The sequence below is a fragment of the Pseudonocardia aurantiaca genome (assembly GCF_039526725.1).
Taxonomy (GTDB): Bacteria; Actinomycetota; Actinomycetes; order Mycobacteriales; family Pseudonocardiaceae; genus Pseudonocardia; species Pseudonocardia aurantiaca.
Genome location: NZ_BAAAJG010000010.1, coordinates 173,191 through 229,714 on the forward strand (window position 1 = coordinate 173,191; position 56,524 = coordinate 229,714).

The following is a 56,524-nucleotide window of genomic DNA, read 5'->3' on the forward strand; positions in this document are numbered from 1 at the left end:
GAGTCCGTCGCCGCCCTCGTGGTGCGGGAAACCGGCAGCACGGTGCAGGCCGACGAGCTGCGGGACTGGGTCCGGTCCCGGCTGCGGTCCTCACGCGTGCCTCAGCTCGTCGAGTTCCGGGCGGACCTGCCGTACACGGAGACGGGCAAGCTGCTGCGCAGGGCCCTTCGCCGCGATGTCACTCCGGACCCCCCGGCCACGGGAACCCAGGATCGGCGGCCGCTATGAGACGCGGCCCGGCCTCGACACGAGCCGCGGGACCGGGCTCGGTGGGTCGGCCGGGGCGGTGCCGTCGGCGAACCGCTGCTCGAGGATGCCGAACGCGAGCCGCACCAGAATCCGCCGGTGCTCGTCGCGGGACAACGCCCCGACGGTCTTCTGTTCGCTCGCGCGTCCCACCAGCCCGCGCTGGATGATCGTCATCGCCGAGCTGACGCGTACGAGCTCCTCGGGATCCGGGACGGAGCCGGTCAGAAGGTCCATGAGTCTGCGCACGTGGTTCTCGATCCGCGGTGCGATCGCCGGGTGCGAGCTCACGTTCAGGTCGCGGCCAAGTATCGCCGCCGCCCGGCGGTCCTGGGCGAGGATGTCGGCGTACCGCTCGAGGAGCAGGCGCTTGTCGTGCTCACCGTTCGGCCGCTTCTCCATATCCTCCAACAGCTGGTCCACCCGGTCGAGCAGCGGCGAGACAAGCGCAATGAGCAGCTCGTCCTTGCTCTCGAAGTGGTAGTACAGTGCGGCCTTGGTCACACCGAGCCGCGCGGAGATCCAGCTCAGCGGCGTGCGCGTGAAACCGTGGTCGATGAACTGGGACGCCGCTTCCTGCAGAACACGTTCACGTGTCGTCAGGCCTCCATCTGAAGGATTACCGCGCGGCACGGTCGCCCGCCTTTCGTCGACGGACCGGGGTCGCCCGAGTGTGCGGCACGTACGCCGCGCCTGCTGGTGTCCCCATTCGGGAACTCAGGGTACAGGCTCCCACCGCGCCGACCTCCGCGCTCACGACGCCGACCCCGGCATCGGCGGTCCGGTGCGTCGTCGATGCCACAGCAGCATGCCCAGGCCCAGCACCGACAGCACGGCGGCGAAGACGCCCAGCGCCCACGCGCGGCACCTTGGGCACGGCCGTCCCCGCGCTCGCCAGGAACGCTCCCACGATCGCGCCGACGCCGGTCGCGCCGCCGGTAGCGGTCGGCCGGCACGCCGGACCACGGCGAGAAGAGGAACAGCGGGATCAGGTTGAAGAAGTAGAGATAGCCGAGCTCAAGGGTGGGCTCGTCGGCCACCCGGGCCGTGAGCCATTGCAAGGAAACGCTCGACATCCAGAAACCCAGCTGCGTCGTGCAGAAGCTCGACCAGAAGACCAGGAACTGCGGGTGCCGCAGGCTGCAGCGGGCCACGTGTGGGCAGGCGCGGCCGGAATCGACTGGCCGAAGGATGTGGTCCGCCACCGACGGGCCGGTTCGTGCAGGTCATCGCGGCGGCTGCCGGTCGGCCGTCGACCGGTCGGCCTCGTCGCGCCCTCGCGTGGGAGCCCGGGGGCCGCGCGCTCCCGCACCGTTCGGGGCAGGCGTGCCGTGCAGGTCCCTGACGGCGGCGTCGAGCCGCCGCAGCAATCGGGCAAGGTCGGCGATCTCGCTCGCCCGCCAGTCCTGGGTCAGCTCGGTCAGGGCCGCGACCCGCGCCAATTTTAGTGTCAGCAGCACCTCGCGCCCGAGGTCGGTGAGGTCGAGGGTCGAGCGGCGCCGGTCGCACGCGTCCTCGCTGCGGTGCACATACCCGCGCCCGACCATCCCCTCCACCAGGCGACTACCGGTGGACGCGTCGACCTTGAGCACGCCGGCGAGCTCGCCGACCGAGATTCGACCCGACGAGCGGTCAACGGCGTTAAGCGTCCGGTAGTGCTCGAGCTTGATCGTGGCGTCGAGGCGGGCGCCGAGGAACGCGCTGACCTCCGGCCGCTGCCAGAGCCGTCGCAACACCAGCAGGGCGGTGTCCAGCTCGTCGACTCGGGATCCGCGGGACGGAGGCATACCTGCAATGTACATCAGTATTACGTGCAAGACTCATGCGTTCTGGACGTGGCCGCTGATCGACCCGTCTACTGAAAGTGCCCTTCTTGAGGCGCCTACCAGGCACGATGCGACCTGTTCAACCTCGCCCGAGGCGGCCGCGCTCGGACAAGGCTACTTGACGGCTGGTTAGTAAGCTTCTACCTTCGCGGCATTGGCCTCTTTCGGCCGCTTCACCTGCCCCCTCCGTCCCGGGAAGGGAAGACCGTGAACGACCACGACGTCGACACGCTGCTACGCGACAGGCTGGAACCATTTCTGGGCCGGGATGGCCCACTGCGCTGGTCCGCCCGGCCCATCGAAACGGCCGCGGTGTGGAACTTCTGCGAGGCGGTCGAGGACGCGAACCCGGTGTACTGGGACGCCGAACAGGCCATCGCCTCGCGCTTCGGACGCATGATCGCCCCGCCGCAGGCGCTGATGGCGCTCAACATGGCCGCGTGGTGGCTCCCCGACTTCCTGCGTGAGCGCGCCGAGCAACGCGAGAAGGAACTCGGCCCGTCGCCGTCCAGCCTCGTTTACGACATCGTCCGGGAGCTCGGCTTCACGACGGCGACGAACGTCACGCGCGAGGAGGAGTACCTCGAGCCGTTCGGGCCGGGCGACGGGCGGATGGGCCAGACCGACCGGCTCGTCCACGTCAGCGACGTGAAACAGACCCGCGTAGGCCGCGGCGTCTTCCTCACGACCGAGATCGAGTACATCACCGAGGTCGACGAGACGGTGGTGGCCAAGGCACGCAACGTGCTCCTGATGTACGACGGCACCTCGGCGCGCAGGGACTGAACCGACCGACGTAGGGACAGGAGACGCACATGACGATGACGACGGCGGCCCGGTGGGCCGATGTGCAGGAACTGACCAAACTCCCCCCACTGACGTTCGAGGTCACCCTCAGCACGCTCGCCAAGGACGTCGCGGGGACCCGGGACATCTACCCGATCCACCACGACGCGGGGTTCGCGAGGCGCAACGGCGCCCGGGACATCTTCCTGAACACGATGTGGTACCAGGGCCTGCTCGGCCGCTACGTCACGGACTGGGCCGGCCCCGACTCCTTCCTGCGCAAGCTGGGCTTCGACATGCGCGGCACGAACTGCCCGGGCGACACCCTGACCGTGCACGGCACCGTCGAGCGGAAGTACGCCGAAGGTGATCGCAAGCTCGTGGATCTCACCGTCCACATCGACAACCAGGTCCAGCAGGACTCGGTCATCGCACGGATGACTGTCGAGCTCGCGTGACGCTACCCCGAACAGGTGCGACCGAAGGGGAACGTGCATGTACCTCAGCTACACAGACGAGCAACTCCGCCTGCAGCAGGAGATCCGCGCCTACTTCGGTGAGCTGATCCCGCCCGACGCCGAGGCCGCGATGACCGAGGAAGGTGGCCACGACGGCCCGGTCACCCGCCGCATCAGGCAGCGGATGGGCGACGACGGCTGGCTCGGCGTGGGGTGGCCGAAGGAGTACGGCGGGCGGTCCCTCTCCGCGCTCGAACAGTTCATCTTCTTCGACGAGGCCAACCGTGCGAAGGCACCCCTGCCGCTGATCGCACTCAACACCGTCGGCCCGACGCTGATGCACTACGGCACCGAGGAGCAGAAGCGGCGGCACCTCCCGGCGATCCTTTCCGGGCGGGAGGACTGGGCCATCGGCTACTCGGAGCCCTCTGCCGGGACGGATCTCGCGGCCCTCACCACGAAGGCCGTCAGAGACGGCGACAACTACGTGATCCAGGGCAGCAAGGTGTTCACCAGCGGTGGTGACACCGCCGACTTCATCTGGCTCGCCGCCCGCACGGGCCTGACGGAGGCACGCCATCGGGGCATCTCGGTGTTCATCGTCCCAACCTCGTCCCCTGGGTTCAGCGCCGTTCCGCTGCACGTGGTCGGCGGCGGGCACACGACGTTCAGCTACTACGAGGATGTGCGGGTCCCGGCGGAGAACCTCGTGCTCGGCGAGAACCAGGGCTGGACGCTGATCACCAGCCAGCTCAACCACGAGCGGGTCGCGCTCGCGGCCAACGCGGGACGCTGGTTCCGCTTGTTCGACGACGTGCTCGACTGGTCCAGGCAGACGAAGATGGGCTCTGGCGAGCGGGTGATCGACCTGAGCTGGGTGCAACTGCTGCTCGGCCGCGCCCACGCCATGATCGAGGCGGTCAAGCTGGCGAACTGGCGCATGGCCGCGGCCCTCAATGCGGGCGAGCTGACCGCGTCCGACTCGTCGGCCGCGAAGGTGCTCGGGACCGAGGCGCACCAGGAGGTGGCGCGGCTGCTCCTGGAGATCCTCGGACAGGCCGGCTACCTCCGGTCGGGGTCGCCGGGGTCGGTGCTCAGGGGGCGCCTGGAGAACGAGTACCGCAGCGCCATCGTCGGGACGTTCGGGGGCGGCAACAACGAGATCCAACGCGAGATCATCGCGTGGACCGGGCTCGGGATGCCGCGGGGTGGACGATGACCGAGACGACGGTCGACACCGCCACACCGGCCTCCGCCGACTCGCAGCGCCAACGGCCGTGGCCCGCCGTCAACGAGGACACGGCGTTCTTCTGGGACGGGCTGCCCGTCGGGGAGCTCCGGATCCAGCGGTGCGGGTCGTGCGCCGCACTGGCGCACCCCCCGCGGCCGCGTTGCGCCGCCTGCGGGTCCTTCGACCTCGGCCACGTCGTGGCCAGCGGCCGTGGCCGCGTGTACAGCCACGTCACGTTCCACAAGCCCCTCGCCCCGCCGTTCACCGAGCCGTATTCGGTCGCGGTCATCGGGCTCGACGAGGGAACCCGCCTGATCTCGCAGGTGATCGGGGTGAGCCCCGACGAGGTGCACGTCGACATGCCGGTGGAAGCGACCTTCGTCGAGGTCGAGCCGGGGCTCACCCTTCCACTCTTCCGCCCGACCCAGGACAAGTGAGGACGCGATGGACTTCTCCCTGACTGAGGAGCAGCATGCTGCCCAGTCGGTGGCCGCCGAGGTGTTCGCGCCGCGGTCGGCCGGCATCGTCGGAGCGCCGGCCCCACCGTCGGGCGCCGCGTGGTTCGACCGCGAGGCATGGGGCGAGGCTGCGGCCGGGAACCTGCTCGGGCTCGCCGTCGCCGAGGACGTCGGCGGCACCGGGCTCGGGCTGCTCGAGACGTGCACCCTGCTTGAGATGCAGGGGCGGCACCTGGCCAGGCTGCCGATGGCGATCACGCTGGCCGTCGCCGCACCGGCGATCGACGCATTCGGCCCGGCCCGCCTGCGCGAATCGATCCTGCCGGCGATGGTGTCCGGTGACTCGGTGCTGTCCGCGGCGCTGGTCGAGCCGCACTCGCACGACCCGCTGACGGTGTCCACCATCGCGAAGGATCTCGGCGAGGCAGGCTGGCAGCTCGACGGCGAGAAGATCTGCGTCCCGTTCGCCGAGCACGCCGAGCACATACTCGTCCCGGCCGAGACGGCCGAGAACGAGGTCAAGGTCTTCTTGGTCGAGGCGACCGCCGACGGCGTGGTGCTCGAGGGCGAGCAGACCACCAGCGGCCAACCGGAGTCGCGGATGGTGCTGACGGGGGTGCGGGTCGCCGCGGACGCCGTGCTCGCCGGTCCCGAGGGCGTCGACGTCCTTCGCTGGATGGTCGATCGCGCGGTGGTGGCGACATGCGCGATCCAGCTCGGCGTGGCCGAGCAGGCGCTCAGGATGACCTCGGCCTACACCTCGGAACGCGAGCAGTTCGGCCGTCCCATCGCGATGTTCCAGGCCGTCGCCCTGCGCGCCGCCAACGCCTACCTCGACGTCGAGTGCATCCGGTCAACGCTCTGGCAGGCGGCCTGGGCGCTCGACAACGACCGGCCGGTGGGACACACGGTCGACGTCGCGAAATTCTGGGCCTCTGAGGGGGGCCAGCGGGTGACCGCCGCGGCCCAGCAGCTACACGGTGGGATGGGCGTGGACACCGACTACCCGCTGCATCGCTACACGCTCTGGTCCAAGCACAACGAACTGAGCCTCGGCGCGGGCCATTCGCACCTGGCCAGCATCGGGGCCGCGATGGCTTGGGGCTCCGCCGAGAGGAACAACTGATGGACCGTCGACTCTCCGGCCAGGCCGCCATCGTCGGGATCGGACAGACGGAGTTCTCGAAGAGGTCCGGCCGCAGCGAGTTGCGGCTGGCTGTGGAGGCCGTCACGGCCGCCATCGCCGACGCCGGGCTGGAGCCGTCGGACATCGACGGCCTGACGACATTCTCCCTCGACACCAGCCCTGAGATCGACATCGCCCGAGCGACGGGAATGGGCGACCTCACGTTCATGTCGCGCATCCACTACGGCGGGGGCGCCGCCTGCGCCGTCGTCCTCCAGGCCGTGATGGCGGTCGCCACCGGCGTGGCAAGGAACGTCGTGGTGTACCGGGCGTTCAACGAACGGTCCGGCCGCAGGTTCGGGGCGGGCCAGCGCGGTCAGCCCAGCGGGTCGGACGCCGAACAGATCGCCATGAGCTGGACCTTGCCGTTCGGGCTCGCCACACCGGCGAGCTGGGTGGCGATGTTCGCACGTCGTTACATGCACGAGTTCGGGGCCACCAGCGAGGACTTCGGCCGGGTGAGCGTCGTGGACCGCACACACGCCGCGACCAACCCCAACGCGTGGTTCTACGGCAAGCCCATCACGCTCGACGACCACCAGGCCTCCCCGTGGATCGTCGAGCCGCTGCACCTGCTCGACTGCTGCCAGGAGAGCGACGGAGGCGTCGCGCTGGTTGTCACCAGCACCGAGCGGGCCCGCGACATGCCGCACCCGGCCGTGCTCATCGACGCGGCCGCCCAGGGTGCGGCCGACGACCAGCACATGATGACGAGCTACTACCGGCCCGACGAACGCGAGGTGGAGCTGCCCGAGATGGCGCTCGTCGCGCGCCAGCTCTACGCGACCTCCGGTCTCGGTCCCGACGACATCCGCTCGGCGGTCATCTACGACCACTTCACCCCGTTCGTGCTGCCGCAGCTGGAGGCGTTCGGGTTCTGCGGTCGCGGTGAGGCGAAGGACTTCATCCGCGACGGGCACCTGGAGATGGGGGGACGGCTCCCGCTGAATACCCACGGCGGGCAACTCGGCGAGGCCTACATCCACGGCGTCAACGGCGTGCTCGAAGCCGTTCGTCAGATCCGGGGCACCTCGGCCAACCAGCTCGACGAGGTCGACCATGTGCTGGTCACCGCGGGAACCGGGGTGCCGACCAGCGGGATCATCGTCGGCCGTGATGGGTAGGCCGCCCGCGTCCCGCCCGCGCCGCCGGTGAGACACGCCTACCGTCGGACGCACAGGCTGGTGGTCCTGCTCATGACCGTCTACGCGGTGGGCTCGGCTGTGGCAGGAATCGGTGCGTTCGCGCCTCGACCTCCTCGGGCACGTCGAACCGGCCACCGAACCCCTTCCGACGTCCGATGAGGTGGCGGTCGTCGATGTGATGGCCCGACCAGGCGAGCGCGTCGAGCATCGGGACTACCGCCGAGGGCGGATGCAGACGGCGGTGGCTTCGGCGGCCGTCTGACCATCGACCAACGCGCGCGCCCATACCCTCGTCTTGCGCTCCTCGACACTCTCGGTTCCGGCCTCGAAGTCCACCCGGACACCGATCGGCACCGGTCTGATCAACTTGACCGTCACCGTGCCCGTCATCCCGATCGCACCGGACGGGATCTGCCCGAAGGCCAGCACCTCGTCGAGCACACACAGCAGGACACCCCCGTGCACCATGTTCGGCGGACCCTCGTACGCAGTACCGAACACGGCGGTCGCGTGCACCACCGACGAGCCGGATACCGCACTCATGACGAGTGGCGGAGCGAGCGGGTTGCTCATGCCGCTGATCGGTCCGCGCTCGATCAACGGTCGGTCCTCGGCCACCGCGTGGTGGCCGCCCCTCGACCGGAGGCTCGGCAGGGCCGACACCGACCGGAGCAGGTCCTCGCAGGCGACCTGGACCGCGAGGAGGTCCTCGGCTCTCGCTCTCGAGGCATCTACGAGCACCGTCTCCGCGATCAGTGCACGGACCATCGCGGCGAGCCGGTGCTTCGACGCCCGCAGGTCCGAGGCGGGCACGGTGCGCTGCCACGGGTGTCCGACGGCGTTGTGCCCGTCGAGTTCGCTCATCAGGCTCCCGCCGGGGCGGTGCCGATGACTCCCGACTCGGTGTGGGCGGCCAGCTCATCCGGGGTCAGCCCGAGTTCGCCACCAAGAATCTCCTCGTTGTGCTCACCCAGTCTCGGCGCAGGCCGCCGGTGCGGGCGGCGGGCCGACTCGAACGAGAACCGCATCGGGTAGCCGGGAAATCGCCGCTTCCCGGACAGCGGGTGTACCACCTCCTGGTAGTACTGGCGGTCGACAAGCTGGGGGTCCTCGTTGAAACCGGCCGGCACCAGCACGCGGGCAACTGGAACCCCGGCACCGCGCAGGTCGCTGACGACGTCGTGGACGTCCTGGCCCCTCGACCACTCCTGGAGGGCACGGTCGAGCTCGTCATGGTGCGACTGCCGTCCTGCCACTGTGTCCAGCACGGGTGCGGCCATCTCCGGCGGATCGCCCATGATCCGCCGGAGAGCACGCCATTCCCGGTTGTCCCGGACGGACAGAGCCACCCACTCGGCCGGCTCCGCCGCGCACCTGTACACGCCCTGCGGCGCATAGACCGGGTGCCGGTTCCCCTGCCGGACGAGCTCGGTGCCGCCCGAGGACCGCACTATGAGTTGCTCCGCCGTCATCGAGGCTCCGACCTCGATCTGCGGGACCTCCACGAGCTGCCCCTCCCCCGTCCGCTCCCGGTGCTCGACCGCAGCCAGCAGCGCCACCGCCGCGTGCATCCCGACCGTCGGGTCGATGTACCCGCCCGGCGTCTGCGGGCGCCCGTCGCCGAATCCGGTGACCCACGCCAGCCCCGCGATCTGCTCGAATGCGTTGCCCCACCCGACATAGTCCCGCCACGGTCCGGCCAGCCCGAACCCCGGCAGCCGCAGCACGATGATGGAGGGGTTGATCCGACGCAGTCCCTCGTAGTCGAACCCGAACTGCTCGACGACCCGAGCGGCGTAGTTCTCGACGAAGACGTCCGCGTCGGCGCAGAGCCGCCGCAGCAGGTCCTTGCCCTGCTCAGATCGCAGACCGACAGTGACGCAGCGCTTGTTCAGGTTCGTCGCCTGCCACAGCAGACTGCGGTCGAACCACCGGTCGCCCAGCGCCGGCTGGGTGCTCGTGAAACGGAACCCGTCTGGCCGCTGGACCGACTCGACCTTGACGACGTCAGCGCCGTAGGCACCCAGATAGGTGGTGAGGTACGGGGCCGCCCAGAAGCTCCCGAGATCGATCACCCGCAGGCCGTCGAACGGCAGCGTCCCACTCACCGCTTACTCCCCGCGACCTGGTCCAGATCGTCGAGCATGCCCGCCGTGTGCTCGCCGAGCACCGGCGCCCGGAGGCCGCGGTGCGGCGGCGTCGCCCCGAGCCGCCATGGTGGCCCCGGGCACATGTAGGTGCCGTCGCTGCCATCGACCTCCACGAAGAACTCACGCTGGGTCCACTGCGGGAGCAGGTCGACCGACCCGCCCGGGCACACGGGCACCACCGGGATGCGCATGGCCTGCCCGAGCTCCACGACCTCCTTGACCGTCCGCCGGCTCAACCACTTGAGCAGCCGCGACTCGAACCTCGCGATCTCACCCTCACCCCGCCCCAGCTCCTGCTGCTGGTCGGCGAACTCGCCGAGGTCGGTGACGAGGCAGGCGTCCACCCACTGCCGGCCGGTCAGGATGTTGATCCCCACCCAGCCGTCCTTGCACGGCCGCACGCCGAACGGGGTGAACACGGTCACGGTCGGCCCCAGCCCCAGCTCCACGTTCGTGTCCAGCTGCAGGCGGGTGTACGGGATCGTGCTGTGGATGCATTCGAACACCGAGAAGTCGACGCAGACCCCGATCCCGGTCTTGCGCACCGCCGCCCGCCCGGTCATCACGGCGGCGGCGATGAACGCTCCGGCCACCCATTCGTGCATCCGCCCACCCACCTGCACCAGTGGCGCGCCGGGCTCGTTCCGGGTGGTCACCCAGCCTGCGGTCGCCTGCAGCGTCAGCGCCGTCGCCGGGAGGTCGCGGTACGGGCCGGAATCGCCCCAGTCCGAGACGTGCACGGTGACGGAGTCGGGCCGCAGCCTTCGCAGCTCGTCGTCGTCGAACCCCAGCGCCGCGAGCCCGTCGACCCCGAGGTCATCCACGACCACCTCCGCCCAGCTCAGGAGCTCACCGAGGGAGCGATGGTGCGGATCGGGCAGCACCACACTGCGCTTGCCGCCGGCGAGAAACGAAAATACGTTGCGCCGGGCGTGGGCGTCGCGACCCTCGGCGCCGGGAACCCGGCGCAACGCGTGACCCTCAGGCGGCTCGACCATGACGACCTCGGCGCCGAGGTCGGCGAGCAGCCGGGTGGCGTAGGGCACTGCGTACGAGTCGCCACCTCCCAGCTCCAGCACCCGAATCCCGTTCAGAGCGCTGCCGGTCATGCCGTTCCTCTCCTGACACCGATCGCTGTGGGGACGGAGGACGCCCGGTCGGGCTGCTCCGCCGGCTCGGACGTCTCCGCCGGCGACAGCGGCACCAGCGGGTAGTGGCACGCCACGAAGTGCTGCTCGGTCACCTTGCGGAAGACGGGCTCCTCCTCAGCGCACCGGGCCTGGCTTCTCGGGCACCGGGTGCGGAACCTGCAGCCGCTGGGTGGGGAGATCGGCGACGGAGCCTCGGCCGGCGCCGACTCGCTGCTCCTGACGATGACGTCCGGGTCCGCGATCGGAACGGCATCCAGGAGCGTCTTCGTGTAGGGGTGTGCCGCCCGGGTGGTGAGCTCCTCCGCCGGGGCGATCTCGCACAGCTTTCCGAGGTACATCACGGCCACTCGATCGCTGATGCTCCTGACGACGGCGACGTCGTGCGCGATGAAGATCATGCTGAGGCCGTACTTCTCCTTGAGGTCCTCGAGCAGGTTGAGGATCTGTGCCTGGACCGACACGTCGAGTGCCGACACGGGCTCGTCGCAGATCAGCAAACCCGGCTCCAGGATCAGCGCGCGCGCGATCGCGATGCGCTGGCACTGCCCGCCGGAGAACTCGTGGGGGCGCCTGTCGCCCGCCACCGCAGCGTCCAGGCCGACCTGGTCGAGCAGCTCGGCGACCCGCGCGTCGGAGTTCGCCCGGTCCCGTTTCCAGATGGAGAGCGGCTCGCGCACGATCTCTCGCACCCGGCGCCGCGGGTTGAGCGCCGACAGCGGATCCTGGAAGATCATCTGCATCTGGGTCCGCGCCAGCCGCATCTCACCCCTCGCCGCCATCGTGAGGTCGACACCGTTCATCGTGACCGAACCCGATGTCGGTGAGGGGAGCTGCAGCACCGCGCGCCCGGTCGTCGACTTCCCGCAGCCTGACTCGCCGACGAAGCCAAGGGTCTCGCCGCGGCGGACGTCGAAGGAGATCCCGGAGACGGCGTGGACCTTCTTCCCCCGCCCCGCCGCGTACTCGACGACGAGGTCCTCGACCCGTAACAGCACGTCACCGTCCTGTAGATGAGCCTTCCCGGTACCCGCCATCACGCCTCCAATGTGGACATCGACGACATGTCGGTGCCGCTGGCGGTCACGCCGGCGGCGAGGTTGCTCTCGAGCGCGAGCGCACCCTCTGCCGTGCCGACCGGGTACCAGCACGCGTACTGGTGGTCGGCTCGTTCCGGAGCCGCGAGCGGCGGCTCCTCGACCAGGCACCGCTCCTGCGCGTAGGGGCACCGCGGGCTGAAGCGGCAGCCCGGCGTCGGATCGGTCAGCACGGGCGGCCGGCCGGGGATGGTGAACAGGCGGGTGTGGCTCGGGGCGGACATGTTGGGGACGCTGAGCATCAGGGCCTGCGTGTAGGGCATCCGTGTTTTGCGGAACAGCTCCCTGGTCGGCGCGATCTCGACGATCTTGCCGCCGTACATCACCGCGATCTCGTCGGTCCTTCCCGCCACCACGCCGAGGTCGTGCGTGACGAGAACCATCGTCATTCCCCGCTCGCGTTGCTGTGTGTCCAGCAAGTCGAGGATCTGCGCCTGGACGGTGACGTCGAGCGCCGTGGTCGGCTCGTCCGCGAGCAGCAACCGCGGGTTGCACGCCAGCGCGATGGCGATGGTGACGCGCTGGCGCATCCCCCCGGACAGCTGGTGCGGGAAGTCGTCGAACCGCCGTGCCGGTTCGGGGATGCCCACGCTGCTCAGCAGTTCGATGGCCCGGTTCCGGGCATCCGCCCGACGCATCCTCAGGTGCAGTTTCAGCACCTCGGTGAGCTGCCGGCCCACCGTGAGCACCGGATTGAGCGACGTCATCGGGTTCTGGAAGACCATCGCCAGGTCCTTGCCCCAGTACGCGCGCATCTCCCGCTTGGACAGGTGGCCGATGTCGACGCCGTCGAAGGAGATCGAGCCACCGGGGGTGAGGCGGTTGCGGGTGGGCAACAGGCCCAATATCGACCGCGACAGCACCGTCTTCCCTGATCCAGACTCGCCGACCAACCCCAGGGTCCGGCCCGGTTGCAGGCTCAACGACACCCCGTCCACCGCCCGGACTGTCGACGAGCCGGTCGTGAACCAGGTCTTCCAGTCGTCGATGACGAGGAGCGGATCGGTGTCCGGGGCGGTCGACGGCCGTCGACCCGCGTCTGCTGTGGCTGTCATAACGTCGTCTCCCGCACGTCGCTCTCCTCGCGCAGCCGGTCACCGATGAGGTTGAACGACAGGACCGTGAGAAACATGAACGCGCTGGGGATGAAGGCCACCCACGGCGTCTGCTTCAGCGAGTCTCGCCCCTCGGCGATCATGAGTCCCCAACTCGACGCCGGTGGGGGCACGCCGACGCCGAGGAAACTGAGCGACCCCTCCGCCACGATGAGCAACGCGACGACCAGGAACGCGTACGCACCGACCGCCGGGAGGATGTTGGGCACGATCTCCCTGGCCAGGATTCTCCGGTTCAGCGCGCCGAGCGATCGGGCCGCGACGATGAACTCGCGCTGGGCGTACACCAACGTGTTCGCCCGCGTCAGGCGCACGAAAGCCGGTATCCCCAGAACCCCGAGCCCGATGATGAGGTTCTGCACGCTCGCCCCGAGCGTCGCCATCAAGGCCAGCAACAGCACGAGCGCCGGGAACGCCATCATGGCGTCGGTGGCCGCCACGACCAACCGCTCCGTGATGCCGCGGTAGTAGCCCGCGAGCATTCCCAGCAGGCCCCCGACCACCAGGCCGATCGTCACGGCGGACGTGGTGACGATCAACGAGATCCGGGCGCCGAAGATCGCCCTGGCCAGCAGGTCACGACCGAGCCTGTCGGTGCCGAGCGGGTGACCGGGGCTGCCCGGCGGCACCGCGATCGCCTGGTAGTTCTGCGCCGCGGGATCGGCGATCGGCAACAGCGGCGCGGTAATGGCCCCGAGCACAACGAGGCCGAGCCAGCCCGCGCTGAGCCAGAAGAGCAGACCGAGGCTGCGCCGGCAGGACCGCCGGGCGGCGCGGGCCGGCCGGGCACGTCGGCGAACACCCGGTGCGACGGCTGGACGCGGACCGGGAACGGTCGTCGTGCCGGGTTCTACAGTCATTGTGGAGCCTCCCTGACTCAGGCGTCCTGGTAGCGGACCCGCGGATCGATGAAGCCGTAGGCGACATCGACGAGGGAGTTCACCAGGATGTAGGCGGCCGCAACGAAGATCACCGTCCCCTGCAACATGATGAAGTCCCTCAGGAAGATCGACTGGACCATCAGCTGGCCGATGCCGGGGGCGGCGAAGAGCACCTCCACGATGACAGAGCCTCCGATCAGTCGACCGGTGTTGATGCCCGCCAGCGTGACCAGCGAGAACGACGACGGCCGGAGTGCGTGCCGGAACAGGATGTGCGAAGTGGACAGCCCCTTCGACTGGGCCATCGTGATGTAGTCCTCCTGCAGCGTGGCGGTCATGTCGCTGCGCAGCAGGCGCTGGTAGACGGGCGCCACCGGCAGCGCCATCGTGAGCGCCGGCAACAGTGCGTGATGCAGGTTCTGGGCCGGCGACTGCGTCAGCGGGACCCACCCGGTGGCCGGGAACAGACCGAGGCCGAGCGCCAGGTAGTAGATGAGCAGGAGGCCGAGCACGAACTCCGGCACCGACACCAGCCCGAACGCAGCGCCGGTGATGGTGCGGTCGAACCTGCTCTTCGCGCGGTACGCGGCCAGCGTGCCGAGCGGGATCGCGATCCCGAGCGCGATGACCTGCGCCAGGATCATGAGCTCCAGCGTGATCGGCAGCCGATTGACGATCTCCTCGACGACCGGGAACCCGGTCCGGTACGACCGGCCCAGATCGAACTGGAGCGCATCGCCGAGCCAGGCGACGTAGCGCACCAGGTACGGGTCGTCCAGCGCCAGGTCCGCCCGCACTGCCGCGATGGTCTCGGGAGTTGCCTGCTCCCCGAGGATGGCGATGGCCGGATCACCCGGGAGCAACTCCTGCAGGGAGTACACCACAAGCGACACGATGAACAGCGTGACGAGTGCGGTAGCTAATTTCGTCAAGCGCGAGCGCATCGACCACGCCTCCGTCGGGGTTCGGAGTCACCTACCTGGACCACTCAATTCCTCAGCCACAGGTATCCAGGCTGGAAATCCTCCGGGTTCGCAGGGTTCGAAACGTACCCGTATACATTCGGTTTGGTGATGACCGAGAAGGTGTCGCCCCACTGCCAGAGCATCGGCAGGTCCTGCGCGATGATCTCCTCGAACTTCTCGTATGCGGCCTTCCGGTCCTGGAGATCAACCGACCTACGGCCCTCGATCAGCGCGGCATCCGCTGCCTCGTTGCAGTATCCGAAGACGTTGGACGTGGTGGGTCCGCTACAGGAGAAGGACGGGAAGTACACAAGATCAGGATCCGTCCCGTTCTTCGGGAAGCAACCGATCTGGTAGTCCTTGGCGTTGACCCGATCGACGTACTCGGCCACGTCGGGCGTGTCCAGCGCGACCGTCATGCCGACCTGGGTGAGCATGTTCTGGATCAGCTCGGCATAGCGCCGCCGACTCGGTGCGGAGTGACAGCCCAGCGTGAACGCGAGGTCCCCGCCATGCTCGGCCTCGTACTCCTCCACCAGCGCTCGTGCCGCGTCCGGGTCGAAGTCCGGCCAGTCCGCCGTCCCCGTGTACCAGTACGACCCCTCGACGAAGGGGCCTTCCATCGTCGGCATGGACCCTTGGAAGAGCGCATTGTTCAGCGCGTCGTAGTCGACCGCCATGGCGACGGCCCTCCGGACACGCAGGTCGTCGAACGGTGGCGTCTGCAGTTGGAAGACGAGCCCGGTCCCACCGACGCCGCCCGTCGACGCGTGCAGCGTGGCGAGGTCGGGGTTCTCGATAGCCCAGTTGATCTGCGTCGGCTCCTGAAACCAGGCCGCCTCGACGGCGCCACCCTGGTAGGCCGCGAACCGGGTCTCCGTGTCGCTCATCGGCAGCTCCTGGAACTCGTCCAGGTACGGCAACCCCTCCTGCCAGTACTCCGGGTTGCGCCGCAGTGTGAGTCGCTGGTCGGGCTGCCACTGTTCGAACCGGAACGGGCCGGCCCCGACCGCCACGGTGCGCCCGTAGTCCTCACCGGCATTGCGGACAGCGGTCGGTGAGGCGATCGCCCCGACCGCCGTCGTGAGGTTGCTCGGGAACGAGGCGATGGGCGCGGTCAGCCCGAAATGCACCGTCTGCGCGTCCACCGCCTCGACCGTGACGATGTCGCGGACGTAGGACGCGGCCCTGGATGCGCTGTTCGGATCCTGGTGGCGTCGGATGTTGAACACCACCGCCTCCGCGTCCAGCGGTGTGCCATCGTGGAACATGACGCCGGGCCGCAGAGTCAGGGTCCAGTTCTGGGTGTCGGCCGATTCCAGGGACTCGGCCAGGTAAGGTTCGACGATTCCGTCGGCGTTGTAGCGCATGAGGGAGTCGTAGAGCGCGTTCATCGAGGGGTCCAGCAAGCCGCGCTTGATGGGGTCGTAGCCGGTCTGCACTCCGACCGGCGCATAGCGGAAGATTCCGCCGTACTGCGGCGGGCCGGCCTCGCTTTCCGGGATCGCCGCGGGTCCGCTCGCGGACGAGGTGGAGATGCAACCGGTCAGCGCGAGAACCGCCACCAAGAGTGCCACCAGCAATCCAGGTACTCGTCTCCTCAGTACATCCGGACGGACAGCTCGCATGACCCGCTCCTCTTCCACGGTGAACCGGTAACGGAATTGCGGCGTGACGATCACGCACCGGAAGAACCTGCCTCGACGGCGTCGCGACAGTATTGCCAAATACTTACCGGCCGGTCAATAACTTCTTGTCGCCGGCCCCACTCCGCACGAAGCAGCGCCGGAAACCATCGGGGTCCTTGTTGTCGCAGGCCCGCCAGTAGCGGTACTCCATCCGGGTGATCGCCTGCACGGCCTCTAGCGCATCCAGCCACCCCTCCGTCGACCGCAGGATCTGGGTTCCCGAGCTGTCCACTGGTCCTCCTGGTCGTCGCCGTTGACGCAGATCAGGCTCCCCCGGCCAGGTCACCGGAGCCCAGGGGCTATTTCGTTCAGCGGGAACCGGGATGTGAACTGGGCAGGGTCCGCTCGGACGGCCGGGAGGGCGGCGAGGTCCTCGTCGGTCAGAGGCCAGGCGACGGCCGCGGCGTTGGTCCACCCGGTCGACGTTCGGGTCGTTGACCACCTTGTCGGCGAAGAAGCCCATGGTGTCGAAGCGGCTGCCCTCCGGGTAGTCGCCGCCCCGCCGGTACTTTCCCGTGAGCATGCCAGGGGCGAGCGGGAAGTTGGGGCACGATGCCGACCTTGTGCGCCCGGCGGCCTGGTCCTTCCTGGATGGGTACGGGCCCGAACGGGGTACGGGGCGGTCGGTCAGTCGTAGGTGACCTCGACCTCGTCGGTGACCGGGTGTGCCTGGCAGGCCAGAACCCAGCCCTCGTCGAGGTCCTCCTGCTCCAGCACATCATTGCGGGTCATGGTGAGCTCCCCCGACTCCACACGGCAGGCGCACGCACTGCAGGCCCCCTCCCGGCAGGAGAACGGGGCGTCGAGGCCGGCGCCCCGGAGCAGATCGAGCAAGGGGGTCCCGCGCGGCCACGTCAGCTCGCGGCGCTCGCCGTCGATCGTCACCGTGAGCCGCGCAGCGTCGGGGTCAGCGGCGGTGTCGGGGTCGGCGCGCGCGGCCGGCGCCTTCGCGAACGGGTCGGTCGCCAGCGACAGGAAGCGCTCGACCACCACCCGGTCCCGTGGCATGCCGGCCTCGTCGAGCGCAACGGTGACGGCGTCCATGAAGGGAGCGGGACCGCAGACGAAGGCGGCGGCGCGGCCGGCGAACGGGGCGGCGAGCGCGCGCAGCCGGGCGACGGTGGGCAGGCCCTCGACGCTCTCCAGCAGGTGCAGCACGGTCAGCCGGTCGGGGTGCTTGTCAGCCAGCTCGCGCAGCCGGTCGGCGAAGATCACCGAGCGCTCGTCGCGGTTCGCGTAAACGAGCACCACGCTGCCGCTGCCGCGCTCGAGCACCGACCGCACGATGGACATGATCGGGGTGATCCCGCTGCCGCCGGCGAACAGCAGCAAGTCGGCCTCGAGGGAGCGCGGGGTGAACCGCCCGGCCGGGGGCAGCACGTCAACCTCGTGGCCGGGCTGCAGGTTGTCGCAGATCCAGTTCGAGACCAGTCCGCCGGCGACCCGCTTCACGGTGACGGTGAGGTGGTCGTCCAGCTCGGGGGCGCTGGCCAGCGAGTAGCAGCGGGCCGCGGCGCCCCCGCTCGCCGCCGGTACCCGCATGGTGAGGAACTGGCCGGGCGCGTACCGGAACCGCTCTGCGTGCTCGGCGGGCACCTCGAACACGACCGAGTGGGCGTCGGCGGTCTCCGCGACGACCTCCCGGACCACCAGGCGGTAGCCCGCGGGGGCCGCGACCCCGGCCGGCTCCGGCGTCGTCACCGGCGCGGCGGCCGCACCACCGGCCGTCAACGACACGCTCACTCTCCCGGTACCTCGATTCGCCCGGCCCGGACCGCCTTGTCGATCGACTCCCGCATCCCGTTGCAGCCGCGCTGCAGCGCCCGGCCGGTCAGGTCCGGCGTCCGGGCGAAGGAGTCGGCGCGACCGAGGCAGTGCCAGGCTCGGGCGAAGCGCATCGGTGGTGCGGCCGCCTCGATGACCCGGATCTCGCTGCCGGAAAGGGTGGACGTCATTGTTACCTCCGTGTCGCGAACGCGTGCAGGCGGTCGTGGCAGATCGGCGGCCAGTTGGCACGGTGCGGTCGGGCACCTGCCGAGACGTTCGCGACGACGCTAGGCAGCCTGCGGGCAACCGACCATCGGGACTCCCCGTGAGCGGGAACACCGCCCGTCACGCCCTCGCGCCCGGGCGGCGGGTGGCACTCACGTCGCAGTCGCCGGCTCCGGTGCCGGCGCGACCGACGTGCTCCGCGGGGGCGCAGGACGGTCGTCGCGAGGACCGCGCCGGCGCCCAGCTCGGAAGGGAGTTCGCGGGCAACGGTCGCCGACTTCGGCGGGCGCCTTCAGCCCGAGAGTCTCATGCCGGGTTCCCGGTGGAGAAGTCCCACGTGTGGCCCCAGTAGGCGTCCGCGGTGATCTCCTCGGCGGAGTAGTGGTCCTCGTCGACGAGCATGCCCCCGCAGCCGACCTCGAGGTCCCAGCCCCCCGGCGTGCGGACGTAGAAGGAGACCACCTTGTCGTTGGTGTGCCGGCCGAGGGTCGACGTGACGTGGTAGCCCTTGGCCATGACCCGGTCCAGCGCCCGGCCGACCTCGTCGAGGGTCTCGCACTCGACCATGATGTGCACCAGCGCCGGGGCCTTGAGTTCCGGCGAGGGCATGATCGCCAGGCTGTGGTGGCGGGGGTTGACGCCCATGAAGCGCATCCGGACCGGCCCGTACTCGGGCGGGGCGGGCAGCCGGAACCCGCCGCGGGTGTGGAAGCCGAGGGTGCCGGCGTAGAAGTCGAACGCGCCGGGCATATCGCCGACCGGCACGACGACGTGGCCGAGGCCGAGCTCGCCGGCCACGAAGCGGTTACCGAACGGGGTGTTCAGCGGGGAGTGGTCGAGCGCCGCGCCGTGGAAGACCTCCACGGGGGTGCCCCCTGGCGCCTCGAACGCGATGCCCGCCTCGACCCGGCGGAGGTCGGACTCCTCCGGCGAGAGCGGCTTGGCCGCCACCCCGGCTCCCTCGACCGCGGCCTGCACCCGGGCGAGGGCCTGGTGGTCGCGGACCTCCCAGCCGACGGCCTCGACCCGGTCCTCCTCGCCCTGCAGGATGACCAGGCGCGCGGGGCGCTCGTCGATCCGCAGGTAGAGCGCGTCGTGCTCCGGCCCGTCGCCGAGCGCGAAACCGATGGTCTCGGTTGCGAACTCCTTCCAGGCGGCCATGTCGGTGGCGCGCACTCGGACGTAACCGAGTGCCCGGATGTCGGTCATCGGATCTCCTCTTGGCTGTCGGTCTCGCGGGTGCGGAACTCGAGCACCACACGCTCGAAGTACGCCTGGCGTTCCTGCACGGCCCAGTGGCCGCAGTTGGGGAAGACGTGCAGCTCGGCGTTGCGGATGTTGCGCAACGGGTCGCGCCCTCGAGCGGGGTCACCGGTCGTCGCGGCCGTAGGTCAACAGCGTTGGATGCGCGATCTCGCCGAGCCGGGCCCACACCGGTACCCACGCCGATCCACCGTGCGGCTTGTGCCGTCCCGGGTGAGGTCGGCGGCGATGGTGACGGTGGCGGTCAAGGTGCTCCTCCGCGCTGGATCGGGATGCGCTAGATCAGGATGCGCTGGTGCGGGGCGGGCTCGATGCCCATCGCGATCAGCGCGGTGGTGTGGTAAATGCCGCCGGGGATGTGGATGGCGTGGTGCAGGCCCGCGTGCGAGTCGCGCCAGAAGCGCTGCAAGGGGTTGTCCTTGCGCAGCGCGTTGCCGCCGGAGCGGGCGAAGATCTGGTCGCCCGCCATGACCGCCCGCCAGGCGCAGCGGGTCTGGTTGCGGCGCACCACGGCGCGGTCCTCGAAGGTGATCGGCTTGCCCGCCTCGGCGCGATCGTGCAGGCGGGAGATGCCGTCGAGCAGCTGGGTGCGGGAGGCGGCGATCTCGGTCGCTGCCTCGGAGATGGCGTAGAGCGTGGAGACGTCCTCCTTGACCTTGGTGCCGTTGGCCATGGTCCGCTCGCGCTGGAAGTCGAGGTGGTGCTGCAGCAGGCCTTCGGTGATGCCGATCACGGCGGCTGTGATCCCCAGCGGGAACACCGACCAGAACGGGAGCCGGTAGACGGTGTCGGTGCGCCCGGCGCGCTCGGCGGCGATCTCGCCCTCGGCGACCTCGGCCGCGTCGATGGAGCGGTAGTCGGGGATGAACGCGTTCTCGACGATGATGTCCTTGCTCCCGGTCCCCGAGAGGCCGACGACGTTCCAGGAGTCCTCGACGATCGTGTAGTCCTTGCGGGGCAGGATCACGTGCAGACTGCGCGGCGGCATCAGCGGCGCGCCCTTGGCGTCGCCGACCATGGCGCCGAGGAAGATCCAGTCGCAGTGGTCCGTCCCCGAGGAGAACTGCCAGTGTCCGTTGAGGACGTAGCCGCCCTCGGTCGGAACGGCGATTCCGCTGGGCATGTATGGCGACGCGATCCAGGTGTCCGGGTCCTTGCCCCAGACCTCCTCCTGGACCCGCCGGTCGCACAGCGCCATCTCCCACGGGTGCACGCCGCCGACCCCGCAGACCCAGCCGGTGGCGCCGCAGTGGCGGGACACCGCCATGACGGCCTCAGCGAAGTCGCGCGGGTGTGCGGCGAACCCACCGAAGTCCTTGGGCTGCAGCAGGCGCATCACGCCGGCCTCCCGGACCAGCGCCACGGACTCGTCCGACAGCTTGCCCAGCCGCTCCGTCTCCTCGGCGGCGGCAGCCAGGCGCGGGCCTAGTGCCTCCACGTGCTGCACGACCTCGTGCGTCATCGGTGCCTCCCAGCAGCGGTTCTCTCGTCGCCGTCACCGGCGACGCGACCGACGGTAGGGACGGCGCGAGTGTGAACCCACTCGCGCTCCCACTCAGCGGGAGAGCGGCACGGCGGGCCGTCACAGCGACCGGGATCGCCCCTCCCTGAGCCGCTCCGGCGCTGCTCCCGAGCGTCGCCGAGGTGACGGCACGCCGACCGGCGTCGCACAACCGGTCGTCGTCGGCCGCGAGTGGACACACGCGTCGGGGCGACGCCGTTCGCACCGGGCGTGCCTGCAACGAGACTGGAGCCGTGCCTGCGCCTCGGAAGTTCGATGAGCAGGCCCGTACCCGAGCGGTGCGCATGTACGCGGACCGGTCGCGTCGAATCCCGTGGCGAAGACGATCACTTTTCCAGATCGTGCTTTCGGCGGTGGCGCGAAGGCCGGTTGGGTGCGATGAGCGGGACCGCGGTTCCTGACGAGCAGGTCAGCCGGAGGCTGAGCAGGACGCGAGCAGCAGCCGCGCAGCCAACCGTGTTTCCGCCTCGGCCTGGGCCTGCGTCGTCTTGCCGGTGAGGCCGGCCTTCAGTATCCCCCACCAGCTGTACATCAACAGCCGCACGACGCTCACGTCGCGCTCGGTGGGTTCGGCGACGCCGAGCGTGCCGAGGACGGCGCGGCCGAGCGTGGACTGCACGAGCTCGGCCTCGGCCGCCCACACCGACGCGTGGTTGGCGGCGGCGGACTGCACCATCGCAACGCCCAGCCGTGGCCGGCGCGTCAGCTCCCGGTAGAGGTGCACTAGCATCTCGCCCACGTCGCCGGTCGGGTCCGTGCCGTCACCCGCCCACCCGTCGCCGACGAACCGCCTGATCTGCTCCTCGAAGACCGTGGCGAACAGCTGGGTCTTGGACGGGAAGTAGCGGTACAGGGTGCCGATCGCGACGCCGCCGTCCTTGGCGACCTCGTGCATCTGCACGCCTTCAAGACCGGCACGGGCCCCGAGATCGGCGGCGGCGGCCAGAATGCGCCCGCGCCGGACGACCTGGTCCTTCGAGGCCGGTGACGCCGGAGCCCGGGCCTCGGCGGTTCTCGGCACGGTTCCCCATTTCGCAGTCGCTCCGGGCGAGGCACCGCCAGGATAGCCGCGCGGCCGGTTGGAGCGCACAGGGCGTCGCGGTGCTCGCCACCGGATACGCCCGCAGTGCGACCGGGGCTGCTACTTCTCCGCCGCCAACGCCACCGCGATGTCAATGATCTGGTCCTCCTGGCCTCCGATGAGCCGGCGGCGCCCGGACTCGAGCAGGATCTCCGCCGTCCATCACCGGGCGGACCAGGTCCTCCGCGGCGTCGACGATCTTCAAGAAGTCGATCGACGTCGATCCCGTCGTACGTCTCGGTCAGCGGCGCGATCGGCGCCCGGTCGGTCTGCGCGGCCCAGAGCCGGTCCGCTGCAGCCTGCCGCTCGTCGGTCGTGAGCACTCCGCACTCCGCGCGTTCTCGACGGCTCTAGATCAGGCTCGTTACGCCCCGCTACCGTCCCACCGCTGCAGGTCGGGCGGGGGACCCGTCCCGATCAGCGGGACCACCAGGTCCGCCGGCTGGATCCGGCCGACAGGTCCAGCGGTCGGGTGTCGCCCGCCTCGTCGTGGCGCAGCACGCGCACTTCGGTTAGCAGCTCGCGAAGGTGTTGTCCGACCCCGGATCCGTCATGTGTGCGGGCCCCTGGTGAGTCCCACTGCCTGCCAGGGCGCCGAGCGGCGGGCGCCCCGGCAGTTCGGATGTCCCCCAGAGAGCGATCCCGGCGGGTCGACCTGGATCGGTCCCGCCGGGCAGGCCCGCTGACCGGGACTGAGCCGGCCGTCAGCGCCGCGAGGGCTCCTAACGTCGGCAGCATGACGACGACGGCAGCAGGTGGCGCCGCGGCGCTGCCGGCGGAGGGCCAGGTTGACGAACGCGCGGCGGCGACCGTGGCCCCTGCCGAGTTCCGGCGGGCGATGGCCGAGTTCGCCACCGGCGTGACGGTGGTGACCGGGCTGGACGACGCCGAGCCGATGGGCTTCGCCTGTCAGTCCTTCGCGTCGGTCTCGCTGCAGCCGCCGCTCGTGATGTTCTGTGCCGATCAGCGCGGCCGCTCCTGGCCGCGGATCCGCCGGGGCGGCCGGTTCTGCGTCCACGTGCTCGGCGAGGACCAGACCGCGCTGTGCGAGCGCTTCGGCTCCGGCTACGGCCGCAAGTTCGACGGCGTGGAGTGGAGCCTGTCACGCTGGGACACCCCGGTCCTGCCCGGCGTGCTGATGCGCGTTCACGCTGACGTGCAACAGGTCCACGCGGCAGGTGACCACGACCTCGTTGTCGGGCAGGTTCTGCAGGTCGAGCGGATCACTGGCCGCCGTCCGATGATCTTCTTTCGCGGCGGGTTCGGCATCGGTGCCGAGTTGCCGGGCGAAGCCGGCGACACGAGCAGCCGGGAGTGACCGTGCGGTGAGCCGGCTCCGGGCTGCAGACTCGCCACCCGTGTGCAGGCGGCAGTAGCCATGGCATGCACCCCCGAGCCGCGGCCTGGAGTCACACCCCGCGCCAGCAGTCGAGGCCCGCCTCGCCCTGGCGATCACCGCCGAGAACTCCCGATGTGCTCGACGACGAGGCCGGACTCAACGCAACCTGGCCCGCCTGGGCGCGAAGACCGCGGCAGGCACTCGCAGAACAGGGACTTCTAGAGCCAATCGCCACTCTCACCCATTGCGACGAGTCGTAGCGTCATCGACCGGCTCGACCAGGTCTCACGGAGGATGACAGGGTCGCGGCGGGACCGCCGCGGCGGCTGTCGAGCGCCAAAGAGCTCGTCGGAGACTGCGCGGGCTGCGCTGACCACGAGCGGCGCCACCCGCTCCAGAGCCGATCGCGCGTGCCCCACGATGGAGATCGCCCCGATGGGGCCCTCAGGCCCGCGCAGCGCGACGCCGACGCACCCGATGTTCGGGGAGCACTCCCCCTGCTCGAACGCCAGCCCGTTGCGACTGCGGATGCGGCTCAGCTCCTGGTGCAGGACCCCGAGGTCGCCGATGCTGCGTGTCGTGCACCGGTCGAGCGTGTCCGTGTACTGCGCGTCAACGTGCTCCGGGGCCAGCCAGGCGAGCATCGCCTTACCGAGCGCCGTGCAGTGCGCCGGCGCCCGGCCACCGACCCGCGACGGGATGTCCACGGCGGCGCGGCCACCTATCTTGTCCAGGTAGTACACATCCGTCCCGTCGAGGACCGCGAGCTGCACGACCATCTCGGTCCGGATGGCCAGGTCGTGCAGTCGCGGTGCCGCAGCGGCGCGCAGCGCGTTGTGGCCGATCTCCCGACCGCCCAGCCCCAGCGCCCGCGGCCCGAGGCCGTACCCGCACGTGGTGTGGTTGAGCCAACCCAGCCGCACCAGCTGATCAAGGATGCGGTGGGTCGTCGAGCGGGGGAGACTGGTCCGCTGGGCGACCTCCTCGAGCGTCAGACGCGTCTGCGGACGCTCGAACGAGTCCATGATCAGCGTCATGCGCTCCACCATCGACGGGGGCAGCATTCGCTGCTCGACTACCGAACCGGCATTGGTGCTCAGCGCTGAGACCACGCCGCCGCCTCTCTGCAAATTTCTGAAATGAATTCTAGTACGCTGCCTCAAGCTAGCAGCCTTTGTGGCCTGCGGGAAGCGCCCCGCCCACACAGCGGAGGCCTCCTCGAGCCCGCAGCACGCGCCCGTGGTAGCCCCTCGTCAAGCCACCGCCGTTCGCGCTCGGGTCCAAGAGCCTCTCCGACCAGTGCGCACACCTGCCGGCCGATGCGCCTGTCCCGCAGCCGACGAGCCCGGCCGCATCGTGGTCAGGTCCCGGTCCACCGCGGCGAACGCTTCTCGGCGAACACCCTGGCCCCCTCATGCGCGTCGCGCGATGCGGCGACCTGCCGGCCGCGCCGCTCCGTCAGAACCGGGTCAGCCATGCCTGCTCCGATCGCTCGGTGCGCGCAGGCCAGAAGCCCTCGCGCGCATCGCTGTGTCCATGATCGTCGTCCACGCGTACTGCCGATGTGTCGTCAATCCAGTCCGTGCAGGAATTCCACCATGATCCGGTTGACCTCATCGGCAGCCTCCATCTGCACGAAGTGGCCCGCGCCGGGAATGACGTGGACGCCGGTGAGCCCGGGCACGCTCGCTCGCATCTCGGCGAGGGCATCTTCCCCCACGATCTGCAGGACCGGGTCCTTCTCGCCGGTGACGAACACGGTGGGAACGGTGATCGGCATGCCGGGACGGGACTGCTTCTCGTGCCATACGTGATCCATCGCGCGGTACCAGTTCAAGCCACCGGTGAAGCCGGTTCGGGCGTACGTCTCGACGTAAACGTCGAAGTCGGCCTGCGACATCCACGGCCACGGCAGCGGCGGGGCGTCGGGCAGGACGTCGATGTAGCCGTTGCCCTCACTCGGGTGCCGGAAGACGTCGAGGTAGTCCCCCCCGCCGCCCAACGCCCAGAACACCTTGGCCAGGAAGCCAACCGGATCCTTCGCGAGCTCCTCGTCGGCCACGCCGGGTTCCTGGAAGTAGTGCATGTGAAAGAAGTGGCTCTCGGCGACCTGCTTGCACGCCGTGCTCGGGACTACTGGGGGAAGAACCTCACGGGGGACGCTCAGCTGGATCAGCGCCCGCACCCGCTCGGGAGCCCACTGAGGCAGGTCCCACACCAGGTTCGCGCCGAAGTCGTGCCCGACGAAGACCGCCGTGTCGAGGTGCAGCGCGTCCATCAGCCCGACCATGTCGCCGACCGTGCTCGTCCGGTCGTAGTTCGCGGGGTCGGAAGGCCGGCCACTTCCACCGTATCCCCGCATGTCCGGTGCGATGGCCCGGAAACCGTTCGATGCGAGCACGGGCAGCTGGTTCCGCCAGCTGTGGGCGAGGCCGGGAAAGCCGTGACACAGGATCACCACCGGGCCGGCTCCCTGCTCCACGACGCGCAAACGGCATCCCCCGGCGTCAACGGTGCGTTCGATGGCGGCGGTCGAGCTCGCATTCATCGGGTCGGACCTCCTTCGGTCGACACCGACTCCCACATCTCGTCGGACCGGCTCGGCTCGGCGGTGTAAATGGACGCCGGGTTGCGGTAAGGCCCTGAGCCTGAACCCCGTCGATCTCAGGTGATACCCGCCGTACCGCTGAGCGGGACCGTCTTCGTCGTGCGGATGGGTCGGTCGCGCGCGCCGCAGAGCGTCAGGGCGGCCTCCTCCTCGTGCCGGTCCGTTCACCCGGGCTGTTGCCCGCCCGGCGGTTGTAGCGACGGGTGAGGTACGACGTCGACGGCCCCTCCCACTGACCGGGACCGAATCCGGCCGACCCGACTCGACGGCTGTCGCGACTTGCCAAAGCAAGCGCTTGGCACATACCGTCGCCCGACGACGTCCCCCACCGATCACGCCGACGTGACAGGAGCGATCGCCATGCTCGAAGGAACGACACCCGCGCAACGTGCCAGCTACACCTCGGTGGACCGGGTGTCCCGGGGTGACCGCGAGGGCTGGCTCGATCTCTTCGACGACGACGCGGTTGTGGAGGACCCGGTGGGCGTGTCACCGCTCGACCCGGCCGGGAAGGGGCACCGGGGCAAGATCGCCATCGGGGCGTTCTGGGACAACGTCATCTCCACGAACGCCTCCTGGTCCTACCGCATCGACCAGTCGTTCCCGCGAGGGGACGAGTGCGCGAACTGGTGGACGTGCTGGTCCGAGCGCCCGGACGGCACGGTCGTCGAGGTCCCGATGATCACCTTGTACAAGGTCGACGACTCGGGGAAGTTGGTCTCGCTCCGCGCGTTCTGGGACGCCGCACGCTGGTCGGAGTGAGCACCACCGGCGCCGACGACAGCAGGAGGCGCCGACGACAGCGGGAGGGCTGCGCGTGAGCACAGGGAAGGTCGCCGTGGTGACCGGTGCGAGCCGGGGCATCGGCAAGGGCGTGGCCGCCGAGCTCGGCGCGGCGGGCTGGACGGTGTACGTCACCGGGCACGGCGTCCCCCCGCCGCCGGGCCTGGGGATCCCGGCCGACACCTCCCCGCTGCAGGCCACCGCGGACCTGGTCACGGCTCGCGGGGGCCGGGGCGTCGCCGCCGCGGTGGATCACACCGCGGACGACCAGGTCGCCACGCTGTTCGAGCAGGTCGCCACCCACGAGGGCCGGCTCGACCTGCTGGTCAACAGCGTCTACGAGAACCCGCCGGAGTTCGGCCGGTTCTGGGAGCGCCCCGTCGCGGACTGGGAGCCAATGGTGACGGTGGGCCTGCGAGCCCAGTTCGTCGCGAGCTGGCACGCCGCGCAGATCATGGTTCCGCAGGGCTCGGGACTGATCGTCAACGTCTCCGCCCCGGGCGCCCGGGTGCACCTCAACTCCACGCTGTTCGGCGTCTCGAAGGCCGGCGTGGACAAGCTCGCCCACGGCGTGGCGACCGACCTGCGCGACACCGGGGTGAAGGCGGTCAGCCTGTGGCCGGGCCTGGTCCTGACCGAGCTGCTGACCACCATGCGGGCGAACGGCCTGGAGGCCATCTCCGGCCTGCCCCTCGCCGAGGCGGAGACGCCGGCCTTCCAGGGCAGGGTCATCCTCGGCCTGCTCGCCGATCCGGACCTGGCCGCGAAGAACGGCGCCACGCTCTACAGCGCCGAATTGGCCCACGAGTACGGCGTGACGACCGAGGACGGCCGCTCCCCGGCGTCCAACCGCACGCCGCTCGGCGCCGACCCGGTGTTCACCGGGATCTGAGGAGGGCCGGGCGGGCCGGGCCTCCTCAGCGCCGTCCGCAGGCCGCCTGGTCTGCCCGGACCACGTCTTCGAGGTGGACCGGTATGACCGCAGGCCACCGGCGGCACGAGCACCGGAGCCGACGGAACGGCCGGCTGAGGTGCACCCGGGTCTCCTCCCGGTGAGCGGGAGAAGTGCTGGCCGCTGCGGTGGCGGCATACCTAGCGTGACGGCGTGACGGCGTGACGGCGTGACGGCGTGACGGCGGCGGGCCGCCATGATCGACAGCACTCGACGGGGAGATGGGCGGAGACCGCGGATGACGACACTCGAGATCGCGCCGAAGGTCAGCCGAGGGGCGTACGAGCTGAGCTACCACGAGGCCGGCAGCGGCCCGGTGCTGGTCATGCTGCATGGGTCCGGGCCCGGCGTGTCGGAGGAGCGCACCGATCGCGCCCTGGCTCCCGGCGCGATCGACCGGACGCGCAACGTCTTCGCCAGCCTCGCCATCCCCTCCGCCCACGGTCCGATGTGGACCCGCACCGGGCAGATCCCGCACCGCACCCTCGTCACCTGGGGGCGCGACGACCGGATGCTGCCGCTCGAGGGCGCGTTCTTCGCCACCCGCCGGATGCCGAACGCCGACCTGCACATCTTCTCCCAGTGCGGGCATTGGGCGCAGGTGGAGCGGAAGGCGGCGTTCGAGGCGCTCGTGCGCGACTTCCTCACCGCCGTCTGAGCACGACCGACCTCGGACTTGACTCTCAGCAGCAGGGACATCGCCATGTACCCCACCCACCCGGTCCTGGACGCCATCGCCGACTGCTCAGACGAGCTGCGCCGGCTCGAAGCCGAGTCGGCCGAGTTGCGCCGGCTCGCCCCGGAGCTCGTCAAGAAGTTCCGCGAGATCGGCGTCATGCGGATCGTCCAACCCAAGCGCTACGGCGGGTTCGAGGCCGACCCGCGGGTGTTCAACGAGGCCATGTACGCGATCTCCAGGGCGTCCAGCTCGGCGGGCTGGGTGACCGGCGTCGTCGGCGTGCACTCGTGGCACATCGGCCTGTTCGACGACAAGGCCCAGCGGGAGGTCTTCGGCGAGGACCCGGACACCTGGGTCAGCTCCTCCTACGGCCCTTCCGGCACGGCCAGGCGAGTCACCGGCGGGCACGTGCTCTCCGGCCGGTGGAGCTTCTCCTCCGGCAGCGACTACTGCGACTGGGTCTTCGTCGGCGGGCTGGTCCAGGACGAGGCGGGCGGGCCGCCCGAGTACCGCCACTTCCTGCTGCCCCGGTCGAGCTACGAGATCGTCGACGTCTGGAACGCGTCTGGCCTGGTCGGCACCGGCAGCAACGACATCGTCGTGACCGAGCAGTTCGTGCCGGCGTACCGCACGCTCAACGTGTCCGACACGATGGACCGCAAGGTGCCCGGCAAAGAGGTCAACACCGGGCCGCTGTTCAACATGCCGTGGTTCGGTGTGCTGCTCAACTCGGTGGTCGTGCCGCTCGTCGGGATGGCCTCCGCGGCCCTTGACGAGGCCCTGCAGGTGCACCGGACCAAGGTCGCCGCGAACCCGATGATGATGCCGAACGACCTCACGCTGGCCCGCTTCGCCGAGGCATCCGGCGCGATCGACCTCGCCCGCGACCTGCTGCTGCGCAACCTCGGCGACCTGTACGAGACCGCGCTCGCGGGGAAGGGCCCGACGCTCGCCCAGCGGATGCGGGGCAAGCGGGACCACATGGTCGCGGTGGAGCTCGCGGTCTCGGCCGCGGACAAGGCCTACCAGAGCGGCGGCCCCCGCTCGATCAAGAGCTCCAGCCTCATCCAGCAGCTCTGGCGCGATGTGCATGCCGGCGAGCACCACGCGATGAACCTGCCGGACGGCGCCTACCCGGTCTACGGCCGCTACCTGATCGAGGGCGAGGCCATCCTGCCGAACATCACTGGCGCCTTCTGAAGTCCGCACCCGCCACCCCGAAGGGACAGATCATGCCCATCAGCTCTCTCGGTTACCTCCGGCTGAACGTGACCGACGTCGACAAGTGGCGGACCTTCGCCGGCGAGTTCCTCGCGCTGCAGGAGGTCCCGGGCCCCACCAAGGGCGTCCTGCATTACCGGATCGACGAATTCCACCACCGCCTCGCCCTGATCCCCGCCGAGGCGCCCGGGCTACAGACAGCGGGCTTCCAGGTGAACGACTCGCGTGACCTCGACGCCATGGTCGAGAAGCTCGAGGCCGCCGGTGTGCCGGTGATCCGGGGTGGCAAGGAGGAGTGCGCGGCGCGGCGGGTGGGCGGCTTCGCCTCCGTGACCGACCCGGGCGGCAACCCGATCGAGCTGTTCTACGGGCCGAAGTTCGACCACTCGGTCCCGGTCACGCCGGGGGTCTCCGCCTTCGTCACCGGCGACCTCGGGATGGGTCACATCATCCTCAACGTCACCGACATCGAGGCCTCGTACCACTTCTACGTCGACCTGCTCGGCTTCACCGAGCGCAACACCACCGAGATACCCGACGGCACGCTGTACTTCCTGGGGTGCAACGCCCGGCAGCACACCCTCGGCCTCGCTCCGGCCACCGGACCCGGCCTGCTGCACTTCATGTTCGAGAGTTCGAGCCTCGACGACGTGGGCCGCGCCCTCGACCGCGCCCACAACCTCGACGTGCCGATGATGAAGTCGCTCGGCCGGCACACCAACGACCACATGGTGTCGTTCTACGTCTGGTCGCCCGACCTGCACGCGGTCGAGTTCGGGTACGACGGCGACCGCGTCGCCCTCGAAACCCCGAGCTACGACATCACGGAAGGCGCCTTCTGGGGCCACCACTTCACCCCACCGCCCGCCCCGTCGGCCTGAGCCCGTCGATGATGAGCACGGTGCACTGCGAGCACGACGAGGAGACGGTCGACCTGCTGGTGGTCGGCTTCGGCCTTGCGGGCGCGAGCGCGGCCCTCGAGGCGGCCGCGGCCGGGTTCTCGAGCCGCCGGGCGGGCCGGCACGCCGCGGACCGGTGGGCGGTCGGACCGCAGGAGGCGATGGCGTGATCCGGTTCTCGCACCGGGGAATCTGCGTGTCCGACCTGGCCCGGTCGGCGGCCTTCTACCGGGAGTGCTTCGGCTTCGAGCCGGCCCGGGACCCGGGGATCCTCGCGGGCCCCGACATGGAGACCACGACGGAGCTGAAGGGCGTCCGGTTCGCTGCGCCGACGTTCCGCGTCGCGGGTGGGGGCCCGACGATCGAGCTCCTGCACTTCCTGTCGCCGGAGGCCGACGGCAGCCCCGAGCCCCGCTCCTACGCCGAGCTCGGGCTGTTCCACCTGGCCTTCCACGTCGCGGACCTCGACGCGACGTGCGGCCGGATCGCCGAACTCGGCGGGCGGGACCTGCGACACACCCGAGCCGAGATGACCCAGCCGGACGGCTCGGTCCGGCGGATGCAGTACTGCACCGACCCGGACGGTGTGCGCATCCAGCTGCTCTGTGTCCCGGACGTGCCGGAGGGCTTCGCGCACAGCGGGATCGTGGTGTCCGACCTGGCCGCGTCGCGCCAGTACTACGCCGCGCTCGGCTTCACCCCCGCTGGGGAGTGGCGCAGCGGGCCTGCGGATCGCATGTGGATGGCCGTCCACACCGAGCGACCCGGGCTGACGCTGCGCGCCCAGCTCCTGCGCGACGACGACTGGAACGCCGTCGAGCTGCTGGAGGTCGGCGGCGTCCGGGTCGACCCCGATCGGCGGCGCCGTCCGCTCAACCGGCTGGGCCTGACCCACCTCGCCTTCTTCGACGACGAGCCGCGGGCCACGATCGGGCGGCTCACCGAGCGCGGCGGCCACTTCGTGGAGGAGGCGCACGTTTCGCTGGACCAGGTCGAACTGCACCACGGGGCCGACCCCGACGGGGTGCGGGTCGAGCTGATGCGGTCGAGCCGGCGGTCGCGCTGACGGTTCACCCGGGGCTCGTGCGCGAGCCCCGGCCATGGGGCAGGACCCGATCCAGTCGTCGTAGCTGATCTCGACCTCGTCGGTCGGTGGCAGCGCCTGGCAGCCGAGCACCCAGCCCTCCTCGAGATCCTCCTGCTCGGGGACCTCGTTGCGCAGGGTCAGGAACTTGCCCAGGGCGGTAGCGGAAGCGCTCGGCAGCCTCCTCGGGCACGTCGAAGACCACCGACTTGGTGTCGGCGGTCTCGTCGATCACGGCACGCACCGTCAGGCTGACGGCACCGGAGCCAGCCATGGCTTGTCGTTCTCTCCGTGCCCGGTCACCAGGCACGGCACCTGACACGGCAGTGAGGGAGCCGCCAAACCGGCGGTCCCCTCCGCCGGTCACGCCTACAGATCCGGCACCGGCACGGTCCCCCGGCGGACCGAGGACTCGATGCTGTCCCGCAGTCGGGTGCAGGTCGGCACCGCGCCCGCGACCGCGCCGCTCAGCTCCACGCAGCGCGCTGTGTCGGACGTCCATTGCACGAGCGTGTGCGCCAGGCTGTTCTTGCGAACGAACACGCAGGTGCCGCAGGAGCCGCACGACACCGGATGCAGCGGAACATCGTCGGGAGCGAACATCGACCCGCCCTCCCTTCTCGCGGTGCTGCCATGACCGGACAGCACGGGTCAGCCGCCGACCTTCGCAGGCTCGGACCCGGCGTCCGCAGCCGCGTCGTCCCCCAGGCCGATCACTCGCCCGGCCGCGAGGTTCGCCTCGACCTCCTTCTCCCAGAACGTGTTCGCGCGGGCGGTGTCGATCTCGAACTCGAACCGCTGGACCATCTCCGGGGTGATGTCCTCGACGTCGACGTAGAACTGCGCGTACCACCGGCGAAGCTGGTAGACGGGCCCGTCCTCGTCGCACAGCAGCGGGTTGTCGATCTTGGACTTGTTCTGCCAGATCGCGACGTCCTGCCGGAAGCCGACCTCGACGCCGTCGGCGAACGCCTGGGCGTACTGCTGGGTCTGCTCGGCCGTCATACCCTCCGGCTTCTTGACGCTGGCGCCCCACTGCAGGACGAAGCTGGTCGGCGATACCGGGTAGTGGCAGTTGATCAGGATCGTCTCGACGGTCATGTCGCCCGACACGGTCCTCAACGGATTGATCATGTAGGACGGGCCGTAGTACGCCGACTCCGAGGTGAGCATCGTGTCACCTGAGTAGATCGTGCCGAGGTCCACGTCCGGGCGCGACCGGCTGCCCATGTACTGGCTGGCGATGTGGCCCTCGAACACGTTCTTGAAGTATGTCGGGAAGGAGTAGTGGATGTAGAAGAAGTGCGCCATGTCGACGACGTTGTCCACGATCTCGCGGCAGTGTGAGCCCTCGATCAGCAGCCGGTTCCAGGTGAAGCCGGTCCACTCGCCGCTCGCCCGCTGGGTGATCTCGGGGATCGTCACCTCGGGCGGCGGGAGGTTGCCCTGCGGGTCGTGCCACACGTACAGCTGGTCGTTGAGCTCCAGCGTCAGCCACGCCTTCGTCCGGGCCCGCGGTGGCACCCGGCGCGCGTAGGGGATGTTCGCGCAGCGACCGTTGCCACTCCACCGCCAGTCGTGGAACGGGCAGGCGATCTCGTCCCCCTTCACCTCGCCCTGGCTCAGGTCACCACCCATGTGCGGGCAGTAGGCGTTGAGCACGTTGAGCGAGCCCTGGCCGTCCTGGAAGACGACCACCTTCGTCCCGAAGGCCTCGATCGCATGCGGCTTGCCGTCCCGGAACTCCCGCAGCAGGCCGAGACAGTGCCATCCGCGCGCGTACCGCGTCGGAGGTGCTGCGGCCTCGATCACCCGGGCTTCGTCGTCGTGGACCGCCTGCGATGACGTCATGGAGGCTCCTGTGGCATCGATGTGGTGGGCGAAGCGATGCGATCTCGTTAGGCCATCATCCGGAGCCTCCAGGGCGCGTTGAAGCGCGCCTCCCACTCACTGGGAGCCGGGGCCACCGGCACGCCCTCAACCGGCGGTGGCGACCGGCGGCCTGCCCAGTGCGGAACCGGTGTCGTCTCGAACGAGCGCTTGCTTCGATCCGTTCTCCACTCGATACTCGGCGGGTGCCCCGTGCCGGGCCGCCGCCCGTCCGCTCCCGATGTGAGGATCCGATGACGACATCCGTGTCCCAGTCCCTCCCGCGATCGCCCGGCCCGCGATCGCCCGGCGGGTCGGCGCGATGACGACGGCGCCTATGGGAGTGGGAATCGGCGCGGACGAGCTGCGCAGGCTGGTGGACCGCCAGCAGATCGTCGAGGTGGTGTTCCGGTACTGCCGGGCCGTCGACCGCTGCGACTTCGACCTCCTCCGCACCTGCTACCACCCGGACGGGGTCGACCGGCACACGGGCTTCACCGGCGACATCGACGACTACATCGACTGGCTGCGCACGATCCTGGCGCGCTACGCGGGCACGCAGCATTTGATCGGGCAGCAGTTCGTCGAGATCGACGGCGACGTCGCTCGGTGCGAGTCCTACGGGATCGCCACCCACTGGGCGGGCCCCGACGGGGACCCGCAGTACGACTTCACCTCCGGCTTCCGCTACATCGACCGGATGGAACGCCGCTGCGGCGAGTGGCGGATCGCCGAGCGGCTGGCCACCCGGGACTGGACGCGCAGCGACGCGGGCGCGTTCCGGCCGAAGGAGGGCGATGGGCCGACCGGGCGCCCGTCCCGCGAGGACCCTCTCTACCACCTGCCCGGCTGGCCGCCGTCGGGGAACGCGGAGCCGGGCCGGTGAAGTTCGACGTCATCCTCCCGGGGACCAACCACATCCCCGGCATGTACGAGTGGGCGCACCGCCTCGACGCCGACGGGTTCCGCCGGATCCTGGGCGAGATCGACGCGCTCGGCTACGCCACGGTCGCGGTCTCCGAGCACCTGGCCATGCCGCTGTTCGAGGTGCCTCGGCTGGGCCCGTACTGGCAGGACGCGCTGTCGGTGATGGCGTTCGCGGCGGCCGCGACCCGCGTCGTGCGCATCGACGCCGCGGTCCTCGTCCTGCCTTACCACCACCCGCTCCGGCTGGCCAAGGCGCTGGCCACCATCGACGTGCTGTCCAAGGGGCGGCTCAACATCTCCGTCGGGGTGGGCCACGCCGAACAGGAGTTCGCCACGCTCGGCGTGCCGTTCGCGGAGCGCGGCAAGATCACCGACGAGATCCTCGTGGCGCTGGCCACGCTCTGGACCGACCCGCGGCCGGAGCACCGCGGAGCGTATTTCGAGATCACCGGGCTCGCGGTGGAGCCGACCCCGCTGCAGAAGCCCCGCCCGCCGATCTACATCGGCGGCAACTCGAAGCCGGCCCTGCGCCGGGCCGCCCGGCACGAGGGCTGGCAACCCAACCCCACCGACTTCTCCCTGGCGGAGATCCCGCCGCTGCTGGACTACCTCCGCGAGCAGCCCGACTTCGCCGGCAAGGCCGAGACCTTCGACATCAACTGGATCAAGCCGCCGGGGGGTGCGGTGCTGCCCGGCGGGTTCGCCGAGGCGGGCGGTACCGAGCTCAAGGGACACCGGGAGCGCCTGGTCGACGCCTACTCCGGCGAGTACCGGGAGCTCGCGATCACACGGACCGTCGTCGAACCGCCGCCGGCCATCGCCTCCGAGGGCGAGTACCTCGACTTCCTGCGGTGGTTCGCCGAGGAGGTCATCCCCGCGGTGCCGTGAGGCCCCCGACCGCTCGGTGCACGTCGGGCGGGTCGCCGCGCGCCGAGGACGACGGGACGACCCCAGGGACGAGGACGAATCATGAGGCCGGGGGGAAAGGTCGCCTTCATCACCGGCGCGGGCCAGGGACAGAGCCGCAGCCATGCCGTCCGGCGCGCCGAGGAGGGCGCGGACATCAGCCGTCGGCCTCTGCCGGCAGCCCGACATCGTGCGCTACGGGGATGGGGACTAGGAAGGGCTCGCCGAGACCGTCAAGGCGGCCGAGGCGCTGGACCGGTCCAGGAGCGGGTGCCGATCTGGGTCGGGGCAACACCGCCCGCGCCGCCCGGCGGGCCACCGCTCGGCGACGGCTGGCTGCCGGCCGGCATGACGCCCGAGGTGCTGCGGGCCCGGCTCGACCGGAACCCCGCCGCCGCGCCCGGGGTTCGACGTGATCGTCGGCACCGTCGAGGCGCTCGACCCCACCGCCGACCCCGACGGCGCGGAGCAGGCCGTCGAGGCCCTGGCGGCCGCCGGCGCGACGACCGTGGTCCCCCGGCTGCGCAGCGAGTCGGTGGAGCACCACCTCGACCAGCTGCGGGCGATGGCCGCACTGCCGTGCTTCGCGCCGGCCCGAGCGGGCTGAAACGTGGCGGCGCGAATCGACCCCGAATCGACCCCTCTCGCGGCCGACCGGGCCGGGCTGACGGTCGCCGAGGTCGACACCCCGGCCGGCCGGAGGAGATCGCCGGGCCGATCCTGTTCCTGCTCAGCCCGCTCGCCTCGGTACGTCCGCGGGGCCGTCCTCGTGGTGGACGGAGGTTGGACGACCGCGCAGTGATCGACATGCGCCCCGCTCCGCGGCACCCGCCCTCGCTCCGCCCCGCCCTGCCCCGCCCCGCCCCGCCCCGCCCCGAGGCAGCCGTCAGCGGGCCCCACCGCAGCCGACCACCACCACGTCCGCCCGCTTCGGGAGGGCGCCCTCGCTCACCGGGTAGATCACTCGTCCCCTCCTGACGCCCGGGTTCGCCGCGTCATGGGGCGTCGACCGCCGTGCGCGACGCCGCCGCGGAGGCCTCGACCATCGCCCGCATCCCGTCCCGCCAGGAGATCGAGCAGACCGGCCCACCGACGAGCTCGCGCAGCCGGCCGACGTCCGGGCACATGCCCTTGACCGCCTGCTGGGTCTGAAGGAACGTCACCTCGCGGCCGCTGAGCTCGCCGAGGTAGGTGCACCACTCCGACAGCCCGACCTGCTCGTCGCCGCCCCAGTTGACGATGGCCGCCGGGGTCGACGCCGCACCGAGCAGCGCCGGCAGGGTACGGATCATGTCGTAGACGTGGATGGGCGCGAACACGTCCGGGAAGTCCGGGTGGACTGCGATCGGCTCGCCGGCGAGGATGCTCGTCAGGTTCATCATCGGGAACCCGGAGTCGACGCTGTACGGCACGTTGAGCCGGGCGATCGTCGTCGGCACGCCGAGCAGCCGGCACACCGAGCGCACGGCTGCCTCGGAGGCGATCTTCGACAGGCTGTAGGTCGGATTCACCGGGCGCATGAAGTCGCCCAGCGGGTCGTCCTCGGCCCGCGGCTCCGGGTGCGCCTCGTACACCACGGTGGACGAGCAGTGCAGGAACGAGTCGACATCCCGGTAGCGCGACAGCAGCAGCCCCAAGGGCTCGATGTTGTGCCGCATGGTCCGCTCGAAGTCCGGCTCGTCGAACATGTCGATCGCGAAGTGCAGAACGTGGTCGACCTCGGGCAGCAGGCCCCGCATATCGTCCGCAGACAGCGCGGCCAGGTCGGCCGCGATCGTCCGCACCCCGGCGGTCTCGAGCCGGTCCTTCGCGTCGGGGTCGGTGTACCGGGCCAGGCCCCACACCTGGTTGTCCGCGGCCAGCGCGGTGGCGATCGGGCGGCCGACCGACCCACTGGCGCCGGTGACGAGGATCTTCTTGCCGGTGATCATGCGGTCTCCTTGATGGGTTGGGGGAGGGGTGGAGGGGCGGAGGGGCCGTGGCGCGGATCAGCGCACCGGCCGGTCGGCGGGGCAGCGCCGTCGAGACCGGGAAGGTCCCGAGTGGCTGCGCCTCGCAGAGGGGTTCGCACCGCAGGAATGCCTCGGTCCACGTTCGGCCGTGCGGCATTCGCTCCGCGCCTTCGCCGAAGGTGCGGAGCCGCCCGGTCGCTGACCCGGATCAGGTGGCAGCGGCCGTCCGTCCGGCGCGCCGGCCGAAGAAGGTCGAGTCACCGAGTGAGGTGCCGCTGCAGTACCCCCAGGCCGGGATACCGCTGCTCGTGCGGCCGGCGGCGAACAGGCCGGGGATGGGCTCGCCGTCCAGCGAGAGGACCTCGCCGCGCACCGAGGTGTGCAGACCGCCCGTCGTGAACACGCCGAACTGGGCGCCGCGCAGGTCCAGCACCCCGTACGGCGGCCGGAGCGGACGCACCCAGCGCGACGACTTGTGGCAGACCGGGTCCTCGCCCCGCTCCGCCCCCGCGTTGTACTGCCCCACGGTCGTGGCCAGGGCACCGGGGGCGAGTCCCATCTCGCCCTCGAGCTCGGCGAGGTCGTCGGAGACCCAGGTGGGCTCTATCGGCAGGCCGGACGAGGCGGTCGCCTCGTCATTGGCCTCCTCGTCGTAGAGCAGGAAGATCTGCCGGTCCTGGGTGAACAGCGCGGCCTGGCCGGTCCGCCCCGCGTAGGAGTCCTCGTTGATGAACCGCTGGCCGCGCCGATCGAGCAGCAGCGACCGGTACAGCAGGGCCGGATCGGCCGGGAACGAGGTCTGCCCGGCGTCCATGTGCCGGACGGCCGCGCCGACGGCCTGCCCGAGCCGGATGCCGGTACCGTCGTCGCCGTCGGTGCCGACCAGGAAGTTGCCCAGCAGCCGAGGCGAGTGCTGGGCGAGCATCGTCTCGTTGGCGGCGAAGCCCCCGGCCGAGAGCACCACGCCGCGGCGGGCCTTCACGAACGACCGCTCACCGAACCTGGACACCTCCGCCCCGACGACCCGGCCACCGTCGACTACGAGCCGCCGGACCCGGGTGTCGTAGTGCGCCCGGGCGCCCGCGGCCTCGGCGGTCTCGGCGAGATGGCTCATCAGCATCCAGCCCGCCGACCGCTCTCCCGGCTTCTTGTCCGTCATGTGCGGGACGTGTCCGCGCGGGGCGGGGGCGGCGATCTCGGTGAACGGGTAGGTGTTCTCCCCGCCGGTGTACATCAGGCCGTACCCGGTCGGCGCCTCCCAGGAGGGCTCCGTCCAGAGCTTGGCCTCGAACGGCACCCCGCAGCGCACCAGCCAGTCGAAGTGCTCCAGGCTGTTCTCGCAGTAGACCTCGAGCTTGGCCGAGTCCGGGTCCGGGCCGGTGGCGGCCTGCAGGAAGGCGAACATGGCCTCGACGGTGTCCTCGACGCCGCACGCCTTCTGGACCGGCGTGCCGCCACCCAGGTAGAGCGACCCACCGGCCATGACGGTCGCCCCGCCCCAGCCCCCCGCTGCCTCCACGACGTGGACCGCCACGCCGGCCGCGGCGGCGCCGATCGAGGCGCTCGCTCCGGCGGCGCCGAAGCCGACCACGAGCACGTCGGTCTCCGCGGCCCATTCACCCACCTCGGCGGCCTGGACGGGCGCCACGGAGCTCATGCTGCCGCCGCAGCGGGCGTACGCGCACAGCGTGTGATCATCGGGTAGGCACTCCTCTTCGGTGAGGCCGCGTAGTGCCGATGAAGCTACGAGCCATGTGGCGCCGGTTGCAGTCGGCGATCCCGTTCAGCGGGAGACGAAAGCCGCACCGCACTGGCATCGGCACCGGCACCGTGCCGCCGGGCCCGCCCGGTCAGCCGAGGGCACGGCGCAACCGCCTCCACCGCTCGAACGCGACAAGCGCGTACGCCCGGGCGGCGCCGGGGTAGCGCGAGGTCGCCCGACGTCCGGAGCCGCCCGTCAGCACCACGCGGAGAGGCGCCAAGCAAACGCTTGCACGGTACGCTGGCGCGAAAGCGAGTCGGGGCGAGTGACCTGCCACGGCGTCGCGAGCAACGTCGACGAGGGAGACTAGTCATGGAACTGGTGATCGGGAACGTCGTCGCCGACGCGGCCCTGCTTCGCCCGCGCGGCGTGGCCGCGACGCTGCGGAACGAGTCGATCACCTTCGCCGAGCTCGACGCCGAGGCCAACCGGATGGCGCACGCCCTGCGCGGCCTGGGGGTGGAGCGCGGGCACCTGGTGTCGTGGTGGACCGGCAGCACGATGCGCTCCCTGTTCGGCGTCCTGGCCTGCGCGCGGCTGGGCGCCGTCTTCGCGCCGCTGTCCCCCGCGATCGGGCCGGAGGAGGCCCGCACGGTCCTCGACTACGTCGGCCCGCGCCTCGTCGTCACCGACCGAGAGCGCGCGGAGGCCGCGCGCGCGACGGGGCTCGACACCGTGACCGTGGACACCGAGGCGGCCCACGATCTCGCCGCGCTGAGCCGCTCCGCCGCGAGCACCCCGGTGGCGACCTCCGTGCACGAGGACGACCCGCACATCCTCTACATGACCAGCGGCAGCACCGGCACTCCGAAGGGCGTGCTGGTGAGCCACCGGGCCACCTACCTGCGCTCGAGCCCGGGCGCGGGGACCTTCGGCGGGGCCATGCGCGGCGATCGGGGCGTCCTGTCCAGCTTCCCGCTCAGCCACTACGGCGGCTGGCACTACGTGATCGAGGCGTGGCTGCACCGGACCGCGATCCATCTCGTCCCCCACGCCGACGCCGGGCACCTGCACGCGGCCCTGTCCAAGCACCAACCCACCGCGATGTACTGCATCCCGGCCGTCTGGGAGCGCGTACTCGCCGAGCCCGGCGACCTGACCTGCCTGCAGCACGCCGACTCCGGCACGTCTACGGTCGCGGTCGGCTTGGTCGAACGCCTCCGCGCTCGTGCCCCCCAAGCGACGACCACCGTGCTCTACGGCAGCAGCGAGGCAGGGCCGATGGCCGCACTGCGGCACTGGCAGATCACCGCGAAGCCCGGCAGCGTCGGCAGGGCCATTTCGCCGGGTGTGCTCGTCCTCGCCGAGGACGGCGAGATCCTGCATCGGGGTCCCACCCTGATGAACGGCTACCTGTACCGGCCAGAGGCTACCGCCGAGGCGCTCGCGGGCGGCTGGTATCACTCCGGCGACCTCGGCGAGTACGACGACGATGGCTTCCTCTACATCACCGGACGCAAGCGCGAGATCATCCGGTCCGGCGGTGAGTCCGTCGCGCCAGTCGAGGTGGAGGAGGCGATTCGGACTCTTCCGGGCGTCGCGGACGTTGCCGTCATCGGCCTACCGGATGAGTGCTGGGGTGAGATCGTCACCGCAGTCGTCGTCCCTGAGGCCGGGGCCAGGGTGCCGGACCTAGCCGACCTGCGCGAGGGGCTCGCCCCGCTGGCCCGATACAAGCACCCGCGACGCGTGGTGATCACCGACGCCATCCCGCGGACCGCCGCGACCGGCCAGGTGATGCGTAGCCGTGTCCGGGCGGAGCTCCTCGCCCGCGGCACACAGCCGGCCACGCCGTGACCGCCCCGGTCCGCAGGTCCCCCGGCCTCCCGCTCGCCAGAAGTCGCGGACAGGACGGCCGCGCGCGCTAACGACGCGCTTCATGCAGCTCGGCGTTCCACCGGCGACCAGCCTGGCGCCAGTCCTTTGCCCCCTCCTGCCCGCCCGGTGTCACTCTCCGTGGCCGGGGGTAGCGGCGTGCCAGCGGGCGCCCGGGCCTGACCGGCGGCGTGAGGGTGGCGACGCAGTTATCGTCGTAGGCCGGGTGGTGCAGCTGCACCCGTAGCTTCGCGCCGCCGGGCACCGGAAGGACATCGCCGGAGCCGTCCTGCTCGACCGTGTCCACGTACGCGACGCTGTAGCCGGCCGCCGGTCCGGGCAGGGTGAACACCACCCGGTCCCAGCAGCGGTCCGATCCCGTCCCAACGGCGGTGACCGGCGCGCGCCCAAGCACCCGCACGTCCTCAGGTGCGCTCCCCCACGATATCGACCACACCCGGGCGACCGCCGTGCGGCCGGCACTAGACCCGGCCGCAATTCGTGCGCACAGCCCGATGGCGGAACGAGTCACCGAACCTAGCATCGGCCGGGCGAGCAGGCATAGGCGCGAGAGTGTCCGAATTCTCGGCAACGCGCCGACGAGAGGCTGCGATGAGCAGCGCACCTCGGACGCTCACATCACGATCGGAGAAAGCCGACATGATCACGCCCAAGGAACTCGTCGGGTTGCTGCCCCCGACGTTCGACCCGGACTACGTCGACGGCGCCGTGGTGCCGTACCTTCTGAGCAACCAATACATCGGGGAACGGCCGGCACTCCCCCTCATCGACCTCGCCCTGAGCAAGGAGAACGCGGCCCCGCCCCACTTCTGGGGCATGCTGTACGACGGGTGGGCGCCCAACCCCGAGGAAGAGGGCGTCACGGTCTTCATCCAGGACTACGAGAAGCGCGGACCGGACAACCAGCGGAAGAAGATCTACCTCTCGGCGACCACCCCGGACCTCTACGCAGCCAAGTACGCCGACAAGGTCCACCGCTTCCTGGCCCGCCTCTTCGACCAGGTCAACGCCGGCAAACCGCTGATGCACAAGTACTACGACGAATACTTCGACCTCTACTGGGACCTCCACCTCGGCGTCACGGGCGACGCCGTCCCGGCCGAGGTCCGCGAGATCGGCACCAGATTCACCGCCGTCCTGGGCCACTGGTACCCGACCTCGGGCATCGTGCACGAGAACATCATGCGCGTGCGCGAACTGCGCCCACTCCTCAAGGAGTGGATCGACCACCGGGTGCAGGCGGTGATCGACGCTGAGATCCCAGATCCCGAGGCCACGTTCGTCCACTACTGGCTCAAGAACGGCGGAGGAGGCGAGCACTTCCGCCGCAAGGACATCGTCTTCGAGTGCTTCCACAACTTCCTGGCGTTCAGCCAGTGGGGCAACACGGTCTACAACACCATGGCCCTGCTGGCCGCCGGCACCGGTGACCCGGCCATCCGGTCGTGGTTCACCCAGACCATGACCAACAACCCCGACCAGTCCGACGGCGGCCCGTTCACCCCACTCGACCGGTTCGTGATGGAACTGTTCCGCACGATCTCGCCGAACGGGGGCAGCCTCTCGACCATGGCCACGCAGCGCGGCCTGCAGCCCGGCGTCGGCGGCATCATCACCCCCCACCTCGCGACGAGCCAAGACCCCCGGCACTGGCCCAACCCCGAAGAATTCGATCCAGACCGCTACAAGGCGGCCCCGACGAGCACCGACAACGACGAAGCGAAAAGCAAGGAGATCGGGCTCGCCCGCTGCCCCTTCCCACCCGCACCGTTCGCCGTCAGCGACGGCCGGCGGGCCGAACTGACCAACAGCGCATTCGGCGCCGCCTACAGCGTGGTCGACGGCACCGCATACCCGGTGACCGACACGGCCGGCTACGCCCCGTTCGGATTCGGCTACCGCCGCTGCGGCGGCGAGCAACTCACCACCGAGTTCCTCAAAGAGTTCCTGCGAACGGCCTGGCTGAACCGGATCGAGTTCGTCAAGCTCGACCTCGAGACCCCCGAGCAACTGCCCGTCTCACCGCGCACCCTCATCGACGACAACATCGGCTTCCAGACTACGAAGTGAGACCGGCGCGTAAGCCAGAAACCCTGGCGCCAGCGAAGATCATTATCGCAGCTGTCGTGGGAACTCCGGACCGGCGCGATGCCGGCTATCGACGGCGGTGCGCTGCGCACGATCTGATCCGGTACCCGAAGCGCTTGGAGGAGTGACAAAACATGTATTCGCACAGGCCCGTCCATCGGATAGCGATCGTCGGCACCGGAACGATCGGCGCAAGTTGGGCGACGCACTATCTCGCTCGCGGCTTTGACGTCACGGCAACCGACCCGGCCCCCCATGCGGAGGCAGCCCTGCGTTCGTACGTCGACGCAGCGTGGGACGCAGCAACGACGCTCGGGCTCGAGAATGGAGCCGCACCCGATCGACTGAGGTTCACCGCCGACATGCGGGAGGCCGTTGCGGATGCCGATTTCGTGCAGGAGAACGCGCCGGAGCGCCCGGAGCTCAAGGTCAGACTGTTCGCTGACCTCGACGACGCCGCGCCGCAAGGCGCGATCATCGCATCGAGTTCATCGAGCATCACGATGAGCGTCATGCAAGCCGAGTGCCGGCACCCGGAGCGGACCGTCATCGGCCACCCCTTCAACCCGCCGCACATCGTCCCGCTCGTCGAGGTCGTCGGCGGGACGAAGACCGCCCCGGAGACGATCCGGGACGCGATGTCGTTCTACGCCTCGATCGGCAAGAGGCCGGTCCATCTCAAGAAGGAGATTCCCGGGCACGTCGCCAACCGTCTCCAGGCCGCGCTGTATCGCGAGGTCGTCTACCTCATCGAGCAGGGAGTGCTCGACGTCGCTGACTCCGATGACGCGGTGTCCTGGGGCCCAGGGCTGCGGTGGGGCGTCATGGGACCCAACCTGCTGTGGCATCTCGGCGGAGGTGAGGGCGGCATCCAGCACTTCATGGACACACTCATGCCGCAGATGGCCACCGCCCTGTGGCCGACACTCGGCGACCCGGAGTTCACGCCCGAGCTCAAGGAGAAGATCGTCAACGGCGTTCTGGACGAGGCGGACGGCCACTCGATCGACGAGCTGGCCGCAGAGCGCGACACGATGCTGTTCGGTCTGCTGGCCGTGCGCGCCAGGCAGATGGCGCCCGGCCCGCGGATCGCCACGGAAAGCCAGCTCGCGTAAGGCAGCACCCGCCGTCTGTTCGAGACAAAGTTTCAGAAAAGAGCAACTGTGACACAGCTGCAAGCGAGATTGTTCGTGCTCGAGGCCAGCGACGGCCGCCTGTTCTCCGTGAACGTCGACGGTTCCGACAAGAAGGTCATCGCAAGCGGAAGCACGTTCCCGGATGGTGTCACGGTCGACGTCGAGGCCGGGCACGTCTATTGGACGAACATGGGGCGTCCGCCGGTGAACGACGGTTGGATCGAACGCGTGGACCTCGATGGAAGCAATCGCACGACGATCGTTCCCAGCGGCGTCACGTTCACGCCGAAGCAGCTGCAATTCGATCCGGAGGGCCGAAAGCTGTACTGGAGCGACCGCGAAGGGATGCGGGTCATGCGCTGCGACCTCGACGGCTCGAACGTCGAGACTCTCGTGCAGACGGGGCAGGGAGACGACGACCGCCGCGACGAGACCAGGTGGTGCGTCGGAGTCGCCGTCGACGTCGTGGGCGGACACGTCTACTGGACGCAGAAGGGCCCGAGTGATGCCGGGCTGGGGAAGATCTTGCGGGCGGGAATCGACGTGCCCGCCGGCGATAGCCCAGCCGACCGGAGCGACGTCGAGGTGCTGTTCAAGGGGTTGCCCGAGCCGATCGACCTGGAGGTCGACCTGGCAGCCCGCATGCTCTACTGGACCGACCGCGGGGACGCGCCGCGAGGCAACACCGTGAATCGGGCGCCGGTGGAGGCGACGAACGGGTGGACGGTGCCCGAGATCGTGAGCACCCACCTGATGAAGGGCATCGGCATCGCTCTCGATCCAGGCAACGGCCGCATGTTCGTGACCGACCTGGGCGGCACCGTCTACGCGGCCGATCTCGACGGATCGAACCGCAGGGAGATCCTGGTCGCGCAGGGCAACCTCACCGGGATCGCCTACGCCGAGCTTCACGCCGAGCAGTCGTAGACATGGCCGCTGCCGCCAGGCTTCATCTCACGGGCGGCGGGGTCCCGGCTGCGGTCGCGGCAAGCGCCGGGTCCCACTGGCAGACCGCGCAGGCATGTTGGAACACCGAGCGGGCAAACTCCAGCGCGGCGGCCTCTGGGTCGGCCGCCGCGCGGACGTCGTCCCAGTCCAGGATGTACTCACCCAGACTCGCGTCCCACCGTGCGCCCGCAGGCCGTATTTCGGCCTCACCGAAGCCCGGAGGCGCGGGATGGGCATATGCGTAGAACGCGGCCCTGTCGTAGCGCGGGTCACCGGGCCACCAGCCGATGGCGACCTCTTGGGCATCCATGGCGTTGCGCATGATGAAGTCATCCGAGGGTGGCTGCGCGGGCTGTCCCGAGAACAGATTCACCGCCAGGTCGAACGAGCCCCACCAGGCGTTCACCGGTGTCGACCGGCCGCGGTAGGGGGCGCGGAACGCGGCGAGCACCAGCGCGGCCTGGGTCGCCGCGGCGAAATAGTCGCCAACCTGAGCGGGGTCGTAGTGCGCGTGCTCCTGGTCCTCGGTCAGCGGCACGCTCCAGGGCACCTCCTGGGGCGTCGGATCGATGTCCACCGCCCCCGCGAGGCGGCGCACCGCCGCGAGCACGTCCGATGCCACATCGCCGACCGACCGGTCCGGGGTCAGCGTGATGCGGTCGGCCCGCCCGTCACTGTGCTCGACCACCGCCTCATGGGCCCGCAGATCCAGCCCGGCGACCAGCGATCCCGAGCCGTCCGGGGCGGGCAGCGGGGCGGTCTCCCACCCGCGTGCCGTCAGCCGCAGCGCCGCGTGCTGGAGCTGCGGTTCCGGCGGCGCGAGCCTGACAGCGAGCTTGCCCAGAACCTGGACATGTCCGTGGAGCGTGTCGCATGTCGCGGCCCACTGCTGGTATGAACACCCCGGCCATCTCGAAGACACCAGGACAGCGTACTGGTCCCCGATACTCACGCCGTGGAGTCGCTGAGCCGCTCGGCGCTGATGCCCACGCGGTGCACCTGCGCCGAGAGGACGAGCGCGTACGCCCCGTACACGATGCTGAACAGGCCGAAGACGGTCGCGAGAGCCAAGGCTCCGATGTCCGGGCGGATGCCCAGCACCACGCCGAGCGCGATCGACACAAGGCCGCCGAACGCCCAGGCGGCGCGCTCACCGGCTGTCTCACCACTGCGGAAGGCCAGGGCAACCTCGACGACACCGGTGAGGAAGGCCCAGACCGCCACCCAGACGGTCAGTACGACCGCGGTGATTCCGGGCCAGAGCACTGCGCCCAATCCGGCGGCGAGCGCGAGCAGAGCGAGCAGCAGGTAGCTCACCACCGTTCCGGCGCGGTCGGCGCGGAACGCACGGGCCAAGTCGGTGCCGGCCATGACGAATGCGTATATCGCGAACAAGATGACGAACGCACCGACTGTGATGTTCGGCCACCCGACGGCGACCAGCCCGATCACGAGCGCGAGCAGTCCGCGCCACAACAGCGACGACGACAGGGAAAAGAGCATGGGAGGATACCTTCTTGATTGGGATCGCTGGACGAGAGTCCGTCGAGGTGCTGACGCCTCGCAGCCGAACCTAGGGACGGATTCGGGCCTGGTCGTCGTCCGCTGCGCCTGAGAACTTGTCGTCTGTTGGTCTCGGCGCCCGAAACTCCTGCTACCGGAGCGGCGGTTCCCCGGAGTCAGCGAGGACCGCTACTTCCCACGGGTCGCAGCATCACCGAACCGAGACGGTGACAGGTCCGCAGGGCCAGCTCACGCCGCGTCGGGTTGTCAGCGACGAGGCGCAGCCAGACGTCGCGGCTGACCGCGGCGAGTCGGAGCTTCACGGCCGCCGCCGCGACCGCCAGCTGCCCCATCTGTGTCCCGGGCCGGCGGGCCCGGTGAACGGCGGTGACCCGTACCGACAGGTCGCCGTCCCACACTCGGAGGGAGATCGTCATGGGAAGGCGGTGTTCTACGAAGGCGCGAACGCGCTCGCGGCCTCGTGCAACGACGCTCGCGTGTTGCGGCAACGGCAGTACAGCAGCTCTGCCCGCCCGCGAGCCCTCAGGGCTTGCCTTGCCTGAGCCGGTTACCTGGAAAGCGGCACGGCCGGTTCGTGCAGCCTCGGGAGCATTGAGATGGGCGGCATCGCGCTTTCCTGGCGATTTGCGAGCTTCGTCATCTGCTCGTCGTTCCGGCGGTTTGGGCGCAGGGCTCCCCGGATGCAGATAGCCTGGTCACCGCGGTGTCGGTGCGTGATTCCGTTCAGGCGCGAACGCCGTGTTGGTGCCCAACTAATGCGCCTCGACATTCCTGCTAGCAGGGTTGTGAGGAGAGTAATCACTCGCCACGCTGTCAAGGTGATCTGGCAAGCCGGCCAGGGCTCGATCGCCGAGGATCTGCGGGAGAACGGCTTCGAGGCCAATAGTGTGTCCTTCGCTCGCCGGGTGACGTCCGGCGTCATCGATCGTCCTGCGTTGTTTGAGCGGTTGGCGGCAGCCGACCGGGTCACGCTGATCTCGGCGCCGGCGGGTAGCGGGAAAACGCTCTTGCTGCGATCCTGGATCGCCGAGGCGGGGCTGACGGAACACGCCGGTTGGGTTTCGGTGCCACGCGAGGAACGCGATCCGCAGCAATTCTGGATCGCGCTGCTGGACGCGCTGCGATCCACAACCGCCGGGGCCGCGCTCGTCGGGCCCTTGACGGCCGCGCCGGAACTGGACTGCGGGGCGATCGCGGAACGCCTGCTGAGCGATCTCGCCGAACTCGACGATCCGATCTGGTTGGTGATCGACGATCTGCACGAGCTGCCGACCGCGGCACTACGCCAGCTGACGCTGCTGCTGCTGCGCGCACCGGAGCAGCTGCGGTTCGTGCTCATCACTCGCCGGGACCTACGGCTGGGACTGCACCGGTTGCGCCTGGAGGGCGAGCTCACCGAACTGCGCGCCGACGATCTCTGCTTCACCCTCGACGAGGCCCGGGAGCTGCTGCAATCGGCGGGGGCGGAGCTGTCCGAGTCTGCCCTCGCGCGGTTGCTGGAGCGGACCGAGGGCTGGGCCGCCGGGCTCCGGCTCGCCGCCCTGCAGTTGGCCGGGCACCCCGATCCGGAGCGGGGCGCTGCGGAGTTCTACGGCAGCGAGCGCACCGTGGCCGAGTACCTGCTCGCCGAGGTGCTCGACCGCCAGTCCGAGCCGGTCCGGCGGCTGCTGCTGCGCACCTCGATCCTCGACCGGGTCAATGGCCCGCTCGCCGCCCTGCTGTCGGGAGAATCAGGAGGGGAGCGGACCCTGCAGGAGCTGGAAGAGGAAAACGCCTTCGTCATGGCATCGGACATGCGGCGGACCTGGTTCCGCTACCACCCGCTGTTCGCCGACATGCTCCTGCTGCAACTGCGGCGGATCTCGCCGGACGACGTCCCCGCACTGCACGCCACGGCGGCCGATTGGTACGCGCAGCACGAGTACCCGTCCGAGGCCATCCGCCACGCCCAGGCCGCGGGGAACTGGCGCCTTGCGGCCCGGCTGTTCGCCGACCGCTGGCCCCATCTCTACTTCAACGGACAGTCGGCCACCGCGCACGGGCTCCTCGCCGGATTCCCGGCCGGCGTTGTCGCCGCCGATCCGGAGCTGGCCGTCGTCAAGGTGGTCGACGAGCTGGCGAGGGGAACACTCCACAAGGCGAAGTTGAATTTCGCCGTGGCCAACAGAGCGGCGGCCGCTGCGCCCGCCGACCGTCGCGAGTGCCTCCAGGTCCAGCTGGCCCTGCTGCGTCTGATGCTCGCCCGTCGTCGCATCGACCTGCCGGCCGTCGTCGAGGAAGCACGCCGCCTGCTCGCTCCTGCCGAAACCGCGGGCTGCGCTCGGGGCGAGTTCGATGAGCAGTGGGACGCGCTGGCGCTCATCGAACTCGGCATAACCGAGACCTGGACCGGTCGGCTCAATGACGCCGAGCGCCACCTGGCGCGAGGCGCGGTCCTCGCGCGCCGGATCGGACGTCCCTTCCTCGAGGTCACCGGCCTGGCACATTCGGCGGCGGTCGCTATCTCGCGGTCCTTGGACGTGGCAGCACGGCGCAGCGAGCAGGCGATCGAACTGGCCCGGCAGCATGGCTGGAGCGACGAGCCGATCATCGGCGTCGCCTACGCCGTGCTCGGTGGCACATCGGTCGTGCAGGGGCGGCTTGAGGAGGCCGAGCAATGGCTCGGACACGCGGAACGCGCGCTTCTACCCGAGGTCGACCCACCGGTCGGGCTGATGCTCAACTACGCCCGCGGGTTGCTCGAGGCGGCGCGTGGCCGAGACCAGGAGGCGTTGATCGCTTTCCGAACAGCCGAGCGGCTGGCCGGCCAGCTGGTCAGCCGGCACGAGCTGGCCGCACGGGCACGCTCGTTGCTCCTACACACCATGGTGCGGCTGGGCGCGACCGACCGCGTCGAAGAGATCCTCGCCGAGATGGACCAGCAGGAGCGCGACACCGCAGAGATGCGCACCGCACTGGCGACGCTACGGCTCGCCCAGCACGATCCGCAGGCGGCGACGAGCGCGCTCGCGCCCGTACTCCGCGCCCCAGACATGCACCCGCAATGGTTGGTGCGTGCATTCCTGCTGCAGGCGATCGCCCGCGACGCGGATGGCGATCCGGGCGCGGCCGAGTACGCCCTCGAGCGCGCACTCGATCTCGCCGAGCCCGATCGACTGCTCTGGCCGTTCCTCGTCGACCCAAACGCAGAGAAGCTGCTCGAACGACACCCCAGGCATCGCACCACACACGCCGCCCTGATCGTCGATATCCGCAACCTGCTCGCAGGCGACGAACCGTCGGCTTCACCTGGCGAACCCGAGCCACTACGAATTCCGCTCAGCAAGAGCGAGATCCGTATCCTGCGGTACCTGCCGACCAACCTCACCGCGCCGGAGATCGCCGACGAGCTCAACCTGTCGGTGCACACCGTCAAGACGCACATTCGCCACCTCTACGACAAGCTCGGGTCCCATCGACGGGGTGAGGCCGTCGAGCGGACCCGGGCCCTCGGCCTGCTCGCCCCTTCCGCGCACGGGCGCCTGATGTAGTGGCAGGACGGCCGCGGCGACGGCACGGCACGGCACGGCTGCGACCCCGGCCCAGCGCATCACAGGTCGGTCGGGCCGCCGGTCGCCGAATCGCCGCTTTCGTTGGCATCTAGACGTATCGCTGCCGCCGGTTGCCGACTCCTTCGTTCGGAGGGACACGACCGGGGAGACATAAATGATCACGTCGTACGCCGTGCGCGGCGATTTCCTCGAGGCCTGCGACTGCTTCGAGCTCTGTCCGTGCTGGGTCGACGAGGAACCCGACGAGGGTCATTGCACGGGCCTGGTGGCATGGCGGATCCGGGACGGTAGCACCATCGGCACCGGGGATGGCGACGTCGTCGTGGGCGGTGCCCGCGTCGCGGCCGTGACCGCGCACACCGGCGGAAAGCGGCGGGCGAGCGCGCTCACCGTCCTGTACGTCGACGACAGCGCGACAGGGTGGCAGAACCTCGGCCTGCTCGCCGCGGCGTTCTCCGGCACGGAGGAGCGTCGCGGAGCGCGGCAGCCGATCCCGGGCTCGCTCGGTGCGCTGGCGAAGGTCACCGGGACCGTGCTGGGAACCCCGCGCCCCGCGCGGATCGAGATCACCGGTGAGTCCGGCGAGCCGTGGACGCTCGCCATCGGAGCCGCTGCGGATACCGACGCGCTCGAGGAGCCTGCTGTGCACGCGAGCGGGGGCCCGAAGAGCTTCCCCGACGGCGGCGACCCCCAGCCAGAGCCGCTCACGCTCACCGGTACCGCGCTTCACGCCGAGTTGCGGATCCGAGGGAGAGCAGAGGCGCAGCGCACGGCGGAGCTGTCGATGGTCGTGCCCGCGCTCCCGGGCGGCTATCTGCAGGTCACGGGCCGGTCGGGGATGCGGGGCGAGTTCGCGTACATGTACGGCGGGGATCGGGCGTGAAGGGGTGATGACCGCCCCTTCGGACCGTCGCTCCCGGCTGCGCCCCGAGCATGTCGTCATTGCCGGCGCGGCCCTGGCCTGGGTCGCCTTGGTGCTTCCCGCGGCGGCCGGCGTCGGGCACGCACACGAGGTCGGAGGCGCGTCGCCCGGAGCGATCATCGGCGGCTGGACGGTGATGGTCATCGCCATGATGCTGCCTCCGGCGCTGCCGCTGGTCCGCACGCTCGTGGCTCTCGACGACGGACGGCTCCGGCTGCCGATGGCCGGCATCGGTGCGGTGGTCGCGGTGTGGCTGGCGACCGGCGCCGTGCTGTTCGGCCTCGCCGCCTGGTTGTCCGGGCTCATCGACCTCGCGCCCACCGGACGAACGCGCGACGTCGCGATCGGGGTGGCGCTCATGGTCGCCGGCGGCTACCAGTTCACGCCGCTGCGGGCCGCATGCCTGACCGCGTGCCGCACCCCGCGCTGGTTCGTTCTCCGCTACTGGCACGGGTATTCGGCCCTGCGCGAGACGCTGCGCATCGGCACCGCGTACGGGCTCGCGTGCGTCGGCTGCTGCTGGGCTCTGATGGTCGTGTGTGTCGTCGGCGGGGCGGCGGCCCTGCCGTCGATGGTCGCCTTCACCGCGCTCATGGCCGTCGAACGGCTCACCCGGCGCGGACGCCGTACCGCCCGCGCCGCGGGATGGGCGCTGCTGGCCGCCGGCGCCTGCGCCGTGCTCGGCGTTCTGCCCGATCCCTTCGCCGTGCTGCTGCTGGGCACGCACTGACCACTCCCGGGAGGACAACCATGGCCGCGCGCACCCTCCGCTACGACGTCGTCGCGACGTCGTTCCCGATCGTCTACACCGCTGAGGGCGACCACGACCCCGCCGGCCTGCTCTACACATTGCGCACCTCCCAGCCCCTGCTGGACTGGGCACGGGCCCAGTGGGAATGGCGGGACGAGTGGTTGCCCCGCGCCTATGAGCGCCGCCAGCAGATCGAACTGCTCATCGACGCCCTGGAGCGCTACGAGCTGATGGTCGCCCGACTGATCGGCACTCCCGACGCCGACCTGCTCGGATACGCCGGGCCGCCCGGCGGGCTCGCCCCCGAGGAACCGCCGGGCGAACCGGACGACCTCGACGACGAGCCGAGCCGCCGGGAGAAGCGTCAGCACCTGCGGCACACCGTCGACGAGGCCGCCGGGCTGCTGCGGACGCTCACCGACGGCGCGATCACCGCCCTGAGCGGGGACGCCCGCGTCCGGGCGGGCTGGCGAGCCCGGTGGACGGCGGCCCTGCCCGACCTGGACGACGCCATCACGATCCGGCTGCAGGACATCCAGAAGGACTGGGACGCTCGGCTGCCCCGTCTGATGGCGGATGTCGTCGCACGCATGGCGGACCGCCGCAGGGCCGCCCGCATCCGGGCGCCGCGCTCGGACGCGGACCGGGAGGACCGGGCCGCTCTGCAGCGGCGGATCGAGCGCCTCGTGCTGAACGACCGGGCCGAGCAGACACCCGACGGGCTGCGGCACACCGCCTTCCACCCGCTCAAGCCGTTCGACCTCGTGCGCCCGCTCGTGCTGCGCGCCCGCCGCGGCGACTCGGTCGAGGTCACCGTGCAGAACAGCATCCGCGGCCGCACCATCGGGTTCCATCGCCAGGGCGCTGGCGCCGACGGCGCGAGGGGCCGCGGGGTTCGGCACGGCGACGGAGCCGACGTCGGCCGCAACCCGGCCACGACGATCGCGCCCGGCAGGCGAAGGACGTTCGTGTGGACCGCCGAGCACGAGGGCATCTGGCCGATCAACGACCTCGCCGACATCCGTGGCAGCGAGGCCGGGACGAACGTGCACGGCTTGTTCGGGGCGTTCGTCGTGCTCCCGCAAGGCACGCACTGGCGCGACCCGGAGACCGGCGAGACGCTGACCGGAACCGACTTCGCCGACGGCCTCTACGTCGACGTCATCCGGGACGAGCAGTCCGTGCCCGAGGTCGACGACGAGCCGGAGTGGGTGGATTTCCACGAGACCGGGCTCCCCCGGGGCTATCGGGAGTTCACCGTGGTCATGCACGACGAGCCGGAGGTGCACGGCGCGCTCCACCGCCCGGCCGCCGAGCCGGGTGTGATGCCGTTGTCCTACCGGGCCGAGCCGCTGCACAACCGGCTGCCCCACCGCATGCGCGAGCTCGCCAGGAGAACCGAGCACCGCCCGCTGCCCTCGCCCGGGGAGATCGACCGGGCGGCTGTCCTGCGCGAGATCGACGCGAACCTCGCCGAGGTCTTCTGGATCGGGCGGGACTCCGACGGAACGTGGATCGAACGCGTTTCCGGCGAGGAGCAGCACCACAGCTCGTGGCTGTTCGGCGACCCGGTCACGCCCATCCTGCGGGCGTACGCCGGCGACCCCGCACGGGTGCAGCTCGTGCATGCGGGGATCAAGGAGACTCACGTCTTCCACCTGCACGTGCACCAGTGGCGCGCCGTCCCGACGGACACCGCCCCGCCGGGCGGCCGGCGAGCGGGTGAGGCGCAGGGCTCAGCGGCACGGGGTTCACAGCTGATCGACTCGATCACGATCGGCCCGCAGCACGGCTTCACCATCGACCCGCTCTACGGCTCGGGAAGCCGCCAGCACGCCCCCGGCGACATCATCTGGCACTGCCACCTCTACCCCCACTTCCACCACGGCATGTGGGGGCTGTGGCGCAGCTTCGACCGGCAGGTCGAGACCGCTCGGAGCTACCCCGACGGCTCGGTCTGCCACCCGTTGGAGCCTCTGCCCGGCCGCCCGCAGCGGTCGGGCGACCGCGCTGGCTTCCCGTGGTTCGTCGACGGGCAGTACCCGCAGAAGTCCCCGCCGCCCCCGGCCCGCAGCGACGACGAACGCGGCGGCCGCCGCAGGCTCCTGCGGTTGCCCGCCGCCAGCCCCGCCGAACGGGCCGCGATGGTGGCCGCACCCCGGCCGGGCGCCCTGTTCGTCGACCTCGACGCGGACGCGGCGGCGTGGAACGAGCGGGCGGGGCTGCCGGCACCGCGGATGATCCACGTCGACGTCGAGGTACGCAGCGACGACATCGTGTACAACGACCGAGGCTGGCACGACCCGAACGGCCACCGCTTCCGGGTCACTCGCATCCGCGTATCCGGCAGACCCGAGGACGAGGATCTCCCGGCCGACCCCACATCCCCGCACGAGCCGCTGTTCGTCCGCGCCCATCACGGCGACATCATCGAGCTGACCCTGACCAACCAGCTCACGTCCCTCGCCGCCGACCACTTCGATCTCGCCCAGTTGCCCGTGGAATGCGGGCTGCACGTCCACCTGGTCAAGTTCGACGTCCTCGCCGCCGACGGATCGGCCACCGGCTGGAACTACATGTCCGGCGCGAGTTGCCGTGAAGCGGTGCCCGACGTCCCCGACACCCCCATGTCGGCGATCACGAGCCTCCACCGCTGGGTCGTCGACGAGGAGTTCGGCCCGTGCTTCTTCCACGACCACCTTCTCGCCAACTACCGGCAGAAACGGGGACTGTTCGCCGCGCTCGTCGCCGAGCCGCCCGGCTCCCGGTGGCTGGACCCCGAGACCCAGCAGCGGACAGCCTGGACCGGCAAGAACGCCGTCGTGCTACCCGGGGACGCCGACCGCCACGACCCGGCCCGGTTCGAGCCGTACCGGGAGGCGTGCCTGGCCGTCGGCGACTTCATCCCGAACTTCGACGCCACCGGACGGCCGCTGAACCCGCCCGGTGAGCTGAGCGGGGACGACGACCCCGGCGTCATGGCCGTGAACTACCGCAGCGCACCGCTCACCACCCGCAGCAAGGACCCCTCGCAGTGGTTCTCCGGGCCCGACCCGGAGACCGGAGTGATCCACACCCATCCTGGTGACCGCCTCCGGATCCGTCTCGTCCAGGGCTCACACGAGGAGCAGCACAGCTTCGTCACCCACGGGCTGAACTGGCGCAAGGAGTGGCAGAACCCGACGTCCCCGCTCGTCGGGCAGGTGACCTTCGGGATCTCCGAGGCATTCACCCTCGACATCGGTGGGACCGGCGGCATGCCCTACGGCCTCGGCGACCACATGTGGCGACTCAGCGGCATGGACGACCTCTGGCTGGGTTGCTGGGGCATCGTCCGGGCTGTGCCGCACGACGGCGCCCTCCCCGCCCTGCCCGGTGCAGCGGAGCCCGCCCCGCTGTTACGACCTGTGAACGGCGACGGCGTGCGGTGCTACACCGTTCGCGCGCGCCGGATCGAGCACCGCTACGACGCCGGCCGCATCACCGACCCATGGGGGCTCATCTACGAACGAGTGCCCGACGACACGATCGTCGACGCGTTCCTCCCCGCACAACGCGAGGGCGTGTGGAAAGTCAGCACCACCATGCCACGGCCGCTCGACGACCTCGAGCCCCTGGTGCTCCGCTGCCACCCCGGTGAATGGGTACACGTGCGGCTGGTCAACGAAGTACGCCTGGCCGTCGACCGTCCCGAGGGCGCCCTGGATCACACCGACGGCTGGAGTACAACGAGGTTCGCCGACGAGAACCTCCCACCGTTCGGACCCGAGCCGCACCCGCCTGCCCTACCTCTCGACGACACACGAGTGGTCTCCCCCCGCGTGTCTTTGCACCCGTCCCTGCTGCGCTACGACATCGTCTCCGGCGACGGCGCCCACGTCGGCCGCAACCACGACAGCACCGCAGGCGCGCTGCCCGTCCGGCCGCACGACCTCCACGGTGGCGCGCACGGCACCGAGCACCGCGCTGGCGACCCGGTAGGCCCCGGCGGCCAGGCCCTTCCCAGCGTGCCGCCGGTCCTTGAGCAGCAGCCGCCCCGACCTGACGCGCCCGGGGCACTGGCCGCCGAGCAACCCGATGACCCGCAGTTCCGCCACCGGGCACACCGCGGCAACGTCCAGGACTACTGGTGGTACGCCGACGAGAAGCTCCTTGAGGGCAGCCCGCACGGCCGTGTCTGCTACCTGCACGACATGGCCGACATCCGCAACCACCGTCACCACGGCCTGATCGGCGCGATTGTCATCGAGCCCGCCGACATGCTGTTCGACGAGCACGACGGCACCGCCGCCGAGCTCACCGTGACCGGCGCCCGGCATCACGAACGTGTGCTTTTCTGGCAGGACGGACTCCGCCTCTACCTGGCAGGCAACCCCGCGATGCCCGTTCCGGACGCCGAGCCGCACGTCGACGCCGAAGACGCCGGGCAGCGCGGCATCAACTACCGGTCGGCGCTACTGCGCAGCAGCAGCGCCCTGAGCGACCCGCGACCACCCACACCGGTCTGGCACTCACCAGCCGGTGAACCCGTCGTCCTCAGGCTGGTCGG

54 protein-coding genes (2 of these 54 running past the window's edge) are annotated in these 56,524 nt (G+C 70.3%); 26 read left to right on the forward strand and 28 right to left on the reverse strand.

Going from position 1 to position 56,524, the window contains the following annotated elements; genetic code table 11:
* Positions 1-228, forward strand: the final stretch of a protein-coding gene (locus tag ABD143_RS16505; RefSeq protein ID WP_343978425.1) for a class I adenylate-forming enzyme family protein. Its footprint begins 1,299 nt before the window's first position; 228 of the gene's 1,527 nt are visible here — the last part of the coding sequence; its start codon lies beyond the left edge, outside the window; its stop codon occupies positions 226-228.
* On the opposite strand, the gene ABD143_RS16510 is transcribed toward ABD143_RS16505, so the two are convergent.
* Positions 223-879 carry a TetR/AcrR family transcriptional regulator gene (locus ABD143_RS16510; RefSeq protein WP_343978428.1) on the reverse strand — a complete coding sequence of 219 codons (657 nt, stop codon included), beginning with the start codon at positions 877-879 and terminating at the stop codon, positions 223-225. The genes ABD143_RS16505 and ABD143_RS16510 overlap by 6 nt on opposite strands.
* A gap of 593 nt (positions 880-1,472) precedes the next feature.
* Positions 1,473-2,033, reverse strand: a complete 561-nt coding sequence (locus ABD143_RS16515; RefSeq protein WP_343978431.1) for a MarR family winged helix-turn-helix transcriptional regulator — start codon at positions 2,031-2,033, stop codon at positions 1,473-1,475.
* A gap of 246 nt (positions 2,034-2,279) precedes the next feature.
* Between ABD143_RS16515 and ABD143_RS16520 the strand changes: the two genes are divergently transcribed.
* Genes ABD143_RS16520 through ABD143_RS16545 form a run of 6 tightly spaced genes read left to right on the forward strand, consistent with a single transcriptional unit; the run spans position 2,280 to position 7,315 of the window.
* On the forward strand, positions 2,280-2,858 hold the full coding sequence (locus ABD143_RS16520; RefSeq protein ID WP_343978434.1) for an FAS1-like dehydratase domain-containing protein: 579 nt from the start codon (positions 2,280-2,282) through the stop codon (positions 2,856-2,858).
* A 29-nt stretch (positions 2,859-2,887) separates the two neighbouring features.
* Positions 2,888-3,316 carry a hotdog family protein gene (locus ABD143_RS16525; protein WP_343978438.1) on the forward strand — a complete coding sequence of 143 codons (429 nt, stop codon included), beginning with the start codon at positions 2,888-2,890 and terminating at the stop codon, positions 3,314-3,316.
* Positions 3,317-3,353: 37 nt separating this feature from the next.
* Entirely contained in the window at positions 3,354-4,535 is a 1,182-nt protein-coding gene (locus ABD143_RS16530) for an acyl-CoA dehydrogenase family protein (RefSeq protein ID WP_343978441.1), read from the forward strand.
* Positions 4,532-4,984, forward strand: a complete 453-nt coding sequence (locus ABD143_RS16535; RefSeq protein WP_343978444.1) for a Zn-ribbon domain-containing OB-fold protein — start codon at positions 4,532-4,534, stop codon at positions 4,982-4,984. The genes ABD143_RS16530 and ABD143_RS16535 overlap by 4 nt, the downstream gene beginning before the upstream one ends.
* 7 nt (positions 4,985-4,991) lie before the next feature.
* Positions 4,992-6,131 carry an acyl-CoA dehydrogenase family protein gene (locus ABD143_RS16540; RefSeq protein WP_343978447.1) on the forward strand — a complete coding sequence of 380 codons (1,140 nt, stop codon included), beginning with the start codon at positions 4,992-4,994 and terminating at the stop codon, positions 6,129-6,131.
* On the forward strand, positions 6,131-7,315 hold the full coding sequence (locus tag ABD143_RS16545; RefSeq protein WP_343978450.1) for a lipid-transfer protein: 1,185 nt from the start codon (positions 6,131-6,133) through the stop codon (positions 7,313-7,315). The genes ABD143_RS16540 and ABD143_RS16545 overlap by 1 nt, the downstream gene beginning before the upstream one ends.
* Before the next feature lie 234 nt (positions 7,316-7,549).
* On the opposite strand, the gene ABD143_RS16550 is transcribed toward ABD143_RS16545, so the two are convergent.
* From ABD143_RS16550 to ABD143_RS16625, 16 genes are all read right to left on the reverse strand, one after another.
* Positions 7,550-8,200 (reverse strand): PaaI family thioesterase, encoded by a 651-nt coding sequence (locus tag ABD143_RS16550; RefSeq protein WP_343978453.1) that lies wholly within the window; start codon positions 8,198-8,200, stop codon positions 7,550-7,552.
* Entirely contained in the window at positions 8,200-9,444 is a 1,245-nt protein-coding gene (locus tag ABD143_RS16555; RefSeq protein WP_343978456.1) for a CaiB/BaiF CoA transferase family protein, read from the reverse strand. The genes ABD143_RS16550 and ABD143_RS16555 overlap by 1 nt, the downstream gene beginning before the upstream one ends.
* Positions 9,441-10,595, reverse strand: coding sequence for a CoA transferase (locus ABD143_RS16560; RefSeq protein ID WP_343978458.1), 1,155 nt, complete (start codon positions 10,593-10,595; stop codon positions 9,441-9,443). Before ABD143_RS16560 ends, ABD143_RS16555 begins: the two co-directional genes overlap by 4 nt.
* A complete protein-coding gene (locus ABD143_RS16565; protein WP_343978461.1) occupies positions 10,592-11,632 on the reverse strand; it encodes an ABC transporter ATP-binding protein in 1,041 nt (346 codons plus the stop codon). Before ABD143_RS16565 ends, ABD143_RS16560 begins: the two co-directional genes overlap by 4 nt.
* Positions 11,633-11,670: 38 nt before the next feature.
* Complete coding sequence (locus tag ABD143_RS16570) at positions 11,671-12,786, reverse strand: ABC transporter ATP-binding protein (RefSeq protein WP_343978463.1); 1,116 nt, start codon at positions 12,784-12,786, stop codon at positions 11,671-11,673.
* Positions 12,783-13,706 (reverse strand): ABC transporter permease, encoded by a 924-nt coding sequence (locus ABD143_RS16575; protein WP_343978466.1) that lies wholly within the window; start codon positions 13,704-13,706, stop codon positions 12,783-12,785. Before ABD143_RS16575 ends, ABD143_RS16570 begins: the two co-directional genes overlap by 4 nt.
* 17 nt (positions 13,707-13,723) lie before the next feature.
* Positions 13,724-14,671 (reverse strand): ABC transporter permease, encoded by a 948-nt coding sequence (locus ABD143_RS16580; protein WP_343978469.1) that lies wholly within the window; start codon positions 14,669-14,671, stop codon positions 13,724-13,726.
* A 44-nt stretch (positions 14,672-14,715) separates the two neighbouring features.
* Complete coding sequence (locus ABD143_RS16585; protein ID WP_343978472.1) at positions 14,716-16,269, reverse strand: ABC transporter substrate-binding protein; 1,554 nt, start codon at positions 16,267-16,269, stop codon at positions 14,716-14,718.
* A 154-nt stretch (positions 16,270-16,423) separates the two neighbouring features.
* Positions 16,424-16,612, reverse strand: a complete 189-nt coding sequence (locus tag ABD143_RS16590; protein ID WP_343978475.1) for a nuclear transport factor 2 family protein — start codon at positions 16,610-16,612, stop codon at positions 16,424-16,426.
* A gap of 395 nt (positions 16,613-17,007) precedes the next feature.
* Entirely contained in the window at positions 17,008-18,081 is a 1,074-nt protein-coding gene (locus ABD143_RS16595) for a 2Fe-2S iron-sulfur cluster-binding protein (protein WP_379659923.1), read from the reverse strand.
* A gap of 38 nt (positions 18,082-18,119) precedes the next feature.
* Positions 18,120-18,335 (reverse strand): hypothetical protein, encoded by a 216-nt coding sequence (locus tag ABD143_RS16600; RefSeq protein ID WP_343978478.1) that lies wholly within the window; start codon positions 18,333-18,335, stop codon positions 18,120-18,122.
* A 343-nt stretch (positions 18,336-18,678) separates the two neighbouring features.
* Positions 18,679-19,581 (reverse strand): VOC family protein, encoded by a 903-nt coding sequence (locus ABD143_RS16605; protein ID WP_343978480.1) that lies wholly within the window; start codon positions 19,579-19,581, stop codon positions 18,679-18,681.
* Positions 19,578-19,718 carry an alpha/beta fold hydrolase gene (locus ABD143_RS16610; RefSeq protein WP_343978483.1) on the reverse strand — a complete coding sequence of 47 codons (141 nt, stop codon included), beginning with the start codon at positions 19,716-19,718 and terminating at the stop codon, positions 19,578-19,580. The genes ABD143_RS16605 and ABD143_RS16610 overlap by 4 nt, the downstream gene beginning before the upstream one ends.
* A 194-nt stretch (positions 19,719-19,912) precedes the next feature.
* Complete coding sequence (locus ABD143_RS16615) at positions 19,913-21,097, reverse strand: acyl-CoA dehydrogenase family protein (RefSeq protein WP_343978487.1); 1,185 nt, start codon at positions 21,095-21,097, stop codon at positions 19,913-19,915.
* A gap of 469 nt (positions 21,098-21,566) precedes the next feature.
* Positions 21,567-22,178 carry a TetR/AcrR family transcriptional regulator gene (locus ABD143_RS16620; protein ID WP_343978490.1) on the reverse strand — a complete coding sequence of 204 codons (612 nt, stop codon included), beginning with the start codon at positions 22,176-22,178 and terminating at the stop codon, positions 21,567-21,569.
* A 120-nt stretch (positions 22,179-22,298) separates the two neighbouring features.
* Positions 22,299-22,388 (reverse strand): hypothetical protein, encoded by a 90-nt coding sequence (locus ABD143_RS16625; protein ID WP_343979107.1) that lies wholly within the window; start codon positions 22,386-22,388, stop codon positions 22,299-22,301.
* Between the two features lie 586 nt (positions 22,389-22,974).
* Here ABD143_RS16625 and ABD143_RS16630 point away from each other — a divergent pair.
* Positions 22,975-23,556, forward strand: coding sequence for a flavin reductase family protein (locus ABD143_RS16630; RefSeq protein WP_343978493.1), 582 nt, complete (start codon positions 22,975-22,977; stop codon positions 23,554-23,556).
* A 239-nt stretch (positions 23,557-23,795) separates the two neighbouring features.
* Here the strand turns inward: ABD143_RS16630 and ABD143_RS16635 are convergent, their stop codons facing one another.
* Positions 23,796-24,689 (reverse strand): IclR family transcriptional regulator, encoded by an 894-nt coding sequence (locus tag ABD143_RS16635; protein ID WP_343978496.1) that lies wholly within the window; start codon positions 24,687-24,689, stop codon positions 23,796-23,798.
* A 458-nt stretch (positions 24,690-25,147) separates the two neighbouring features.
* Positions 25,148-26,125 carry an alpha/beta fold hydrolase gene (locus tag ABD143_RS16640; RefSeq protein ID WP_343978499.1) on the reverse strand — a complete coding sequence of 326 codons (978 nt, stop codon included), beginning with the start codon at positions 26,123-26,125 and terminating at the stop codon, positions 25,148-25,150.
* 420 nt (positions 26,126-26,545) lie between these two features.
* Here ABD143_RS16640 and ABD143_RS16645 point away from each other — a divergent pair, with 420 nt between their 5' ends.
* The 7 genes from ABD143_RS16645 (at position 26,546) to ABD143_RS16675 (ending at position 31,785) form a co-directional block, all read left to right on the forward strand.
* Positions 26,546-26,947 (forward strand): nuclear transport factor 2 family protein, encoded by a 402-nt coding sequence (locus tag ABD143_RS16645; RefSeq protein ID WP_343978502.1) that lies wholly within the window; start codon positions 26,546-26,548, stop codon positions 26,945-26,947.
* Positions 26,948-27,002: 55 nt separating this feature from the next.
* Positions 27,003-27,860, forward strand: a complete 858-nt coding sequence (locus ABD143_RS16650; protein WP_343978505.1) for an SDR family NAD(P)-dependent oxidoreductase — start codon at positions 27,003-27,005, stop codon at positions 27,858-27,860.
* A 298-nt stretch (positions 27,861-28,158) separates the two neighbouring features.
* Positions 28,159-28,578, forward strand: coding sequence for a hypothetical protein (locus tag ABD143_RS16655; RefSeq protein ID WP_343978508.1), 420 nt, complete (start codon positions 28,159-28,161; stop codon positions 28,576-28,578).
* Positions 28,579-28,623: 45 nt separating this feature from the next.
* Positions 28,624-29,799, forward strand: coding sequence for an acyl-CoA dehydrogenase family protein (locus ABD143_RS16660; RefSeq protein WP_343978511.1), 1,176 nt, complete (start codon positions 28,624-28,626; stop codon positions 29,797-29,799).
* A gap of 32 nt (positions 29,800-29,831) precedes the next feature.
* Positions 29,832-30,701, forward strand: a complete 870-nt coding sequence (locus ABD143_RS16665) for a VOC family protein (RefSeq protein ID WP_343978514.1) — start codon at positions 29,832-29,834, stop codon at positions 30,699-30,701.
* An 11-nt stretch (positions 30,702-30,712) separates the two neighbouring features.
* The gene (locus ABD143_RS16670) at positions 30,713-30,889 is read left to right on the forward strand and encodes a hypothetical protein (protein WP_343978517.1); all 177 of its coding nucleotides are present in this window, start codon (positions 30,713-30,715) and stop codon (positions 30,887-30,889) included.
* A complete protein-coding gene (locus tag ABD143_RS16675) occupies positions 30,886-31,785 on the forward strand; it encodes a VOC family protein (protein ID WP_343978520.1) in 900 nt (299 codons plus the stop codon). The genes ABD143_RS16670 and ABD143_RS16675 overlap by 4 nt, the downstream gene beginning before the upstream one ends.
* Positions 31,786-32,172: 387 nt before the next feature.
* Here the strand turns inward: ABD143_RS16675 and ABD143_RS16680 are convergent, their stop codons facing one another.
* Both ABD143_RS16680 and ABD143_RS16685 read right to left on the reverse strand, forming a co-directional pair.
* On the reverse strand, positions 32,173-32,406 hold the full coding sequence (locus tag ABD143_RS16680; protein ID WP_343978523.1) for a hypothetical protein: 234 nt from the start codon (positions 32,404-32,406) through the stop codon (positions 32,173-32,175).
* Between the two features lie 48 nt (positions 32,407-32,454).
* Positions 32,455-33,654 (reverse strand): 3-ketosteroid-9-alpha-monooxygenase, oxygenase component, encoded by a 1,200-nt coding sequence (locus ABD143_RS16685; RefSeq protein WP_343978526.1) that lies wholly within the window; start codon positions 33,652-33,654, stop codon positions 32,455-32,457.
* Between the two features lie 340 nt (positions 33,655-33,994).
* Between ABD143_RS16685 and ABD143_RS16690 the strand changes: the two genes are divergently transcribed.
* The 3 genes from ABD143_RS16690 to ABD143_RS16700 all read left to right on the forward strand — a co-directional run bounded on the left by ABD143_RS16690 (position 33,995) and on the right by ABD143_RS16700 (position 36,112).
* Entirely contained in the window at positions 33,995-34,558 is a 564-nt protein-coding gene (locus ABD143_RS16690; protein ID WP_343978529.1) for a nuclear transport factor 2 family protein, read from the forward strand.
* Positions 34,555-35,487 (forward strand): TIGR03619 family F420-dependent LLM class oxidoreductase, encoded by a 933-nt coding sequence (locus ABD143_RS16695; RefSeq protein ID WP_343978532.1) that lies wholly within the window; start codon positions 34,555-34,557, stop codon positions 35,485-35,487. Before ABD143_RS16690 ends, ABD143_RS16695 begins: the two co-directional genes overlap by 4 nt.
* Before the next feature lie 430 nt (positions 35,488-35,917).
* Positions 35,918-36,112: a hypothetical protein gene (locus ABD143_RS16700; protein WP_343978535.1), complete on the forward strand. Its 195-nt coding sequence runs from the start codon at positions 35,918-35,920 to the stop codon at positions 36,110-36,112.
* Positions 36,113-36,500: 388 nt separating this feature from the next.
* On the opposite strand, the gene ABD143_RS16705 is transcribed toward ABD143_RS16700, so the two are convergent.
* Both ABD143_RS16705 and ABD143_RS16710 read right to left on the reverse strand, forming a co-directional pair.
* On the reverse strand, positions 36,501-37,436 hold the full coding sequence (locus tag ABD143_RS16705; protein WP_343978538.1) for an NAD-dependent epimerase/dehydratase family protein: 936 nt from the start codon (positions 37,434-37,436) through the stop codon (positions 36,501-36,503).
* 229 nt (positions 37,437-37,665) lie between these two features.
* Positions 37,666-39,114 carry an FAD-dependent oxidoreductase gene (locus ABD143_RS16710; protein ID WP_379659919.1) on the reverse strand — a complete coding sequence of 483 codons (1,449 nt, stop codon included), beginning with the start codon at positions 39,112-39,114 and terminating at the stop codon, positions 37,666-37,668.
* 417 nt (positions 39,115-39,531) lie between these two features.
* On the opposite strand from ABD143_RS16710, the gene ABD143_RS16715 reads away from it, so the two are divergent.
* A complete protein-coding gene (locus tag ABD143_RS16715) occupies positions 39,532-41,016 on the forward strand; it encodes a class I adenylate-forming enzyme family protein (protein WP_343978544.1) in 1,485 nt (494 codons plus the stop codon).
* A 67-nt stretch (positions 41,017-41,083) separates the two neighbouring features.
* On the opposite strand, the gene ABD143_RS16720 is transcribed toward ABD143_RS16715, so the two are convergent.
* Entirely contained in the window at positions 41,084-41,449 is a 366-nt protein-coding gene (locus ABD143_RS16720) for an AMIN-like domain-containing (lipo)protein (RefSeq protein ID WP_343978547.1), read from the reverse strand.
* Between the two features lie 245 nt (positions 41,450-41,694).
* Here ABD143_RS16720 and ABD143_RS16725 point away from each other — a divergent pair, with 245 nt between their 5' ends.
* The 3 genes from ABD143_RS16725 (at position 41,695) to ABD143_RS16735 (ending at position 45,206) form a co-directional block, all read left to right on the forward strand.
* Positions 41,695-43,125, forward strand: coding sequence for a cytochrome P450 family protein (locus tag ABD143_RS16725; protein ID WP_343978550.1), 1,431 nt, complete (start codon positions 41,695-41,697; stop codon positions 43,123-43,125).
* 152 nt (positions 43,126-43,277) lie between these two features.
* Positions 43,278-44,258: a 3-hydroxyacyl-CoA dehydrogenase NAD-binding domain-containing protein gene (locus ABD143_RS16730; RefSeq protein ID WP_343978552.1), complete on the forward strand. Its 981-nt coding sequence runs from the start codon at positions 43,278-43,280 to the stop codon at positions 44,256-44,258.
* A gap of 48 nt (positions 44,259-44,306) precedes the next feature.
* Complete coding sequence (locus ABD143_RS16735; RefSeq protein ID WP_343978554.1) at positions 44,307-45,206, forward strand: hypothetical protein; 900 nt, start codon at positions 44,307-44,309, stop codon at positions 45,204-45,206.
* A gap of 22 nt (positions 45,207-45,228) precedes the next feature.
* Here ABD143_RS16735 and ABD143_RS16740 read toward each other — a convergent pair whose 3' ends face one another.
* The 3 genes from ABD143_RS16740 to ABD143_RS16750 all read right to left on the reverse strand — a co-directional run bounded on the left by ABD143_RS16740 (position 45,229) and on the right by ABD143_RS16750 (position 47,167).
* Positions 45,229-46,149, reverse strand: a complete 921-nt coding sequence (locus ABD143_RS16740; RefSeq protein WP_343978557.1) for a DUF5996 family protein — start codon at positions 46,147-46,149, stop codon at positions 45,229-45,231.
* Positions 46,150-46,175: 26 nt separating this feature from the next.
* Positions 46,176-46,730, reverse strand: coding sequence for an HdeD family acid-resistance protein (locus tag ABD143_RS16745; RefSeq protein WP_343978560.1), 555 nt, complete (start codon positions 46,728-46,730; stop codon positions 46,176-46,178).
* Between the two features lie 176 nt (positions 46,731-46,906).
* Entirely contained in the window at positions 46,907-47,167 is a 261-nt protein-coding gene (locus ABD143_RS16750) for a hypothetical protein (protein ID WP_343978563.1), read from the reverse strand.
* A gap of 180 nt (positions 47,168-47,347) precedes the next feature.
* On the opposite strand from ABD143_RS16750, the gene ABD143_RS16755 reads away from it, so the two are divergent.
* The 4 genes from ABD143_RS16755 to ABD143_RS16770 all read left to right on the forward strand — a co-directional run.
* A complete protein-coding gene (locus ABD143_RS16755; RefSeq protein WP_343978566.1) occupies positions 47,348-50,281 on the forward strand; it encodes a winged helix-turn-helix domain-containing protein in 2,934 nt (977 codons plus the stop codon).
* A gap of 175 nt (positions 50,282-50,456) precedes the next feature.
* Positions 50,457-51,185: a DUF1326 domain-containing protein gene (locus tag ABD143_RS16760; protein ID WP_343978569.1), complete on the forward strand. Its 729-nt coding sequence runs from the start codon at positions 50,457-50,459 to the stop codon at positions 51,183-51,185.
* A gap of 7 nt (positions 51,186-51,192) precedes the next feature.
* Positions 51,193-51,954, forward strand: a complete 762-nt coding sequence (locus ABD143_RS16765; protein WP_343978572.1) for a DUF2182 domain-containing protein — start codon at positions 51,193-51,195, stop codon at positions 51,952-51,954.
* Between the two features lie 20 nt (positions 51,955-51,974).
* On the forward strand, positions 51,975-56,524 hold the 5' portion of the coding sequence (locus ABD143_RS16770) for a multicopper oxidase domain-containing protein (RefSeq protein ID WP_343978575.1). The gene runs 244 nt beyond the window's last position; the window shows 4,550 of its 4,794 coding nt (coding positions 1-4,550); the start codon lies at positions 51,975-51,977; its stop codon lies beyond the right edge, outside the window.

Bases quoted from the DNA above. Each gene is read 5' to 3' on its own strand.
- ABD143_RS16535 (WP_343978444.1), top strand. From the start codon at position 4,532: ATGACCGAGACGACGGTCGACACCGCCACACCGGCCTCCGCCGACTCG.
- ABD143_RS16765 (WP_343978572.1), top strand. From the start codon at position 51,193: ATGACCGCCCCTTCGGACCGTCGCTCCCGGCTGCGCCCCGAGCATGTC.
- ABD143_RS16550 (WP_343978453.1), bottom strand. From the start codon at position 8,200: ATGAGCGAACTCGACGGGCACAACGCCGTCGGACACCCGTGGCAGCGC.
- ABD143_RS16605 (WP_343978480.1), bottom strand. From the start codon at position 19,581: ATGACCGACATCCGGGCACTCGGTTACGTCCGAGTGCGCGCCACCGAC.
- ABD143_RS16670 (WP_343978517.1), top strand. From the start codon at position 30,713: ATGAGCACGGTGCACTGCGAGCACGACGAGGAGACGGTCGACCTGCTG.
- ABD143_RS16580 (WP_343978469.1), bottom strand. From the start codon at position 14,671: ATGCGCTCGCGCTTGACGAAATTAGCTACCGCACTCGTCACGCTGTTC.
- ABD143_RS16600 (WP_343978478.1), bottom strand. From the start codon at position 18,335: ATGACGTCCACCCTTTCCGGCAGCGAGATCCGGGTCATCGAGGCGGCC.
- ABD143_RS16655 (WP_343978508.1), top strand. From the start codon at position 28,159: ATGACGACACTCGAGATCGCGCCGAAGGTCAGCCGAGGGGCGTACGAG.
- ABD143_RS16615 (WP_343978487.1), bottom strand. From the start codon at position 21,097: ATGACGCACGAGGTCGTGCAGCACGTGGAGGCACTAGGCCCGCGCCTG.
- ABD143_RS16730 (WP_343978552.1), top strand. From the start codon at position 43,278: ATGTATTCGCACAGGCCCGTCCATCGGATAGCGATCGTCGGCACCGGA.
- ABD143_RS16680 (WP_343978523.1), bottom strand. From the start codon at position 32,406: ATGTTCGCTCCCGACGATGTTCCGCTGCATCCGGTGTCGTGCGGCTCC.
- ABD143_RS16665 (WP_343978514.1), top strand. From the start codon at position 29,832: ATGCCCATCAGCTCTCTCGGTTACCTCCGGCTGAACGTGACCGACGTC.
- ABD143_RS16570 (WP_343978463.1), bottom strand. From the start codon at position 12,786: ATGACAGCCACAGCAGACGCGGGTCGACGGCCGTCGACCGCCCCGGAC.
- ABD143_RS16755 (WP_343978566.1), top strand. From the start codon at position 47,348: ATGGGCGGCATCGCGCTTTCCTGGCGATTTGCGAGCTTCGTCATCTGC.
- ABD143_RS16690 (WP_343978529.1), top strand. From the start codon at position 33,995: ATGACGACGGCGCCTATGGGAGTGGGAATCGGCGCGGACGAGCTGCGC.
- ABD143_RS16640 (WP_343978499.1), bottom strand. From the start codon at position 26,125: ATGAATGCGAGCTCGACCGCCGCCATCGAACGCACCGTTGACGCCGGG.
- ABD143_RS16750 (WP_343978563.1), bottom strand. From the start codon at position 47,167: ATGACGATCTCCCTCCGAGTGTGGGACGGCGACCTGTCGGTACGGGTC.
- ABD143_RS16560 (WP_343978458.1), bottom strand. From the start codon at position 10,595: ATGACCGGCAGCGCTCTGAACGGGATTCGGGTGCTGGAGCTGGGAGGT.
- ABD143_RS16725 (WP_343978550.1), top strand. From the start codon at position 41,695: ATGATCACGCCCAAGGAACTCGTCGGGTTGCTGCCCCCGACGTTCGAC.
- ABD143_RS16715 (WP_343978544.1), top strand. From the start codon at position 39,532: ATGGAACTGGTGATCGGGAACGTCGTCGCCGACGCGGCCCTGCTTCGC.
- ABD143_RS16685 (WP_343978526.1), bottom strand. From the start codon at position 33,654: ATGACGTCATCGCAGGCGGTCCACGACGACGAAGCCCGGGTGATCGAG.
- ABD143_RS16530 (WP_343978441.1), top strand. From the start codon at position 3,354: ATGTACCTCAGCTACACAGACGAGCAACTCCGCCTGCAGCAGGAGATC.
- ABD143_RS16630 (WP_343978493.1), top strand. From the start codon at position 22,975: ATGACGACGACGGCAGCAGGTGGCGCCGCGGCGCTGCCGGCGGAGGGC.
- ABD143_RS16745 (WP_343978560.1), bottom strand. From the start codon at position 46,730: ATGCTCTTTTCCCTGTCGTCGTCGCTGTTGTGGCGCGGACTGCTCGCG.
- ABD143_RS16515 (WP_343978431.1), bottom strand. From the start codon at position 2,033: ATGCCTCCGTCCCGCGGATCCCGAGTCGACGAGCTGGACACCGCCCTG.
- ABD143_RS16645 (WP_343978502.1), top strand. From the start codon at position 26,546: ATGCTCGAAGGAACGACACCCGCGCAACGTGCCAGCTACACCTCGGTG.
- ABD143_RS16660 (WP_343978511.1), top strand. From the start codon at position 28,624: ATGTACCCCACCCACCCGGTCCTGGACGCCATCGCCGACTGCTCAGAC.
- ABD143_RS16540 (WP_343978447.1), top strand. From the start codon at position 4,992: ATGGACTTCTCCCTGACTGAGGAGCAGCATGCTGCCCAGTCGGTGGCC.
- ABD143_RS16710 (WP_379659919.1), bottom strand. From the start codon at position 39,114: ATGAGCTCCGTGGCGCCCGTCCAGGCCGCCGAGGTGGGTGAATGGGCC.
- ABD143_RS16525 (WP_343978438.1), top strand. From the start codon at position 2,888: ATGACGATGACGACGGCGGCCCGGTGGGCCGATGTGCAGGAACTGACC.
- ABD143_RS16575 (WP_343978466.1), bottom strand. From the start codon at position 13,706: ATGACTGTAGAACCCGGCACGACGACCGTTCCCGGTCCGCGTCCAGCC.
- ABD143_RS16545 (WP_343978450.1), top strand. From the start codon at position 6,131: ATGGACCGTCGACTCTCCGGCCAGGCCGCCATCGTCGGGATCGGACAG.
- ABD143_RS16705 (WP_343978538.1), bottom strand. From the start codon at position 37,436: ATGATCACCGGCAAGAAGATCCTCGTCACCGGCGCCAGTGGGTCGGTC.
- ABD143_RS16760 (WP_343978569.1), top strand. From the start codon at position 50,457: ATGATCACGTCGTACGCCGTGCGCGGCGATTTCCTCGAGGCCTGCGAC.